Raw genomic sequence first — 57,671 nt, forward strand, 5'->3', positions numbered from 1 at the left:
GCATTAGCCCAGCCGGTTTTCACCTTAAGCTGAGCCAATAATTGCTGCCCCGTTTGTTGCTGTTGCAACTGCTGCAAACGCTGCTGCTCACGCTCAAGCAACAGCAACTCGTTGCTTAAATGTTGTTGTTGCTCGCGTAGCGGTTGGCACAGCGCTTCGCTGTGTTGTAGTTGTTGCCGGGCGGTGTCGCATTGCTGCTGCGCCAGGCTGAGTTGTTGCTGTAAATCGGCATAGTTTGACGTAAGTTGTGCCAGCTGCTGCTGCAACGGCACAATGGCAAGCTCAGTTAACTCGTGCTCTAGTTGCTGCTGAGCCTGGGTATATTGCCGTAACTGTTGCTGAATATTTTGCTGTTTTAGTTGGGCTTGTTGTTGCTGTTGTTGCAAGCGAAATTGTTGCTGCTGCCACTGTTGCTGGGCGTGAAGCTGTGCTTGCTGCTGATCTTCCATTAATTGCAATTGCTCACTAAGCTCGGCCAACAGCTCTTCAACCAACGCCTGCTCTGGTTCGTCCTGCTCCAGTTGCTGGCTAAGCTCTTGCTGTTGGTCCAGCTCCGCCTGCATATAATGCTGTGCTTGTGCCAAGGTGGTTTTTGCCGTTTGCAACTGAGCGCTAAGGGTTTGCTGATGTTGGCGCTGGCTTAATATTTGCTGCTCTAAGCGACTAATACTGCTGCCTAGCTGGTAAAACGTGGCTTGTACGCGCTCTAACTCCGCCCGGCTATCCTGCGCTTGCTGCTTTAGTTCCAACAGTACGCGTTGATCGCCAAGCTCTTGTGACTGGTATTTCTCTAACTCTGTCAGGCGCTGCTGTAATTGCTGATCCAGCGCACTGAGTTTTGTGCTGTAATACAACCACTTAATGCTAGTAAGCTGCGCTTTTAGTTTGCGCTCTTGCGCTTTTAATTCTTTATAACGCTGCGCTGCGCTGGCCTGGCGTTTTAACTTTTCAATGTTTTTACCCAGCTCTTCACGTACATCGGCCAGTCTGTCGAGGTTTTCCCGCGTATGCTTAATACGGTTTTCCGTTTCACGCCGGCGCTCTTTGTATTTAGAAATGCCCGCCGCTTCTTCAATAAAAACCCTGAGTTCTTGGGGTTTAGACTCAATAAGCCGAGAAATCATGCCTTGTTCAATGATGGCGTAACTACGCGGCCCTAAACCGGTACCTAGGAAGATGTCGGTAATGTCACGCCGACGGCATTTGCTGCCATTGAGATAGTAATTAGATTGCGCCTCGCGGGTAACAATACGCTTAATAGAAATTTCACTACGATCGGCCATGCCGCCTGCCAGCCGTCCCTTAGTGTTTTCAAACATCAGTTCAACAGAGGCTTGCGACACCGGCTTACGTTGTGATGAGCCATTGAAAATAACGTCGGTCATCGCATCGCCACGCAGATTTTTAGCTGAGCTTTCGCCCAGCACCCAGCGCACGGCATCAATGACGTTTGATTTGCCACAGCCGTTGGGGCCAACAACCGCGGTCATTTGCTGTGGAAACGGTACGCTGGTACTGTCAACAAACGACTTAAAGCCAGACAGTTTAATGTGTTTTAAGCGCATCAGTGCAACATAGAATTATAATTTTATTGCCTGTAGCCGAATGTATCAGCGCCTTGCGTTGCTGTCACGGAATAATCAATCACTTTTGTGACCAATCAAGGTCTTACGCCGCCAGCGCTGGGCTTTCTCTACTACGGTGTGTTGTACCACCTTGCGGTTTTTTTTAGCAAACACCACTACCGGACGCGACACCAACAGATTATTAGGGTAAATCACTTGCTCATTATCTTTGGTACGCAGTACGGTGCTAAATAAGTTAATTTCTACTATTCGCCCTTCCAGGTAATTGCCGCCATCAATAACCCGCACTTCCATCCCCTCGGCAAAGGCTTTTTGCCCCAGCAGAATAAAAAAAGCGGTGATATTACTCAGTAAACTCCAGGCAGCAAACAGCGCCACGCCAATAACGGCAATCATAGAGGATGCCAACACCAGCAAGCCGCGAATATCGACGCCCCACACTACGCTAAGCACCACCACCAGCAACAAAGCCAGTAATATATGTGTAACCACCTGTGCACGCTTATGCAAATCGGCCTTAAGTCTGCTGCGTGAGACAACCGTTGCCAATAAAGGCGCTAACCGACGGCTGATCATAAAATACAGCGACACGGCGAACACACTAATAAGAATTTGCACGGTAGTTGGACTAAAGTGCTGCATAAACTGCTGAAAATATTGTGAAAATGACAAGATAATATCCCCAGGTACGGGTAAAGGTTAATCCAGATCGTTTAGTGGCCAGCGAACAATAAAATCTTCAAAGTCATCTAAGTTCACATCCAACTCTGAAATGGTTTTATTTCGCACCGACATCTGCTTTTTATGCATCAGACTTTTTTTGCCATCGTTTAGCAACGGGTGCCACTGCGGCAAACCACGCCCTTCATGTAAACGCCGATAGGCACAGCTGGTAGGCATAAAGAAAATGTCTTTTAAATTCTCTTTTGTCAGCGCGATGCAATCGGGTACTAACACGGTGCGCTGGCTATATTCAGTACATTCACATTTATGGCTGTTAAGGTAACGACAGGCAATATTGGTGAAATGCACCTGTTCATCCTGATGCAACACCGCCGTTGGCCCTTCTTCTTCCTCATCGTCAATAAACTTATTTAAGCAGCATTTAGCGCAACCATCACACAGCGCTTCCCACTCTTCTTTGTTCATTTCATCCAGTGATTTGGTTTCCCAATAACGTTCTGCTAACGCCATGCTTAGTGTACCTTGCTGTTAACGGTGAGAAGATTAGCCAACTGCAGTTGCAACTCGTCACCAGAATGTAATGGCCCTACGCCCGCGGGCGTGCCGGTAAGTATTATGTCGCCAGGCAGTAGGGTAAAATGCTGGCTCATTTCGCTAATAAGCTGGTAAACGGGGCGAATCATAAGCATTGTATTCGCTTGCTGCCGTGCTTCGCCATTCACCCGTAAGCTAAAATCCAGCTGCTGAGGGTCGCTTACCTGGGCTTTGGCAACAAAACCGCCAACCGGGCAGGCGTTGTCAAAGCCTTTAGCTATTTCCCATGGCCGGCCTAATTGTTTCAGCTTGGCCTGCACATCACGCAAGGTTAAATCCAGCGCTAAGCTGTAGCCCCAAATAGCGTCTATCACGGTTGCGATATCAGCATTTTTAAGTGGTTTAGCAATCAGCACAGCCAATTCAGTTTCATTATGCACCGCACCTTGCTGCTGCGGGATTGTGATACCAGGTTGTAAGGCACACAATGCCGTAGACGGTTTTATAAAAAACAGCGCTTCTGGTGCTGTTTTACTTTGCATTTCAGCAATGTGGTCTTGATAATTTTGGCCGATACACACCACTTTACCTTGGGGCAGGTCGATAACATTGCCCTGCACATCCAGGTGTTGATAGTTCATGCTTATTGCTCCGCCGCTACGATAAGATCAGCCAAATACCCCACACTGGTAACAAAGTAATATGAACGGTTCCAATGCATAAGTGCTTTGTAATTGTCGTAAGCTAAAAAGGCCCGGCCGCCTTCACCATCGGGTAGTATCAGTGCCGCGGTAAGATCACGTTTGGGTAACGCCGTATTATTAAGCCGCTTTACTCCCAATGCCTGCCAATCGGCCAGACTGCGTTCAGACTGCGCCCAACGGCCCAGCCATTCGCCGCGCGCCAGACTGCCGCGGGCTATAGCATGGCTACTGTCAAACGCCTCTGGCAGCAACACTTCACGGCCCCAGGTTTTATTACTGTCCCAGCCTTGTTGCTTTAAATAGTTGGCAACAGAGGCGAACACATCTAACTGATTGGTCCAAATGTCTTTTTTACCGTCACCGTCACCATCTTGCGCATACGCCATAAACGAGCTGGGCATAAACTGGCTTTGGCCCATAGCACCGGCCCAGGACCCTTTCATATCATCCAGCACAATGTGTCCCTGCGCTAAAATATCCAGAGCATGAAAAAACTCAGCTTTAAAAAATGTTTCGCGTCGGCCTTCATAGGCCAGCGTTGCCAGAGCTGATGGCACTGAATACCCGCCCATAATACGGCCGAAGCTACTTTCCAGCCCCCACAACGCCACAATAAACCGCGGCTGCACACCATATTTTTCGCCAATGATTTTCAGCTCAGGCAAATACTGCTGATACCGCTCACGGGCCATTTTTATGCGGGTTTCGCTAACGCGTTTAGGTAAATAGGTGCTTAGGGTTTCAACAAACTCTGGCTGCGATTTATCAGCGCTAACAATGCGCTCATGGAACGTTAGCGAAGCAAACACAGCGTCTACCAACTCGGTGGTATAGCCCTTATTTAACGCCTCTTGTTTTAAGGTTGCGGCGTAATCGGCAAAACTGGGTTTTACATCATCGGCAGAAGCAGACAGACTCAATACCGCTACCACAGTAATAGATAAAAGCTTTCTAAACATATTAAGGCCCGTTGAATTAACTAATGATTAGCGCGATTGCGCTTTATGCTGCGCCAGTAAATTTTCTACCGGAGGTGGCAGTTGCAAATAGTACCCTTGCTGCGTTAACTGTTGCTTTACCTTATCGATATCCGCCAAGGCTAAATGTTCCCGCTTGGCTAAATTAAGTAGCGTAACCAACACTGGCGAGCCAAAGGTGTTAAGCAAAGCATCAGGCACAGCCGAGAAGTCATCCCGCTGCTTAACATAAAGAAAGGTGCCCTCTTTTTTCAGACTTTTATATACCGCACACAGCATCGAATAAAACCACGCCTCAACCTTGCTTAACGAAGGCCTAAACTATAACATGAAGCCTTGTTATTGCGTACCCGCCAACCCGCGGCAAAGCAAATAAATGCGTGGCCTGGCACTGCCAAAGCCGCAGTAGCGACAAATTATAATAAGTGCGCAAAGAAGAAGTTATGTCAGAACAAACTTTGGAATTAAAAGGCAGTCTCTTTCCTTTATCGGTACTCTCGTGCCCGGATCTTAGTGTCGCGGCGTTACAACAGCAGTTAAGCCAGAAGCTATCGCAAGCGCCAGCGTTTTTTTATCAGGCCCCTATTATTCTTAACCTAACCGGTTGCCAACAAACACCTGATTTTATTGCAATAAAAACGCTTTTTGTTGAGTTAAACCTGGTGTTAGTGGGCGTATGTGGCGCCAGTAATGAAATTAAACAGCAGGCGCAACAGGCGGGTTTAGCAGCATTACAGCTGGGTAAAGATAGTAAAGCCGTTAAAACGGTGGACACGACAGCAGCAGAAAATAGCAATGCCACACGCCAAACTACTGTGGTAACTAATAATGTGTCGGTACCCATGGATACCAAAATTGTTGAGCAAACCGTGCGCTCTGGCCAACAGGTTTATGCCAAAGGCACAGATTTGGTTATAAAGGGCACCGTGGGCGCCGGCGCCGAAGTGATTGCCGATGGCAATATTCATATTTATGGTACCTTGCGTGGCAAAGCCATTGCCGGGGCCAGCGGTGACACCAGCAAACGTATTTTTTGTAACAATCTACAAGCAGAGCTTGTGTCTATTGCCGGTAATTACTGGCTTAGCGAAAGCCTGCAAGGCGAGTTTTGGAGCAAGGCAGCCTGCGTTAAATTGCAGGACGACCAATTGGTATTAGCAGATTTAGTATAAGGAATGTTTGATGGCAAAAATTATTGTTGTCACCTCAGGAAAAGGGGGGGTGGGTAAAACCACGTCCAGCGCAGCAATTGGTACCGGGCTGGCATTAAAAGGCCATAAAACCGTAATTATCGATTTTGACATCGGCTTACGTAACCTGGACCTGATTATGGGCTGTGAACGGCGGGTAGTTTACGACTTTGTAAACGTGATTAATGGCGAAGCGAATCTCAAACAAACATTAATAAAAGATAAGCGCACCGATAATCTGTTTATTTTGCCTGCGTCGCAAACCCGCGATAAAGACGCCCTGACAAAAGAAGGCGTAGAGCGCGTATTAAACGAGCTGGCGAAAGATTTTGATTTTATATTGTGTGACTCACCCGCTGGTATCGAAGCCGGTGCCATGATGGCACTGTACTTTGCCGACGAAGCTGTGGTGGTGACCAACCCGGAAGTGTCATCTGTACGCGACTCAGACCGTATTTTAGGTATGTTGTCCAGTAAATCACGTCGTGCCGAAAATGGCCAGGATGCGATTAAAGAGCACTTGCTATTAACCCGCTACAACCCGGAGCGGGTTGAAAAAGGTGAAATGCTCAGTGTTGAAGACGTAAAAGAAATTTTATCAATAGACCTGCTCGGCGTTATTCCTGAATCTCAAGCCGTGCTGAATGCCTCAAACTCAGGCCAACCGGTGATCTTAGATACTGACAGCGATGCCGGCCAAGCTTATTTAGATACTGTCGAGCGCTTGCTGGGTGAAAAAGTGCCTTTCCGCTTTCTGACAGTAGAGAAAAAGGGCCTGTTAAAACGGATATTTGGAGGTTAACGCATGTCGTTACTGGATTATTTTCGCTCAAGTAAAAAGACCACCGCTAACACGGCAAAAGAGCGGCTGCAGATCATCGTGGCGCACGAGCGCAGAAAGCGTAACAGCCCGGATTACCTGCCACAGCTTGAGCGCGACATTTTAGAAGTGATCCGCAAGTACGTGGATATTTCACCCGAAGATATCGCCGTATCTCTTGAGAAACGTGACAACGAATTGTCTGTGTTAGAGCTGAATATCACCTTCCCGGATGATAAGCGCTAGTTGCAATAAACGCCCTATGGGTAAGGTTTAACAGCAGATGCTATAAAACAGGCCGCTATTGCGGCCTGTTTTTTTAATCATCCGTCAGGTTTTTAAGTTTATGCGCCCAGCGCCGCTTTGCAAAACGGCGCATATTAGGAATATCATCCGTCTCGTCCATAATGGGTTGCCCAATAATGGTTTCAATCACGTCTTCCATCGTTACCAACCCAAGCCAACTGCCATATTCATCGTACACTAAACACAGGTGCTGACGTTCATGCATTAGCTGAGACATCAGCTGCTCGACGTTTATCTTGTCTGAAATCAGCTTGACGGGTTTCATTAAGTCGGCAACGGTTTTTTGATCAGTAATATTCAGCATATCGTAACGAAACGCGATCCCCAGTGGGGCTTCATCTTTGTCTAACACCGGATAACGTGAAAACTGCCCCACTTTAACACGCTCAGCAAAGTCGGCTAACGGCTCGCTGGGGCTGGCAATTTCACAAACCGTACGCGGCGTCATAATATCGCGAACTTTAATATCGTGCAGGTCAAGAATATTAGAAATAACACGCTGCTCGTCTTCATCAAGCTTATTAAGCTCACGTCCCAATACGGTTAGCGCTTTTATTTCCTGACGTAAATCATGTTGTTGCTCAGCGCCGCCAAACAGTTTCATAATCTGATCCGACAACCAGATAAACGGTTTTAACAGGGTAATCATGCCATACAGCACTACCGGTAACATTGGCGCTAGCTGCGGCCAATAACGGGCACCAATAGTTTTTGGCATAATTTCGGAAAATACCAAAATAAGAAAGGTCATTACCGCAGAGACAATACCCAAATACCCATCACCAAAAACGATAGTAACCTGCGCCCCTACACCAGTGGCTCCAACGGTATGGGCAACCGTGTTAAGCGTTAATATAGCCGCTAAGGGCTGATCAATTTTATCTTTCAACATTTTTAACTTTTCATACAGCAAAGGCCGTGTAAGTTTTTGTTGAGCAATATAGCTTGGCGTAATAGACAACAACGCTGCTTCTAGAATTGAACAGATAAAGGATACCGCAATTGACAACACCGCAAATGCAATTAAAAGGCTCATAGACGTTGGTAATAACACTCCAGTTGACTAACACAACGGCAGTATAAAGTTGACGTTAATAAAAAGCGAGATTCATCCGAACTGAGTATCGATATAACCGCAATAACAAAGCCCGCTTTACGCGGGCTGCAAAAATCAGCTACATGTAAATTTACAATTACTTCGCCGCGTTAAGATGCTGCTTTAAAAACTCGTCCATGGCCTTAAACGTTTGTAAGCGGTGGCTGTTGGTGCTGAGGTAATGGTCACCATCTTCCAGCTCGATATACTGCACGTTCTTGTCATGCCGACGCAGTGCTTTGTGCATGTCACGGCTTTGCGCTACCCCCACGCTGCGATCTTTGGTGCCATGCACCAGAAGTACCGGCACGTTAATTTTTTTGGCATGCGTAATTGGAGAGCGCTCTTCAAGCAAGTCGAAATCGTCGCCTACCTGCTTTTTTACCACTTCATAATTAGTGTAACGGCGGTGTGATTTCACTAAGGCTTCAACATCGGTAACACCGGCGAAGCTGACCACACACTGATATAAATCTGGCGTTTTTACTGCGCCCATCAGCGCCGCATAGCCGCCGTAACTGGCACCAACAATACAAATACGTTTAGCATCCGCTATGCCTTCGTTAATTAACCAGCGTGTGCCATCTTCTACATCGTCCTGCATTTGTAAGCCCCAGCCTTGCAAGCCCATTTGCTTAAAATCGAAACCAAAGCCGTGTGAACCACGAAAGTTCATTTGCAACACGGCATAACCGCGATTAGAAAAAAACTGCGTCCAGTAGTCAAAACCATCGTCATCAAAAGAAATAGGCCCACCATGTGGAAAGATAATGGTAGGAATAGCGCCCTGCTTGTAACCCAAAGGGGTGGAAAGAAACCCCTCAATGGTTAAACCATCACGCGCTTTATATTGGATTTTTTGCTTGGCCACCATTAGCTCGGGCTTAAGTTCACTGTATTTATCCAGCAAAAACATCATAGATTTGTCTTTGCGATCGCCAAGCAGGTAGCTTCCCGCATGCGTGGCACTGCTAGACTCGACGATATAGCGGTTTTTGTCGTGGCTCATGCTCACAATGTGGTTATCTGCGTCTGGTATAGCCAAATCAAGCGCTTTTTGAAACGCCTGGTACTCGCTGTCTACATAGTCTCCGCCAATAGAAATTACTTTGTTGTCTTGCCAGGAATAACTCATATCAGCCGGAACATCGTAGTTATCGTCGGCTTTAACTAGGTGTAATTGCGGTTGTGGTTCAGACAAGTTGGTTTTAAAAATGGCTAGCCGGCCGTCATGGTAGGCCGATACATAAAGTATGTTGGGATCGGCGTCAAAACCAATCGGCCACACCTCTTGCTCTGAAAAACGTTCAAATTGCCAAAGGGTGCGAAAATCGCCGCTATCGATAAGCTTTTCTTTCACTTCAAAGCGGGTGTCATCCCGAAACATAGCTATACGTGGCCGGTGCTGGCGGTCAGCTATCCAGTCGTAGAGGTTTTCACGGCTGGTCGCAACCATTTCATATAGCTCGCCATTTAGGTTGATTTTAACCACGCTGGTGCCAGTGCCGAAGTTAAAACCATCTAATGCCAGCAAAAAGTGCTGCTCATCGGCAGGCATTAAATCGACAATATTTGACTGAAACTGCGGCGCACGAACTAATTTTCGTAGTAATTGACCATTAACAACACTGCGGTTTTTACCTGTTTCAACATCAATCACCATTAAACGGGTTTCGGTTACCGGTATGCCATAACGTTTTGATGCGTAAGCTGCCCGCATTAAAAGCTGTTTATTGTTAGCCCAAATTACCGAGTAAATGGTTAAGTCACGGCTGTCCGCTTTAACTAAAAACTTCTGTTCATCTGTTTCTAAGTCTATTAACGAAACCAGTACTAATTGTTCTTTGTCGGTATCCAAAGTTTGGATCATCGACAGCTTGGTACCATCTGGTGATATTTTGAGTTTGTCGATACCAGGCGCACTGGCAAAGGCTTCAACCGGTAACTCTTTTGCGCTAATGGCGCTGCAGAACATAGTAGTTAGCACTACCACTAACACAGAGTAAAACTTCATCGGGCTAACGTTCCTGTTATCATATTTTTTGCTGCAGCAAAGTAGCAAAACATTAATAACATGGCAAAATATTATTTTGATGTTAACAAAGAATGTTACTGAATAAAAAGCCCGCACGAAGCGGGCTTTGGCGTAACAGGACCTTCTGTTATTTGATTTTAAGGTTGGACAAAGTCGTCCATTAAAATTAACCCTACATCTGCGGTTAAACCGGCACCGTCGCGGGCAATAGCGGTGTAAATACTGTTGGCTTCCAGTGTTAAGGCTACCGGGCCAATAGCGGCAGTTTTGCTGCCAGCGGGCGTTACCGTTACCACATAGTCGCCTGCAGCCAGTGATACATAGCCGGTTTCAGCTTTAAACGGCACAGCCGCAAAGGCAGGTGCGGCATCGGTAATATCTTCAGTTGCAGTAACATAGATATCCACATTACCCGCTAAGGTTGAACCATGCACTATACGCACTTGCGCTTCGGTTGCGATGCGACGTGGCATATCAGCTAATACCAGCGGTTCAATGCTGTTTTCGCCCAATGAACCCACTGCCAGCACGCTGTAAAATGCGCCAGGCATCAGGGTTAAATCAGCATCTATAACCACTACGCTATTGTCAGCATCAGCCGCAACTTTAACATTGTACGTATCCGGTGCGACGGTGTCATACCCGGTAAAGTCAGGGAAGGACAACGCATCTACCAGAGTAATAGCATCATTAACAATAACATCTACCGCTGGCGCGTCAGATACGTTATGCACTACCCGCACCGATGCGGTTGCAGACGCGTCAAGAATGTCCATCTCGCTGCCATCCTGACCAATAGCCAGTAAAGACACCGGCGACATACCAGAGAAACGGCTATCAATTGCGGCAACCACTAAATCTGTACCTGCGGTGCTTAAATCCAGGCTACCGCTGTCAAACACCACGGTGTCTGTGCCAGGCAAGGCAATACGTACCTGGTATGTACCCGGGTCTACTTCAACATAGTCGGTAGCGTCTTTGTACATTAAGGTGGCTAATGGTGAACCAAGTTCAGCATCTGGCGCAGTTACGTGAATATCTACCTCAGGCGCAGTGGCTGCAGCATGCACTACTTGCAAACGAATTTTACCTGCTGCTACCTCATTTACCGTCCCGGTAACCACAATAGGCTCCAGAGTTTGGGCAGCAACACTACCCACCGCAAACACGGTGTAACGTGTGGCTTCTTCTAAGGTGAGATCTAAAGGCCCAATAACCGTGGCAGTGTTATCAGCGCCCGGCAAAATGCCATCAACTGCAATGCTGTATGTGGCCGGAGGTAAGGAGAGTACGTCTGAAGCCTGGCCAAACATTAGCCCTTCAACAGCTGCATCACCGTTAGCTAACACGTTAACATCTGGCGCATCTATGGCACTGTGCACTACCTGCACTGTGGCATTAACCACTGCTGGTGGTGGAGGCGGTGGTGGCGGTGTTGGCGCAGGATCTGAATCGCCGTCTAAAAAACAGCCGCTAAGTGATACAGACAAAACAACAGGCAAAGCAAAGTTTTTTATTCCCTTCATTGTTGTAACCCTTCAGTTATTAGTTGCTGAATTGTTACGCCTACGATTTAGTAAACGATCAAAGCTTTTTTAGTAAAAAAATCGTAACTTTTTAAGTAAAAAATAGACTGATCCAAAGCGATTTTTACAACGTTAATATTCAGTTTTGCCCGGAATATGCTCAGGCCATGGCAGAAAAGGCAATAAATACTGTGCGCGCCAGCCCTTTAAGTACTCTGGCACAGGCAGCAATGCCCGCTGTTCATCTGACACCCGCCAGCACCAATTTAAATATTCGTTTAGTTGGCGTTTCACTGACATAAATTCAGCCGGAATGGCCAATGCGGCCGCTGCAGATTTAACGGCTTTGGTTAGCTCGTTCACCATTTCTTTGTGACCAGCAAACTGCGCTTCGTGGTAAAAGCGTTGTGGGCAAGCGGTAATAGGTAACTCTTTAGCATGCGCGATCATTTCCACCAACAATTTTGCGTGGCGGCGTATTTCTCTGGGAGACAGGCCCGGAATATTCAATAAACTTTCAGCTGTCGATGGCCGGCGTTTAGCCAACTCTACCAAATGTATGTCTTTAAGCACTAAACCCAGTGCGAGATCGCGCTGTTGGGCATAACGATAGCGCCAGGCTGCCAACTCACGTAAAACCGACAACTCACGCGGGCTAAGCTGCCAGCTATTTTTAATTTCCAGATACTTAAATTCCAGCGGTAACTGCTGCACACGCCGGCGCATTAATTGCTCGCCTTCTTGCAACAACAAACTATGTTGCTGTTTCGACATATGCGCTAAGAGTTTTGGGTATAACGGATACAAAAAGTGTACATCATTGGCGGCATATGTTAGCTGCGTGGGCGTTAAGGGCCGGGCTAACCAGTCTGTACGAGACTCGCTTTTATCCAGTACTTCACCGCTAAGCTGTTCGACTAACCGCGCATAGCCCATGCTGCCGCCCCAGCCTATCAGCTCTGCGGCTAACTGCGTATCAAACAACGGGCTAATGTCGTTAATGCCAATGGTGGCTAAGGCTTCGATGTCTTCACTGCAAGAATGCAGTAATTTTACTATGCCCGTATTCGCCATTACTTGTTGCAGTGGCTGCCAGTTGGTAATACTAAGCGGGTCGACTAAGGCCAATGAATGGCCATCAAACAACTGAATTAATCCCAGTTTTGGCAGTAAGGTACTTTGGCGAATAAACTCGGTATCCATTGCCAGTACTTTACTGTTTAAAACCTGCTGACAATATGCTGCCAGCGCGTCGTTATCGGTGATTAACCCTGTCATCTGTTACCTGTTCTATTGCTGTGCAAAAAAAAGCCGGCATGAAAGCCGGCTTTTGTCGTGTTACGCGTATGGTGGTGCGCGTTAACCGCGAAGTTCTCGCCGTAAAATTTTACCCACATTGGTTTTGGGCAACTCTGAGCGAAATTCTACCAGTTTAGGCACTTTATAGCCCGTTAAATGTTGCCGACAGTGTTGGATCACTTCCTGCTCTGTCAGGCTGGCGTCTTTTTTCACAATAAACACTTTAACACTTTCACCACTGGCATCGTTTGGCACACCAACGGCGGCAACCTCCAATACTTTTTCGCTCATTGCGACCACTTCTTCAATTTCATTTGGATATACATTAAAACCGGATACCAAAATCATATCTTTTTTGCGGTCAACAATGTAAAAGAAGCCTTCTTCGTCCATACGGGCAATATCGCCGGTATATAGCCAGTCATCTTTTAATACTTTGTCGGTTTCTTCTGGCCGGTTTAAGTAGCCCAGCATAACCTGCGGGCCTCTTACCAGCATTTCGCCGGCTTCACCTGGTGCCACATCTTTGCCGTCTTCATCCACCAGCCGAATATCCGTTGACGGTGCAGGTAAACCAATGCTGCCGTTAAAACTGTCTAAATCGTAAGGGCTAATGGTCACTAACGGGCAACACTCTGTCAGGCCGTAACCTTCAACTAAACGTGTACCAGTGGTTTTCTGCCATCTCTCAGCTACCGGGCGCTGCACTGCCATGCCACCACCTAACGACAACTTAAGCTTGGCAAAATCTAAATCGGCAAAACCCGGTGTATTTAATAGCCCGTTAAACAACGTGTTTACACCGGTAATGGCCGTAAACGGGAATTGCGATAACTCTTTAACGAAGGCTTTCATATCACGCGGATTGGTGATCAGTAAATTGGTGCCACCATACTTAAAGAACGTGAAGAAGTTCGCCGTTAACGCAAAGATATGATAAAGCGGTAACGCGGTAACAACGTACTCGGCACATTTATTTAAGAAGCTATCAAGGCAACCACTGACCTGCTCCAGGTTACCCACCATATTACGGTGCGTAAGCATAGCCCCTTTTGATACCCCCGTGGTACCACCGGTGTATTGCAAAAAGGCGATATCGCTACCACTCAGCGTGGGCTTGGTATAGCTAAGATTAGCCCCCTGCTCTAACGTGGTGTTAAAACGCGTGAAAGCCTTTAACTTATACGCAGGGATTAGCTTTTTAATGTGCTTAACGACTAAATTAACGATGGTCCCTTTAACCGTACCCAAACGGTCACCCATTTTGGTCAATATCACATGGTCAAGTTTTACCTTATGTTCTACAGCAGCCAAGGTATGGGCAAAATTCTCAACGATAACAATAGCTTTAGCTTTAGAGTCGTTTAACTGATGCTCAAGTTCGCGTGGCGTATATAGTGGGTTAACATTAACCACAACACAGCCAGCACGCAAAACGCCCATTAACGCAATAGGATATTGCAGTAAGTTAGGCATCATAATGGCAACCGCATCGCCTTTTTTCAGCCCAAGAATAGTTTGTAAATACGCAGCAAAAGCCGTGCTTTGCTGATCCAGCTCGCGATAGCTGATGCTCTTACCCATATTGATAAAAGCCACTTTATCTGGGTACTGCGCAATGCTTTGTTCAAAAATATCTAATAATGACGGGTAATGATCGGCATTAATTTCTGCGGGTACGCCTGACGGGTAACGTTTTAACCAAACTCTATCCACCGTCCTCTCCTTTTGTCTAAGGTTATTATTGTATAGATATAAAACCACCGGCACGCAATCTGTTGCTGCGCTTTTATCCGTTTGTGGCTATATTGGAGTTTTTACTCTAACGACTAATCATCCCATAATTGTAAACAATGTACAATTAGCCGTGGTTATTGAAAAAATAGTTACTGTCTTGGTTATTACAAAAGTTACTCTGTCGGTTCTTGTAATGGTTTAACAAATTTTAGTGTCATTCGATCACTTTCACCGATAGCAAGATACTCTTGTTTGTTGTAGTTGCCCATAGCAAATGTTGGTGGCAATGCATACACCCCCTTAGGGTAATTTTTGGTGTCGGCCGGGTTTGCATTAATTTCGCTGGTAGCAACTAAGCTAAAGCCCGCCTGCTCGGCAGCCTGAATTAAATAAGACTCATCAAGATAGCCATCAACCGCCGAACTGGAAATATCAGATAACCTTGCCGCTCTGTGTTCAACCATACCCAGCACGCCGCCAGGTTTAAGCACTTGAAACAAGCTTTGCAAGGTCGCAAATAAATTGCCGTCTTCATTCCATATGTGGGCATTACGGAACGTTAGCACCATATCAAACTGGTCATTCTGTTGCGGGTACAGCAATGGCGGTTCCAGCTCTACCAATGCAGGTTCACCAAAATAGGCTTTTTCTTCAATTAAACGTTCAGCTAAACGTGCACTTACCCGCGCCCAAAAAATGCTGCGTTCATCTTTGAAAGAACCATCGTTTTGCTTAAACTGCGCCAGGGTTAATTGCCCCTGATCTTTCAAAAATGGCGCCAGTATTTCGGTGTACCAACCATGTCCTGGCCATATCTCCAGCACGGACATATTCGGCTGTATACCAAAAAACGCGAGCGTTTCAACCGGATTACGATATTGATTACGCTGTATATTAAGCTCACTACGCTGTGGTGCGGCCGCCAGCTGTTCAAGCTTGATTAACGACTGCTCAGCAGAAACGTGTACAGAAGCGAAAGATAAGCAGCTGAAAAATAACGGTAAAATCATTGTCTTTGTTCTAATTGTAATTGACATACTTCAAACCTTACTGATTACTGACTCTACGACGTCAGGGCGTTTAATGCCGGAAAAGGAACTGAATTATTCGTTTGATTGTTCAGTTTTAATTCAGTTCCATTTACACCTAATTTAGCCACACTAACGAGCGAACGCAAAGTAAAACATTGAGCGCATGCATTTAGCGCTTTGTCGACATCGCTTTGTCATAACAACGCTATAAAGTACACTAGCAACCCAGAACATCAAGCTCTAATAAGGTAAACCTGAATGCGCCTGCGTTTGTTATCGTTGTCAATGTTGTTAGCCCCTTCTCTTGCTCTGGCAGCACCAAAAAATATTATTTATATGATAGGTGATGGCATGGGCCCCACCTATTTGTCGGCATATCGCTATTACCAGTACGATAACAGCACTAAAGGGGTTGAAAACACTATTTTTGATGAGTTGTGGCAAGGCATGGCCAGTACTTATCCAGATGATGATACCTATGTTACCGACTCCGCCGCAGGTGCTACCGCATTAGCTACCGGTGAAAAAAGCTATAACGGTGCAATATCAGTAAACCGCCAGCATATTCCTATAGGTACCATGATGCAGCTTGCCAAGCGCCTTGGTAAAGCTAACGGTATAGTTGCGAGCTCTCAAATTAACCATGCAACGCCAGCCTCATTCTTAGCACACAATAAAAGCCGCAGTAACTACGATGATATTGCCAATATGTATGTCGATTACAAGATTAACGGTAGGCCGGTGGCTGACGTGATGCTGGGCGGCGGCATTAAATATTTTCAGCGCAAAGACCGCGATTTAGTCAGTGAATTTAAACAACTGGGTTTTCAATATACCGACAGTTGGCAACAACTTGATACCCTAACCCAATTACCGGCTTTAGCCTTACTCGCTGAAACAGCGCTACCGGCGGCACTTAATAGTTCACAAAACGCTCAGTTGGCTACGCTTACGACAAAGGCATTACAGCTGTTAACCCCAGCAGAAAAAGGCTTTGTGCTGATGGTAGAAGGCAGCCAAATTGATTGGTGTGGCCATGATAACGATATTGCCTGCGCCATGGCCGAAATGGACGATTTTGCCAAAGCGATTGCTGTAGCCAAAGCTTACGTTGATAAGCATCCGGATACGTTGTTGATCATAACTGCTGATCACGAAACCGGCGGTATGACATTGGGTGCTGCAGGCGCATATCTGTGGCTACCCAAAGTAGTTCAAAAGGTAAAGGCGACGGGAAGAAGCATTGCTACGCAATTAAAACAGGCTGAGTCTGACACTGCAGCACTCGTACTTTGGGCTGATTTAACCTCGATAACCTTAACCGAAGAAGAACAAGCCGCATTACTGGCGGCGCGGCAACAAGATGAAAAGACATTACGTGTTTTGTCTAACCAGCTGGTTGCCAAATACTCTTACACCGGTTGGACCACGGGTGGGCACACCGCTACAGATGTGGCGGTGCTAGCATATGGCAAATGGCGTGATGACTTTAGCGGTTTTCAAGACAATACCCAGATAGCTAAAAAACTTATCCAGTTTATTCAACAAACCAAGTAGGCTGTTATGGCGCCGCGATAAGCTCGCGGCGCAGTTTGGGTGCACTGGTATCAGGGTGCAACCAGATATCAAAAAATGCCGCTCCAAAAGTGACATCGTCTACGACACCGGTCTCAACACCATTTAAATAGAATGTCACCTTACCGTCTGGTTGTAGCAGCGCAGCCAAGGTATCGCCCTCTGTAACATCTTGCCATAGCGTTTGTAATAGCTTTGCCCACTGCTGTTGTTGTTCTGTACTGGTAAAGCCAAGTTTTTGCCACTCATCTACGGTCGCATCAATAAACTGCTGTTTGCTGATATCACGCTTATACGTTAGCTCTAACAATAATGGGCTGCTGGTAGCGTAATCAATGAATTTGCCATCTGTGGTTGCAAGGCGCGCATCATAAAGCTGCCAAAACAAGTAGCGATAACTGCCTTGCCCTACCGTAGTGAAATCTGGCATGGCAAGTAAATTAAAGCTAAACAACAACGCCAAAATAGCACTACAACGCCGGCGCATAAAACCTCCTGCTTTGTCCCAAAGCAATAGCAATAGCGGCCCATACCACTACCAGCACGATGGCTGAGTATTCCGCTAGCGGAAACTGCAATAGGCCACCACTTAGCTTAGCACCGCCCCAATACGACATTGGCCCGCCAATGCCGCCCAGCACTGCAGCAACCCAAGGGCGGGTTAGCACTGACGCCATAAATTCGACTGAAGCCAAGGCAAACATAGCCCACAGTAGCACAAACCATGATGGCATTAGCATACTGCCCTCAAACTGCAATACGCCAGTTAACAGCAAGATGACATCAACGCTTACTCCTAACAGCAAAATACCGCCAACCGCGATTCGTGCTTTCGACGTTAACTTAAACATGGCATATATAAAATATCCCACCACCGGCAACATGGCGATGTACTGCCAGCCTATCAATGCAAACCAGCTTAGTTGGAAACCAATAAAGGCCCGCCAATGAAATGTGCTTAGCGCTGTTGTCATTGTTTCATCCTGGCAGCCACATTGTTACGTAACCGATAAGGCAAAAGTGACAGCAATTTCAACATAATACTTAACCGACGCGGGAAACGAATGCGCTGTTTACCGGCAGCAAGCCCGCTGTAAATACGCTCTGCTGCGGTATCAGTGCTAACTAAAAAGGGCATGCTAAAGTCGTTTTTTTGCGTTAGAGGTGTGTCGACAAAGCCCGGTTCAATTAAACTTACCGATATACCGCTGTCGACTAAATCTATCCGTAAACTGTCAGCAAAATAACTTACCGCCGCTTTACTGGCACCATACGCTTGGGCGCGGGTAAACGGGAAAAAATGTGCCATTGAGCTAACAATAGCTAATTGCGGTGACATAGAAGCCTTTAGCAACGGCATAAAGTATTTGCTTGCTGCAACCACGGCATGGAAGTTAATGGCGAAGGTGCGATCAAACGCGGCTAAATCTAAGTCGGTTGCGTCAACATACTCGCAAGTACCCGCATTTAACAACACCAGATCTAACACTACTCCCTCTTCAAGCAATTGCTCAGCTGCCGAACAAAGCGCTGCGGTATCCGTTAAATCCAGCGGTAATGCTTTAATGCCAGTGTGCTGGGCAAGTTGATTCAGTTTATCTTCAGAGCGCGCCACAGCATAAACTGTCCAGCCATTGGCGGCATAATACAGCGCTAGCGCGTGTCCAATGCCTGAACTGGCACCGGTAATTAAACAGGTAGAAGTCATAACCGTCTCTTAACAGTAATTTACCTTTAAGACTACGATGCAGGGTGTGGTTTGGATTTAGAAATAAACTGGGTTTTGCCAAGAGCCCGTTTTTGCTTAGGCGTAAAGATCGACACCCAGCATAGATTGCACTTCGCTACGGCGTTGCTCGTTAGCCTGGCTTTGATAAGCATCTATGGCTTGCTGGCTACGTTTGTCGGTAGCAGAGCGGAAATTTGTTTGTTGACGGCGCTCATCATCCAGCCGGTCAGTTACTTCAGCGCTGGCACGAATACCACGGCCTTTAGGCAGCTCTGTTGCTTCTTCGTTGCGCGGCAGCGCACGACGAGGCTCGTTGCCACTAAAAACACTGGCAACGTTGCTACTGGCATTTAGACTTTGATTTACGTTTAAGCTCATCACATCATCACTTAAGCAAACTGGTTTAATTATAACCAGTCTGCATTAATAGCCAAGTTATTTATCGTCCCGGCAGTTTTTGCCAGGTAACATCATCCCGCACATACACCGGTTCGGCATGTTCGGCGGCAATAAACTGTCCGGCGGCCAGTGCCGGCAGTGACAGACTTAGCATATCCTGCGCTGACGGGTATAACACATCATTGAGGATAACTGCGTTTTGCTTTTGTTGCAGTTGCTGTTCATAAGTTTGCCAGCCGGTGCCGACAGCGTAAACTTCACCACCGATATCAAAAACAGGTAAATCATGAGGTTTTATCGCCACTTCGCCCGAGCTTGGTAGCATCAGGCCGTTTTTTAAGCGAAAACTGGCGATATACACCTCTGCCATACGCGCATCTATTGCTGCAATAACCTGCTCGGCACTGTGCAACCTATGTGCAGCTTGCGCCATTGCCGCGAGTGTAGAAACACCATACACCGGCACGTCAGCACCAAATGCCAGGCCCTGGGTTACGCCAACACCAATGCGCACACCGGTAAAACTTCCCGGACCACGGCCAAACACAATGCCATCAAGCTGGCTAAGACCTATACCTGCCTGAGACAGCAGCTGTTGCACCATTGGTAAAATACGTTTGCTGTGTTGCTGGGGGCAAACCTCGTCTAGCGTTAACCTCTCGGCCCCGATCTGCAATGCCACAGAGCAGGCTTCAGTTGAAGTATCTAAGGCAAGTAACTTTACGGCAGTTGGCATCACGTTGGATTGTCCTGTTTCATCTGTTGTAAAAAATCGACCGCGGTATCTAAACAACGGGTACGCCGCATGGGCGGTAAACTGGTTAAAAACACTTCGCCATAAGGTTTGGTTACCAGGCGATTATCACAAATTACCATCACGCCGCGGTCAGTAACGTCACGAATAAGGCGGCCTACACCTTGTTTTAGTGTGATAACCGCTTGCGGCAATTGTACCTGCGCAAACGGATCCAAGCCACGCATAACACAATCTTCACTGCGTGCCTGTAGCAACGGTTCATCTGGTGAAGCAAAGGGTAGTTTATCAATTATCACGCAGCTTAGCGTGTCACCGCGCACGTCTACCCCTTCCCAAAAGCTACCGGTGCCTAACAGCACTGCATTGTCTAATGTTACAAACTGTTCCAGTAATAAACGTTTGCCGGTACTGCCCTGCACTAAAACCGGCTGACGAATAAGATCGGGTAATTGCTGAGCTACCATTTGCAGCATGCGATGGCTGGTAAATAAGAAAAAACACCTGCCGTTATTAGCTTCAATTAAGCGACAGGCAATTTGCAATAGGGTGTTAGCCATTGCCGGTTCATGTGGCTCTGGCATAAAGCGAGGCACACATAATAATGCCTGCTCAGCGTAGTCAAATGGGCTTTCTAATAATAAGGTTTTGGCTTGTTGCAGCCCCATTTGATCGGTGTAATGGCTAAAGCCATGATTCACCGATAAGGTGGCAGAGGTAAAGATCCAGCTACGCTCATCAGCGGCGACAATAGCGCGAAACTTGTCGGCAATACTCAGCGGTGTCAAATGCAAGCTAACATGCAAACGCGTGGTCTCATACCACAGGCTAACACCGCTTTGTTGCGTATCCATTAGTTTGAGTAAACGGGCTTTGGCCTGTGCTAAACGTTCAAAGGCATTGTCGATTAAATCGCTGCGGCCTAAGCTGCTTTTCAGCACCAGATACAACATATCTATGGCTTCACTCACGCGATTTAATGCCGTTTGCATCTGCGGATTTTGATAAGCATCACGCCAATTGCCTTTAGCGGGTTCGGTACCAAATTGCAAGCGCCAATCTTTAATCAGCAGTGCCACTTTATCAGCGGTTTTTGCCAGTTGCGGATGATCACGCAGTTCGGTTTTACAGGCGGTTTCGATATCACGGCATAAATCCAGTAACAGACGGCTGGAGACATTTTCACCAAAATAATCACTGGCAATATCCGGTAGCTGGTGCGCTTCGTCGAAAATAATCACATCCATTTGTGGCAGTAGCTCGCCAAACCCAGTGTCTTTTAGGGCTAAGTCGGCAAAAAACAGATGATGATTAACCACCACAACATCGGCTGCCTGCGCTTTTTTGCGCGCTTTAAGTAAGTGGCAATCTTCGTACACCGGGCAGTCTTTGCCTAAACAGTTATCAGTGGTGCTGGTGACGTAAGGCAGGGCTTTGGAATCTTCAGCAATATAGCTTAGCTCGCCAATATCACCGCTTTGCGTTTCTGCTGACCACTTTTTAATCAGGCTAAGGTCCTGAATAAGCTGTTCGTCCTGCATTGGTACATGGTTGTAATGCTGTTCAAGGCGAAATAAACATAAATAATTGCTGCGCCCTTTAAGCAAGGCCAGTTGCAGGGGGCTTGCCAGCGCTTTTACCACCTTGGGTAAATCACGAAAATACAGCTGCTCTTGCAGGTTTTTAGTACCGGTAGACAACACCACTTTTTTGCCACTGAGTAGCGCAGGCACCAAATAGGCATAGGTTTTGCCCGTGCCGGTACCGGCTTCAACCACTAAAGCGCCAGGGGTTTCAATAACATCGGCCACGGCCTGCGCCATTTCTACTTGCGCATCACGGGCGTTAAAACCGCTAATGTGCTGGGCTAGTGCGCCGTTTGGCGCGAAGGCAGAACTCACTTGCTTACGCATAGCAACTTCGCATGGGGTAACCAAAAGATATCAACACGTATACAACCGGCTAAAAAATTAGTGCGCTATTATGCCTTGAACAGCAGAAAAATTCAGACAAAAATATCTAGGTGACCGTCTTTATCAACATGTTGATCGTCTTCAGGGGTAGTGTAAGGTGCTTCAGGATACTCCTGCTGGCGGCGATCGCGTTTGCGCGTTGGGCGGGATAAAATGAGGTATTTTTGTTCATGCGGCTTTACCGGTGTTAAACGCGCATCTTTAAACACCGGTACTACCTGTTTGGGATCAGGCTCAACCGGCGTTCCGGGTACACGCTGCACAAAGGGCATAAAAGCGTCCATCAACCTCTCCTCTCGTTACCCCATTTTATCGGTAACAGGTTATCGGCAACAGGAGGGTAAACTTTACCGTCCTGTTAACGTATAGAGCTTAATTGTAACGCGATAGTCCAGCATGAGCGCAGCATTTTCCCCAGTAATGCTGCGTTAAAAAACACCGTTTTGCTAACAAAAAGGTTGCTCAATATCATTGGCAGGCTCAGTAAACCAGCGAGGGCCAGTAGCGGTCATATAAAAATGATCCTCTAAGCGCACACCAAATTCGCCCGGTAGCACCAGCATAGGCTCGTTGCTAAAACACATGCCGGTAGCCAAGGCGGTAGTATTACCCTCCACCAAATACGGCCATTCATGAATATCTTGGCCGATACCATGGCCAGTGCGATGCGGCAAACCTGGCAAGGTGTAATCAGGGCCAAAGCCATGTTGCTGCAAATAGTGCCGGGCGGCACGGTCTACTTGCTGACAGGGCTGACCAGGCTGTGCCGCGGCAAAGGCTGCCAGCTGAGCCTGTTTCTCATGTTGCCAGACTTCACGTTGGCGCGCTGTTGCGCTGCCAAACACATAGCTGCGGGTAATATCTGATAAATAGCCGTGTAAACGACAACCGGTGTCAATCAGTACCATGTCGTTTTCGTCCAGCGCTTTGGGTTTAGCCACACCGTGCGGGAATGCTGTATCGGCGCCAAATAGCACAATACAAAAATAAGACCCAGCAGATGCTCCGACTTTTTTATGCGCCAGATGAATAAACTCAGTCACTTCTTTGGTGCTAATACCCGCATATAACATAGTCGCCGTCGCTTTATGCACAGCTAATGTCATATCCATGGCTCTTTGCATTAATGCCAGCTCGTTTGCTGACTTATGCATACGGCACTCGGCTGTAACAGGGCGGGCATTAACAATACGTATTGTCGGTAGATGCTGCTGTATACCGTCAGCAATAAAAAACTGTGCACTTTCATCCATGGCTAACGTGGCTTGTTTGCCAGCAACAGTGTTAATTTCATTGGCACATAAGGCATAGGGGTCAACATGCTCATGCCAGCTTAAGATGTCACCTTTTATCAGCATTAACGGCGCAATACTGCCTATTTCAAAATGCGGTAATACATACACCAAACGGCCATTAGCAAATAATAATGCCGCAACCAGCCGCTCGCTGGCGTACCAGTCTACCCCGGTAAAATAGCGTAAATTGGTGCCCGCATTTAATAGCATCACATCCAGCTTTTGTTCAGCCATTAAGCGCAGGGCTTTATCAATACGCTGCTGATACTCCGCCAACGGAATAGGGGTTACGCGTGCCGTCATGTCCGACAACTGATCTAATGCTTGCTGCTGACTTGCTCCACCAACACCCAGGGCCATGTTATCTCCTATTTTTGCCACCCGCGTGGAGTGGTAATGTCAAATTAACCATTAGAAACACGCTAACTTGCTATTTAACCATAACTAAAGAGCATTGTTAGCGCACTATACTTATCTTGTAGCAATTGTTCCGGCATATTTTGAAAACACACCGGGCGCACAAAACGCTGTATAGCCTGACTGCCCACCGCAGTATACCGGCTATCGGTTGATGCCGGAAAGGGGCCACCATGCTGCATCGCGTGACATACTTCAACGCCCGTTGGCATCTGGTTAACAATAAGACGCCCGGCTTTTAACGCCAACTGTTGCCATAACGCCTGCTCCCGGCACAGCTCTTCGTCTTTTGCATATACGGTAGCAGTAAGCTGGCCAGCCAGTGTGGTTGCCAGCATCTGCATTTGCGTACTGTCGGCACAACGCACCAATATGGTGGCGGGGCCAAACACTTCTTCTTGCAGTATGGCCGCGGTTAAAAATGTTTGGGCAGAGACAGCAAAAATTCGGGGTACCACCTGACAGCCTTGCTCATTACCTTCGCCTTGAGCTAATAACTCAACGCCTGGCTGCTGCACTAAACGCTGACATTGTTCACGGTAACTTTGGGCAATTTTAGGCGTTAGCAAACTACCGCTGCCTTGTTTAGCACACAATACCGCTAATGTTTCAGCACACTGTTTGGCGGCATCAGTTTGCGGTAAAAATACCAAGCCAGGCCGGGTGCAAAACTGTCCCTGCCCCATTAATACTGACGCCAGTAAGCTTTGCGCAAAGTTGTCTGTATGTTGCTGTAAATAATCCGCTAAGGCAAAAAGGGGGTTTTGCGAGCCTAACTCTCCATAAAACGGGATGGGCTCTGCGCGCTGCCAGATTAAGCGTTGAAAATGCATTCCTAACTGCTGCGAACCAGTAAACGCCACCGCCTTTATAGCCGGATGCTGAATTAACTGCTCAGAAAACGCATGCTTGCGAGCATGAACTAACGCAAATACGCCCTTGGGTAAATCACATTGCACAATAGCTTTATCAATAGCGCGCGCCACGAGCTCTGCCGTTGCCGGATGCGCATTATGGGCTTTTACAATGACCGGACAACCGGCAGCGAGGGCTGATGCGGTATCACCACCGGCCACAGAAAACGCCAGTGGAAAATTACTGGCACCAAATACCACCACTGGCCCCAGTGCAACCGACTGCAAATGCAGTGCGGGTTTAGCTTGCGGCACACGCTCTGGCTCGGCCGCTTCAATAATATCTGCGCTTGGCTGCATTAAGTTTTTTGCAAATAAGCGCAACTGATTACAGGTGCGTGCCCGCTCACCTTCTACTCTGGCCTGTGGTAAGGCTGTTTCTGCCATAACGGTATGCACTAAACTTTCACCCAGCGCTTCAATTTCTTTCGCGATAGCCTGTAAAAACGCCGCGCGCTCAGCGCGTGATGTTAGGCGGTACTGTAAAAACGCACTGCTAGCCAGCTCAGTAACATCCTGCAGCTCCGCTGAATCGGCTTCAGCAAAGCACCAAAGTAACGCCTGATCGGTTGCTGGATTAAAGCTCGTATGCTTAGCCACTGGCACGCCTTGCCAGCGGCCACCAATAAAATGTTGTCCTGTTATCATTATTTCACCTCAAAACCTGTGGCATAGGGGTCGCTGTTATCTACCCTGATTTGGTTAAAACCATAGACATGGGCCCAGCCCTGAATAGATGGAATGATGGCAGGCTGACCGGCAATTTCAGTAACCGCTTCAAGCTTGCCGTGAAACTGACTACCAATAATGCTTTCGTGAACAAAGCTGTCGCCCAGTTTTAATTCACCACGGCTAAACAACTGTGCCATGCGGGCGCTGGTACCGGTGCCGCACGGCGAACGGTCAATAGCACCGTCACCATAAAACACCGCATTTGCCGCGTCAGAGCCAGCCGTTTTTGGCTTGCCCGTCCACTGCACATGGCTAATGCCATTGATGCTGGCATCCAGCGGATGTTGACACTGATAAGCCTGATTTGCCGCCTTTCGCAGCAAGGGGCTAAAGCGTAATATTTCGCCCGCGCCCCAGTGTTCTAAACCGAGAAAATTGGCCTGCGGCTCAACAATGGCATAAAAATTACCGCCGTAAGCCACATCAAAGTTAATGTTGCCAAGGCCAGGAACCTGCACTTGCGCGTGTTTTATCGCTAAATACGACGCCACATTACGAATGGTGACGGCGGTGACTTTGTCGCCTTGTTGTTGGTAGCTTACCTGAACTTGTCCGGCAGGCACATCCAGTAACAACTGGCCCGGGATCCGCGGTTTTAAAAACCCCTGCTCTAATGCCGCGGTTACAGTGCCAATAGTACCGTGACCACACATCGGCAAACAGCCACTGGTTTCAATAAACAGTACCGCAGCATCTGCGCCTTCGGTACACGGCGGATATAAAAAAGCGCCTGACATCATGGCGTGGCCACGGGGTTCAAACATTAACGCCTGGCGTATCCAGTCATAACGGGCAATAAAATCCTGCCTTTTTTCGCTCATGGTGTTGCCACGCAAAAGTGGATGTCCGCTGGTGACCAGCCGCACCGGGTTGCCACAGGTATGGGCATCGACACAAAAAAAGGTTCCGCTTAACATCATGCGTGTTGCTCCGGCACCTTTACAGTGATATCTATGCCATATTTGGCAAGATCAGGCCGCTGTGCCAGTGCCTGTTGTACGGTGCGTTCAACGTATTGCCGCTCAGTGCCTTCTAGTGCCAGCCTGGGCAAACGCACGTTTTCACTGCCCCGTTCCAGTAGTTGTTCAGCCAGTTTAATGCACTGTACTAAGGTGGGAATGGTATCCAGGCGCAGTAACGGCATAAACCAGCGATAGATTTCACGTGCCTCGCTAATACGGCCTTGCAGCGCCAGCTGGAATAAGGTGACAGACTCACGCGGAAATACATTGGTTAAGCCTGAGATCCAGCCAGTAGCCCCCAGCAATACTGATTCCAGCGCAATGTCGTCAACGCCGCAAAAAATCTGAAACCGGTTGCCAAACCGGCTTTGTAATTCAGTAATACGCCGGGTATCTGTCGTCGACTCTTTTATGGCGACGATATTTGGCTCTTCGGCCAATATTGCTGTCATTTCAAGCGTAATGTCCACGCCATAACTTACCGGATTGTTGTAAATCATAATCGGCAAGCGTGTTGCGCGCGCAACCGTTTGATAATGCACTAAAACTTCACGTTCTGTACCGCGGTACACCACTGCAGGTAACAGCATTACACCGTCGGCGCCAATTAGCTCAGCGGCTTTAATAAAGTCGATGGCGGCAGCCGCGCTGTTTTCTGTGCAACCGGTGATCACCGGTATACGCCCGGCCACGGTTTTAACGGTCTGTTGCAAAAACTCACGTTTTTCGGTCGCGGTTAAAGACGCATTTTCACCCACGGTACCCAGCGCAATAATGCCATCAATGCCATCGTCGATAAGCTGATTCAGCATTCGGGCATTGGCTTCAAAGTTAATACTGCCATCATTATGGAATTGCGTTGAGATTGCCGGATAAACACCTTGCCAGTTTACTTGCATTTTTTTTAACCTCTATCATTGATGTTGGATAAAGAATATTGTATACAATCTACATTATCAAGTGATTTTGGAGTTTTCCTGTGCAGCAAGTGTGTATTATCGGTGGAGGTGTTATTGGTTTAACCAATGCGCTGTTTTTGCAGCAAGCCGGTTTTGATGTGCTTTTGCTCGACGCCAAAGGCATTGCGCAAGGCTGCTCAGCAGGCAATGCCGGCCACTTTGCCACTGAGCAGGTTTTTCCGCTAGCGCACCCTGCGCTACTGCTTAAATTGCCAGCAATGTTACTCGACCCGCTTGGGCCACTGCGTATTCGTGCCAACTATCTACTGCAAGCTCTACCCTGGTTTGCCCGCTTTGTTGCCAATATGCCCAAAGCCAGGCGTGACGCCCATCAACGCGCGCTAAGCGGTTTAAACCATGCCAGCCTGGCCAGTTGGCAAAAGCTATTGAAGCGCTGCCAGCTGAGCCAGCAAATCCAGCACCAAGGCGCTCTGCTGGTTAGCGAGAGCAAAAACTTAACCCCATTAAAGCAACAATATAATGCCTACCGTGCCGCCGGTATTGATGTGCGCTGGTGCAACAGCGCCCAACTGCATCAGCTTGAACCCTTGTTGTCGCCATCACTCAGTGGCGCCATAGATTTTACCGAAGTGGCGCATAGCACCGACCCGCTGGCTCTGTGCCAACAGCTGTATCAGCAGTTTTGCCACGCTGGTGGTCGCTATCATCAAACTCAGGTTCATCAAGTCATACCCGGTAGACAGCAACAACGGCTTATTTGCTCAGATAAGGATATATACAGCGAGCAAATTATTATTGCCGCCGGGGCGCATTCAGCGACGCTAACACGCCAATTGGGTTGGCAGGTGCCGCTTGAAGCGGAGTGTGGTTACCATTTGATGCTACAGCAGGTTGCACTTAGCCGTCCGGTTAGCTCACTAGAGCGAAAATGTATTATGACCCCGATGCAACACGGCCTGCGATTGGCAGGTACGGCTGAATTTGCGGGCTTAAAGGCTAAGCCAGATTACCGCCGCGCCCGGGCATTGCAGCAACACGCCAATAAATTACTGCGCCGGCTTACTGCTCCGGTTAACACCGACAGTGTATGGGCTGGAAATAGACCCTCGTTACCTGACTCCCTGCCCGTCTTGGGCCAATGTCCGAAGCACCAGGGGATTTTTTATAACTTTGGTCATCAACATCTAGGGCTTACGCAGGCCGCTTTTAGCGCTGAGCTACTAACCAGTTGCGTTTTAAAACAAACACCCGCGCTTAATTTGACGCCGTTTCGAATTAATCGCTTCTAATTTTTTTCCGCCCTGTTACGGCGGAATTTTTGCAGCTGTAGGCAAAAACGTAAAATATACAATATATCTTATAACAATCCAGAGAGATGATTATGAACATCAGCACTACTTCAAACCGCTTAAAACTGTCGCTATTAGCCAGTTCGTTGGCGCTGGCACTAAGCTCAGCCCCCGTGCAAGCCCAAGACAATACCACCGGTTTATTACGCGGCGTTGTTACCTCCGACGCCGGACAAAATATGGCGAACGTAACCATTAGCGTGCGCCATTTAAGCCAGGGTTTTAGCCGTACTGTTAGCACAAACGACCGCGGTGAATACCTATTGCGCGCTTTGCCGGTGGGTGAATACCAAGTTACAGTTAGCCGTAACGGCAGCACGGTAATAGATGACTACAAACTCAGCATTTCTTTGGGTCAAAGCGCGGTATTTGCTCCCGTACTGAGTAGCGGAGAAAAAATTGAACGCATTGCTGTGATGGGCAGCATGATACGCCAAGTTGACACCAGCGACTCGACAGCGGGTTTAACCTTTGACGCCGACATTTTGGATGCGATGCCGGTAAACACCGGTTTTGAAAACGTAGCATTGCTTACCCCTGGTGTGGCACGTAGTTCAGCGTTTGGTGCGTCCAGTTTTGGTGGTGCCTCGTCCGCCGAAAACGGCTATTTTTTAAATGGCATGAATATTAGCGCCCTGCGCACCGGTATTGGCTCAATTGATCTACCCTGGGAAGCTATTGCGCAAACGCAAGTAAAAACCGGCGGTATCTCCGCTGAATATGACCGTTTTATTGGTGGCGTGGTTAATGCCGTTGCCAAAACCGGTGGTAACGAGCTGAAATTTGGCGCTGAGTTACGACACGACCCGGCCACATTGCACTCGGCGCATGACACGGTGTACCTGCCAAGTGGCGGTATTGCCATTAACAATAAAGATTTTGAAGCCAGCTTTAGCGAAGTAAATGTCTGGGCCAGTGGCGCACTAGTGCAAGACAAACTGTTTTTCTATGCCCTGTTTAACCCCAGACGTTTTGAATCACAATATGCTAACTCGGCCGCCACCGTATTTACTGAGTATGAAAAAGAAGATAAACGCTGGTTTGTTAATTTAGATTGGTTTATTACCGATGACCACGTGGTCACTTTCACCGCACTGGATAACAGTGCCGATTATCGCTATGACAACTATCAATGGGACCAGGAGCAAAGCAAGGGCTCACCCAGCGGAGTTACCACCAGCGAATCGGGCGGCAAAATGTACTCGGCCCGCTATCAGGGTTTTATTAGTGACGACTTTTCCGTATCAGCCACTATTGGCCGTTTAGAAGATAACGCCAATACGTTGCCAACTAACCGCCTGCCAGGTATTTGGGACTACGTTAACCTTAACGGCCAGCGCTACGGTGACTGGACCACCAGTAATTTAATCACCCAGTCGTATCAGCGCGACCAGTTACGGCTTGATTTTACCTACCTGCTGGATAACCACACGCTGCAATTTGGTATCGATACGGAAAAGCTGACCGTTAACTATCTGGAGTATCAAAATGGCGCCGACGATGCCCGGGGCTGGTGGGAGTATCGTACTTACACTGCAATACCCCGTATTGATTTAGAGGCTGGCACTTATGTGCGTCAACGTCAACGCGATACCGGCGGCGAAACCGACGTCACCTCAAAAGCACTGTATCTGCAAGACAGCTGGCAGATAAACGACAACTTGGTGCTTAATGCGGGCTTGCGCTACAGCAACTTCACTAATACCGCCACAACAGGTGAAGACTATGCCAAGCTGGAAAACCAATTAGCCCCACGGCTACAACTTATTTGGGACCCAACAGGCACAGGTGACAGCAAGTGGTATACCACCTGGGGCCGCTACTTCCAGCCCATCTCTGCCAATATGAACATTAAACAAGCCAGCGGTCAGCGCGATGTACATTTTTACTATCAGCCCGGTGCATTAAATGCAGACGGTACTTTGGTACTCAACGCCGATGGCTCGCCCAGCCGCGGTGATTTAGTCGCTACCAACGTAATTCAAAGTGGCGAAGTTGATGTGCAGCGCATTGCCGCGCAAGATTTAGGGCCAATGTATTCAGACGAATTTACCCTGGGTTATGAGCAACAGCTAACCGACAGGGTAAAAGGTGGAGTGCGCTTTGTTTATCGTGATTTAAAGCAATCTATTGAAGATAGCGATTTAGGCCCGGTTGTGGCGCAGTGGTTGGAGCAAAATGGTGTCGAGAATAACGCTAATGAATACTATTTCTATACCCTGCTTAACCCAGGCCGTAATGTTAGCTTTTTGTATGATTTTGATTTAGACGGTGAAAAAGAGCATGTGTCGTTAAGTGCCGCAGATTTGCAGTTACCAAAACCTGAACGGCAATATCTGGCGTGGGAATTTACCCTTGAAGGTCAACCGACCGATGATCTGCAACTGTGGTTTTCATACGTCTGGTCACACAGCTGGGGCATGACCGAAGGTTTGGTGCGCACGGATAATGGCCAGGCCGATCCGGGCTGGACTACCTCGTATGATTATGCTGACTTAATGGACCATGGCGCAGGTGACCTGCCAAACGATCATCGTCATGCGTTTAAACTCAGTGGGGTTTATGATCTTACCGAGCAGTGGAGATTGGGCTTTGTAGCCCGGGCAACATCTGGCTCGCCGCTGAATAAATTCAGCTTGCACCCAACCGGCGTAGACAGCTGTGCCGAGCCAAGCCTGTGGGCCGATTGGTGCGCCAGCCAATGGTATGACGAAAGTTCGTTTTATGACTGGGACGGAACGCCAGCACCGCGGGGCTCTGCAGGGCGCTTAGATTGGTTGTACGAGTTTGATTTAAGCTTAAGCTACCACACCACTGTTGCTGACGGTGACTTGTCAGTAAAAGCCACCGTGTACAACCTGTTTAATTTCGACACGCCTATTAATGTCAACGAAGTGGCGCAAATTACCCAAACAGACGGTACTTTTGCACCAAACCCAGACTGGAATACCGCCAGCGCACTGCAAAGTAACCGCACGGTATCATTGGTGGTGCGCTATCAGTTTTAATTTACTGCTATAGCACCGTTCATACCCTAATGGGGCTTTTGCCATAAAAGTCCCTTTTCCTCGCGCTTTTGCTGTGATGCATTACCTTCACGGCGACGCTGTCGGACATCCTATTTATGTATAACAATAAAACGACTGATTGGTTAGGCCACCCTAAAGGGCTGTTTTTATTATTTAGCACGGAAATGTGGGAGCGATTTTCTTACTATGCCATGCGCGCTTTGTTGGTGCTGTATTTGGTAGATCAAAGCCACAGCCGAGGTGGCGGCCTGGGCTGGGATCAAGCCAGTGCGTTACAACTGTATGGCACCTTCACCATGCTTATTTACGTTACACCACTTTTTGGCGGCTGGTTGGCCGATAACATTCTTGGCCAGCGCCGCGCGATTATGCTGGGCAGTTTACTAATGGCACTGGGGCAATTTAGCCTGGCGTTGCCGCATCATTGGATTGCCGGTTCTGAGCTATACAGCTTTTATGCCGGCCTTAGCTTATTGGTATTAGGCAATGGCTTATTTAAACCGAATATTTGTACCATGGTTGGCGAGTTGTACCAAAGTGACGACCCCCGCCGCGATGGCGCCTTCACCATTTTTTATCTGGGTATCAATAGTGGCATGTTCTTAGCTGGTATTGCCGTGGGCACAGTGATAGAGCAATTTGGTTTTAGCCAAACCGCAGACGGCACAACGCAACTGATCCGCAATTATCAAGCCGGTTTTTTACTAGCAGGTATTGGCATGTTACTCGCTCTCTTGCTGCAAATAACCCTGGCGCAGCGCCTGTTGGGGGATATTGGCGTGGAGCCAACCGCGAAACGCGAGCGACGCCGCAGTAAATGCGAAAACAAAACGCCGTTAACACAACAAGAAATCAACCGCTTTAAAGTGGTACTGATCATGGGGCTGTTTACGGTTATTTTTTGGGCAGGTTTTGAGCAAGCGGGCGGCTTACTTAATATCTACGCTGAGCGCTTTACTGACCGCACGCTGGGCAGTGTAGAGCTTAACCCGGCTTATTTTCAGTCGCTTAATCCGTTTTTTATTATGGTGTTTGCGCCGCTTATTGCCTTACTGTGGCTACGGCTGGGTGATAAAGAGCCCAACACACCGGTGAAATTTGCCTTAGGGCTGTTACTGCTCAGTATCGGCTTTTTACTGATGGTCGCCGCCACATTACAACAACAAGATGGCAGCAAAGCCAATATGTTGTGGCTAGTTGCGGCGTACTTATTTTTTACGTTGGGTGAGCTGTGTGTATCCCCTATCGGGCTGGCTATGGTCACCCGGCTATCGCCGGTTCGCATGGTGTCGCTGTTAATGGGCGCTTGGTATCTGTTTATGGCGCTGGCGAATAAAGTCGCGGGTATTATTGGCGCCATGGTGGGCACCACCGACACCGACAGTGAACAAGCCATGTTAGCAAACACTCTGGCTATTTTTGGGGGGTTAGCACTAACCGCGATGTGCTGCGCGCTATTGCTGTTTTTATTGGCCGATAAACTAGTGCTTTGGATGCACGATAGCAAAGCGCGCTAATAACGCTATTTCAGGCTATTCCACGCCATTAGGCTGTTTGCTGTCTAATAAATTAGTGTTTAGTTTCAATCAACAAGTGCAAGCCGCGCTCACCGCGCTGGCTTGCTCTTTTTAACCAGGCTTACTTAACCGCTATCTGATAATACGCTGGTGGGGTTTGTTGCATCAGATGGCGAATAAAATAGTCCCAACGTCGCCGGGTAAAGTAGGTATCTTCGCGTAAATCATGGTCTTTATTTGCCAGTAACAATAAATCCACGTCCTTGCCTGCTGCCTGAATGGCCGCGGCCAACCTAAAGCTGTTCGCTGGGTTCACATTGTTATCCAAGTCCCCGGTTGCCAATAACAAATGGCCAGTTAGCGAGGCTGCAAGTTGCATATTGCTTTGGGTTTCATAATGTTCACCCTCTTGCGGCAAGCCCATCCACATTTCCGGCCACCAGGCTTTAGACATGCGATGATCATGATTACCTGCCGAAGACACAGCCACTTTATAGCTATCACCGTACTTTAATACCGCCCGCGCAGCGTCATAGCCCCCTGCCGAATGGCCATAGGCGCCAACTCGGCTGATGTCCAGATAAGGCCGCGTTTGTGCCAGTTGCTGCAGAGCGCCGATATAGTCTGGGCCACCGATATCCCCCAGGTTTTTATAGCTATGTAACTGAAATGCTCTGGAACGATGTGCTGTGCCCAGCGGATCTAAGTTCATCACGATAAAGCCCAGTTGCGCTATCGGTGTTTCAGTGTTAGCAAACGCCCGGGAAAACCGTTTGGCGCTAACGATAGTATGTGGGCCGGCGTACATATGTTGCACTACCGGATAGCGCAGCGAGGCATCAAAATTAGCCGGTTTATACAACAGCCCATGCAAGGTGGTTTTACCATCTCGGGCAAGTACCGAAAACGGCTCTGGTGGCTGCCAGCCCGTGGCGCGCAATGCGCTATCGTCAGCAACCGCCAGTTTATGCACTACCTGGCTATCCTGGCTTCGGCGTATGGTGCTGACAGTAGGTAAATCCACCCTTGAGTAACTGTCATAAAAATGCTGCCAGTCAGCGGAAAAGCTAATGTCATGGTCGGCATACTCTGGCGTTAACAAGGTAAGGTTGCTGCCATCAAGGTCTATCCGGTACAAATAACGAAAATAGGGGTCGCCTTGCTCGCGACCAGAGGCAGAAAAATACAGCTGTTGGTTTTTACTATCAAAGCCATGTAGCTCGCGCACAACAAACTGCCCTTGGGTAATTTGGCGTGTTGTGCCATCACGTTGTTGCAGATATAAATGGTTCCAACCGTCCTGCTCAGAACTCCACACAAAGGCATCGCGGCTTACCCATGCCAAACCATGTTTCGCGTAGTCTAAAAACGTGTTACTGCGCTCTTGATAAATCTGCTCAGTGCTGCCATCGACGTTAATCTGCCATAGCGTCAAGGCCCGCATCGCCCTGTCTCGCGCCACCAGGTAATAAAAACCATCAGGGTGCCAGCTAATGTCGGCCCAATTTTGCGTCGCCTCCAGTGCGGGTAGCTGTGCCATGATTACCTTGCCCGCTGCGGCATCGACAATAGCCAAATGATATAGCGGCCGCTGGTTATCTCCCGGTAAGGCACGCTTATAAGAATGTAAAACAGCGCGGTGGCCCTGCGCTGGCATATTTTGCAGCATATGCAGCGTTGGCATATTGCGCCGGTCTAACAAAAAGGTCGCCGCGTAACGGCTATCAGCTGACCAGACAAACTGTGTTTTGCGCTTAGGTGTAACGGCTTTGCCGTCCAGCGCATCCAGTTGATACCAGTCATTGAACTCGCCCCAGGCATAATCGGCACTACCATCAGTAGTCAGTTGTTGTGTGTTGCCACTGCTAACATCGGTTAACTGCAGGTTGTAGTTCACGCTATCCAGCTGCCAACGTTTATCTTTAGAGACTACCTCACTGGCCTTTTCTGTTTGCGGCTGACATTTATAGCGTTCAATGTCGCATTGCCACTGCTGTTGCAGATACTGCAATGTCAGCTGCCAGCGACCTGTGGTGTGTTGCATGCGTGGCTGCAGCGTTGCCAATGACAGCAAACTGTCTGCTCCTAATGCTTTTGCCAGAGCCTCTACATTAACCTGAGTAGGTGACTGCTGAATATTGTCGGCAAAATACAACTGGGTGCCCGTTGCTTCCTGGCGGCTAAACCAATATCCGTCTCCCTGCCAACTAAAAGGCAATTCAGCATTTAGTACCAGTGGCCGCACATTCGGATAAAAGTATTGGCTGGCCTGCTGATACGCAGCTTGCATCTTAGCTTGATTTGCCCCCGATACAGGCACAGCATTGAGTGCCAACAGCACGACATAATAATGGCTTAACATAACATCTCCGCTTTATAAATAGGGCCTCCAGCATAACAACCAGCACTATTGTATACAATATATTAAATACTAAAAGTAATTAGTCCCCAAATTTTATATAGCTAAAGGCTATTTCTGAATAGTTTTTAGACTAAAATCAACTGATAAATATATTGTATACATTATTTAATATGCTAATTTATTGGGGCCTTAAGGCATATAACAACAAGATAACTACCAGAAGGAACAGCCCAACATGAAAAAGCGCACCTTGCTGCTTAGCCTCTTACTAAGCAGTACCCCAATGTGGAGCGGTCAATTGCTCGCTGCTGCGACCCCCGAACAACCCGACGGCCAACGATTAGCCGGTCATGTGCATAACGATATGCTGCACGCACCTAAGCCTCCTCGCCAAATGTCACCGCATGAGTTTGAAAAGCAGCAAGCCAATATTTATGCCAAGCGGCATCAGCTTCCGCAAATTTCAGCGCTGTTAACCGACGCTGAAAAAGCCAATAGTACTTTGCAACATGTTACTACCCTGCAAAGTGCTGCCGAACTAAGCACGCTGCGCAATAGCGACCAGCAGCAATTGCAAAATACCTGCAGCAGCCCACAAAGCCTATTGCCACTGTACGGCTCAGAACTGGTTGACGCAGTAGTAAGCGCGGATCTGACATCCTGCCTGTATGGCCTATATAACAATGCGCTACTTGGTAGTGCGCATTTTAGTGACGCTAAAATCAACACCATCGTGCAAGCGATTAACAGCAGAATGGCCAACTTTGATGGCAGCAATGCCACTGGTGCCGCTGAACTGGAAAAACTGGTTAGTTACCTGCGCGCCATGCACTGGGTTGAGGCCGGGTCAAACCGACTGTTCCCCAGCAGCTACACGACCACGTTACAGCAGGCTTTTGATCAGTATTTTGCCGGTGCACATTTTGTACAGTTTAATGGTGCCGTTTCACGCAACTTTATGCTGCGCTATGAAATGTTGATTTTGGTCAACAGTTCCAACACCGACTCGCTGCGATACCTAAAACGTTTTAGCCAGGCCATAAAAGGCTATTCTGCCACGGTATCTCGTGCCGATACCTGGGGTGTTGCCTATGAAGAAAACGGCATGACACAATTACTGACGCATTATTTTAATGCGGTAAATGCGGGTGGCACTGAATTACAGCAACTATTACAAAACGAGCCCGAGATCATCAGTAATCTTCGAGATTTTGTATTAACAGATGGCTTGTGGCTGGTAAATCACACCCGGCAGTATCAATGGGCCGATGCCGTAACCGAGCTGGGCAGGATGTTGAAATTTGGTGGTAGCATTGCTCAGTCTGTCCGCCCTGCAATGCAAAGCATATTAGCAAACTACCAGTTTGGTGGTGTTGGCTCTAATGGCTGGGTAAATGCACAAGGGATGGTAAAGCTTTACGACAGTGCCAACTGCAGCCTTTACGGCGATGCCTGTGACTTTGATTTAGAAAGCACCGTTCTGGCCGGCCGGCATACCTGTAGCGACAGCTTAAAAGTCCGGTTTCAACTGCCGGTTTCAAATGTAAACCTGCAACAAATTTGTAGTAATTTAACCCAGCAGGAGCAAGCGTTTCATCAGGAGTTTGCCACCAATGCCGCTAATCCGGTAGCGAATGACAACAATACCGATTTAGAAATTGTGATCTTCAGCTCCTCTACCGACTATCAGAATTTCGCCGGTACCTTTTTTAATATCAATACCGACAACGGCGGAATGTACCTGGAGGGCACCCCGTCAGATCCTGAAAATCAAGCCCGCTTTATTGCCTATCAGGCAACCTGGTTACAACCAGAATTTGTGGTGTGGAATTTAGAGCATGAGTATGTTCATTATCTTGATGCCCGCTTTAACCAATGGGGTAGTTTTAGCGACCAACCGGAAAATCTGGTGTGGTGGGGTGAAGGGTTAGCGGAATATTTATCGCAAGGCGATAGCAACGCGAATGCACTGGGCGTTGCTGGCGATAAAACGTACCAACTGAGTGAATTGTTTCAAACCACGTATTCCAATGCAGATACTGCCAGAATTTATTACTGGGGCTACTTAGCCACCCGTTTTATGTTTGAACGTCAACGTCAGCAAATTGATACGGTGTTGTTACCCAACATGCGTGCAGCGAAATATGTTATTTCAGATGCGCCGTGCAGTTTTGATTGGGGCTGGCAAAGCAAAAACGACGCTATTGCCAATAACTGGAGTTGGTTATACGACGACAGCGCCTGGAGCAGTGGTGATTGGGTGTGGACCTGTGGCCAGGTAAACGATGGCAATACACCCGAGCTACCTGATTTCACCCCGTATGCCGACATTATTGCCAGCTGGGGCACGCAATATGACACAGAGTTTCATGATTGGTTGGATTGCATAATCAGCAACGACGATTGCAGTAATGAAACCGGTCCGGGCGCAACGCTGCAAAACGGCGTACCAGTGCTGGTCAATGGTGACAAAGATTCACAGCAGCACTTTAGTTTTAGTTTACCGGCCAATGCTTATGATCTGAACATCACCACCAGTGGCGGCACCGGAGACGTTGACCTTTATGTTAATCAGCAAGCTCCAGCCAGCTTAACAGATTGGGATTTTAGGCCTTATAAAATTGGCAACAATGAACGTGTTGCAGTACTGCAACCACAGCAACCAGACTGGTTTGTTATGTTACACGGTTATAGCCCGTTTAATGACGTGCGCCTTACCGCCAACTGGCAAGAAGGCACCCTTACCTCTTTACAGCAATGGCCTGGGCTAAGCAGCAACCATGCCGTGTATAAGTGGGTATTTGTGCCTGCACAGGCAAAAGCGTTGTATGTTACCCTGGGGAACGGCAGCGGCGATGCGCAATTATACCTTAAACGTCAAGGCTGGCCTGCGCCAAACAACTATGATGCGGCTTCCAGCATTACCCGCGGCACCAGCCAGAAAATACAACTGCAAAATATTACTGCCGGCAGCTACTACCATATTATGGTGAACACGCTAGAAGGCTTTAATAACGTAGATTTAAACGTATTTATGGTGGAATAAGTTACATTAAGCGGGCGTACTTAACTAACCGGCATTAGCTTAAGCCTAATGCCGGTTTAATCATTAAGGTTACTGCGCATCCAGTTTAGTTACTAAGGCTTTTATTTCTGCCGCAGCACCCAGGATATGCTGTTTTAATAACTTACAGGCGTCGTCAGCTTTTTTCTGCCGTACCAGTTTTAATAAATTGGCATGCTCTGGCTCAGCTTTTTTCACCCCACCAGCTAACATTAAATGTACCCGGATATAGCGATCAGAATTACTGTTGAGATTTTGCACCATTTCATAGGTTAACGGTCGGTTGGCCGCCCGATATAAACTCATATGAAACCGGCTATTGAGTTCGCTCCAGCTACCAGAGGTATCTGCCGCCTGATAGGCCATACTCATTTGCTGCAGTAGTTGTTCACTTTGCGCCAGTTCCGCCTCGGTAAGATTAGGGATAGCCATACGCAACAGCTCGCACTCCAGCATGGCACGCAATTCAAATAACTCGGTTACCTGCTCTGCCGACAGCTTAGTGGCGGTTGCACCTTTATGTGCTTCAAACTCTACCAACCCCTCAGCTTCTAACTGCAATAAAGCCTCACGCACCGGAATGCGACTCACTTTTAATTCGTCTGCCAGTGCTGCCTGACGCAGCGGCTCGCCAGCTTTAATCGACCCGGTAAGTATTTTCTCCCGGATAGCTTCTACCACGACCTGAGTGCGGGTTTTATATTCAACGACCATATCAGCGCCTGATTTTCATTAACATGGTATGCAGTATATCAAATGCTTTTGTCGGCGCAGCAATAACTTAGTCGCAACACACAAACGATACTTGCTACGCCCTCCAATTTTGGATATTGCATACAAAACAATCAAGGATGCACTATGCGATTTGCCAAATTACAGCAGATGATGTCCAGCCTGTCTTATCAGGCCATGTTAATCACCGACCCCATCAATATTCGTTATCTGTCGGGCTTTAGTGGCAGTGCAGGCAGTTTGTTGATTAGCGCACAACAGCGCTATTTAATTACCGATTATCGCTATCTCGAACAAGCAACGTTAGAGTGCCCAGACTGTCAGATTATTTGTCGAGATCGCTCAGTTCAAAGTTTGCCACAATGTATTGCCACGCTATTACAGCATGAGGTTATTAGCTGCTTGCAACTTGAATACAACCATATATCTGTCGAACTGTTTATACAGTTACAACAAGAGCTTCCCTGTACTGTTAGCGCCAGCAGAAACTTACCAGAGCAACTACGGGCGATAAAAGATACTACCGAACTAGCGTGTTTACGCCAGGCAGCCTGGATTGGCGATACCGCACTGGCCTGGTTGCTACCTCAACTGCAAGTAGGTATGACAGAACGCGACGCCGCCAATTTACTACAGCAAAAAATTTATGCACTGGGTGCGGACGAACTGGCGTTCCCTACTATATTACTGAGTGGTGCGCGTAGTGCCCTGCCCCACGGTAAGCCAAGCTTACGTTGCTTTGAAAAAGGCGACTGGATCTTGCTGGATTTTGGCGCCCGGGTAGAAGGCTACCGCTCAGACATGACCCGCACCGTCATACTGGGTGAAGCGAGCAATGAACAACAGCAGTTTTATCATACGGTGTTAACCGCACAGCAAGCGGCCCTGGCTGCCGTAAAACCCGGCATCACGGGGCATCAACTGGGTCAGATTGCACAATCGGTGTTGGCGCAGTCTCCTTATGCGGCTTATGTGGGTGAAGGCCTGGGCCATGGTGTTGGCCTGGCACTGCACGAATTTCCACTTATGCGCCGCGGTTGCCAGGTGCCGCTGGTTGCTGACATGGTCGTGACAATAGAGCCAGGACTATACAGACCCGGTTTTGGCGGTGTAAGAATTGAAGATGATATTGTCATTACCCAGCACGGCTATGAGCTACTAACCCATAGTCCAAGACAGCTACAACAACTACCAGCTTAACCAAATTGACTATACAACCTGATTAATAATCAACCTGCAAATTAACTAAAATTGTGACTTAACGAAAAGACACTTTAATAAAATAAAACAGAAAATAATGACAAATATAATAAAATCAATTATTTATTTAAACGCAGGGCACTATCCAGATTAAAACTTTCACTTGCAGTTTAGTGCGCCTGCAGTTAACTTGTATAACATCTTAACAAGCAAGAATCTTGAAATGACTTTTGTAACTGTACTACACCATCATAGCGACTAGCCGTCCGATATTTTCGGAGGGCTATATTCTGGCGCTCCGGTGGTACAGCAAACAAACCCCGAGCCCAGGCACGGGGTTTTTGTTTATTACGCTTTATAAATTTATTGGGAGACAAGTATGAGTCCAGCAACAGAATCAAAACGCTTACGCATCGCCATGCAAAAATCAGGACGCTTGTCGGTCGACTCACAAGCACTGTTTGCCAGCTGCGGATTAAAAATAAACCTGCGCGAGCAACGCCTTATTGCGCATGTCGAAAACATGGATATCGATATTTTACGGGTGCGTGATGACGACATTCCTGGCCTGGTAATGGATGGCGTATGTGACTTAGGTATTGTTGGTGAAAACGTACTGGAAGAAGAATCCTTGCAGCGCAAAATGGACAACGATAGTTTTGATTACACCGTACTCAAACGTTTAGATTTCGGCGGCTGCCGTTTGTCTATTGCAGTGCCACAAGAAGAAGATTATACCGGCGTTGCCTCGTTAGACGGTAAAACCATTGCTACCACCTACCCGCGTTTACTGGCGCGTTATTTAAAAGAGCAAGGTGTTAATGCCCGTATTGTTAATTTAAAAGGCTCGGTAGAAGTGGCCCCACGTGCAGGTTTGGCCGATGCGATTTGCGATTTGGTCTCCACCGGTGCCACTTTAGAAGCAAACGGTTTAAAAGAAGTGGATGTTATATACCGAAGCAAAGCCGTACTGATTCAACGAAAAGGGCTTACCGACAGTAAACAACTACAACTGATTAATAAACTGATGCCGCGCATTAATGGTGTTATGCAGGCAAATGAAAGCAAGTACATTATGCTGCATGCCCCGCGCGCCCGTTTAGATGAAGTTATTGCGCTGTTACCCGGTGCAGAAAACCCAACGATGCTGCCGCTAGCCGGTAACGATGCCATGGTGGCAATACATGTGGTGAGTAGTGAAACCTTGTTTTGGGAAACCATGGAGCAGTTAAAAGCGCTTGGCGCCAGCTCCATTCTGGTTCTGCCAATAGAAAAGATGATGGAGTAACTATGACCAGTAAACCTGAGCAGGCGGCCAGGGTAATTAACTGGGCACAATTGTCAGCGCCAGCACAACAAGCTGCGCTGGCACGGCCTGACCTTGCCGATTCTGCAGCGCTAAGCGGCCAGGTAGCCGCCATTATCAACACCGTACGCCAGCAAGGTGACGCCGCGCTACGTGCTTACAGCACACAATTTGATGGTCTGGATAACAACCCATTAGTGTTAAGCCACGAGGTAAAACAGGCCCAGCTCAGCAAGCTATTGCCAGAGCGTAAAGCGGCCATTGAATTGGCGTATGACAATATTCGTAAATTTCATGCTGCGCAGTTGCCACGTGATATTGAGGTAGAAACCAGTATTGGCGTTGTATGCCAGCTTAAAAGCCGCGCTATTGCTGCTGTCGGCTTGTATATTCCTGGCGGCAGTGCGCCATTACCTTCAACGGTGCTAATGCTGGGTGTGCCTGCGCAATTAGCCGGTTGTGGCCGTATTGTGCTGGTTACACCACCCGGTAAGCCGAAAGCTGGCGATATCGCGCCAGAAATTTTGTATGCGGCTGAGCTTTGTGGCATTAGCGAAATTTATACTATCGGTGGTGCGCAAGCCATCGCTGCACTGGCTTATGGCACTGCAACCATTGGCAAAGTGGATAAAATTTATGGCCCCGGCAACCGTTTTGTAACCGAAGCCAAACAGCAGGTTAGCCAGGATGCTAAAGGCGCGATGATTGATATGCCTGCAGGCCCGTCTGAAGTGCTGGTTTTGGCTGACGACAGCTCCAACCCGGCCTTTGTGGCAGCTGATTTGTTATCACAAGCCGAGCACGGCCCTGACTCGCAGGTTATCTTAGTGAGCGACAGTGCAGCATTAATTAATGCTGTACAGCAAGAAGTGGCCACACAATTAGCGCAGTTACCCCGCCAGGACATTGCTGCAGCGGCACTTAGCCATAGTCGCTATATTTTAACCACTGACCTGGCGCAAGCCGTTACCGTGACAAACGCTTATGCGCCCGAGCATTTAATTGTGCAAACCGCTTGTGATGATGAATTGACGGAGCAGTTTACCAGTGCAGCCAGCATCTTTGTTGGCAAGTGGACGCCTGAGTCAGCCGGTGACTACGCCAGCGGTACCAACCATGTGCTACCCACTTATGGTTATAGCAACACGGTATCAAGTTTGTCACTAACCGACTTTTACCGCCGTTTCACGGTACAAAAACTGTCGGCACAGGGCATGCGAAATATTGGCCCGGCCATCGTTACGCTGGCAGAAGCAGAAAGCCTGGAAGCACACGCCAACGCGGTACGTTTGCGCCTGGCAGAACTAAACACCATTAATCAGGGTTGAGGTAAAAGATGTCGGACAAAAACCCCACAGGCGTCAATCAGCTGGCCAGGCAACTGGTTAAAGATCTGGTGCCTTACGCTTCAGCCCGCAGCAGCATGAGCGGCGGTGCAGTTTGGCTTAACGCCAATGAAAACGCGTTGGCTCCAGCCTACCAGCTGGATGGCACTTTTAACCGCTACCCGTCTTGCCAGCCAAAAGCCGTGATCAATGCTTATGCCGCCTATGCCGGTGTCGCCCCCGAGCAAGTGCTCGTCAGCCGCGGCGCTGACGAAGGTATAGAGCTTTTAATTCGTAGCTTTTGTGAGCCCCGGCAGGACCGCATTACCATTTGCCCGCCGACTTATGGCATGTATGCCATTAGTGCCGAAAGCAACCAGACAGCGGTTGACAAAGTATTACTGCTACAAGGTGAGCAACTTGATTTGCCGGGCATTTATGCCACCAAGCCTAAACTGGTATTTATCTGTAGCCCGAATAACCCAACCGGCGATTTGATCCCGCAAGCGCAGATTATTGCGGTACTTGAGCACTTTGCCGGCAAGGCGTTAGTGGTAGTAGATGAAGCCTACATTGAATTTGCCCCACACGCCTCAGTGGTGAATTTACTGAGCAGATACCCGCATTTGGTAATACTGCGCACGCTGTCTAAAGCCTTTGGTTTAGCGGGCTTACGCTGTGGTTTCACCCTGGCGGCGCCGGAAATAATTAACGCACTGAAAAAGATGATAGCGCCCTATCCCATCGCCGAGCCGGTGGCACAAATTGCGGCTCAGGCTCTGTCAGATAAAGGCATCGTACAAATGCAACACAGTGTGGCGACAATCAATCAACTACGTGACGACTTTATCGCTTTTGCCAGTGCGCAAAGCGGCGTGAGAAAAGTCTGGCCCAGCAATGCCAACTATGTGCTGTTGCAGGTAGACAATGCTGCAGATTGCGTTGGCGCTCTGGTAAAAGACGACATTCTTATTCGCAATCAATCCAGCCAACTTGGTTTGTCTGAAGTGGTACGGGTATCCATTGGCACCCCAGATGAAATGCAACGCTTACAGCAGGCGATGCAGCAGTATTTTACTAATAGCTTAAACACCGAGAGTTTAAAAACAGAGGGAGTAAACGCATGAGTGGCCAGCCTATATTATTTATCGACCGCGACGGCACCATGGTAGAAGAGCCCCCCATTGACAAGCAGCTCGACAGCCTGGAAAAGCTGGCTTATGAACCTGGCCTGGTGCCGGCGCTTTTAAAGCTGCAAGCAGCGGGTTACCGCCTGGTCATGGTCACTAATCAGGATGGTTTGGGCACCGACAGCTTCCCACGCAACACCTTTGATGCGCCGCAAGACAAAATGATGCAGTTACTCACCTCACAAGGTATTCAGTTTGATGATGTATTGATTTGTCCACACTTTGACGAAGATAACTGCAGTTGCCGTAAACCCAAACTTGGGCTGGTAAAAGACTACCTGCAACAAGGCAAAATCGACTTTACCAACTCTTATGTTATTGGCGATCGTGCGACTGATGTACAACTGGCAGAAAACATGGGATTACCGTCGTTTCAGTACAACCGCGAAACCCTGGGCTGGAGCGAGATTACTAAACAACTGCTAAGCCGTGGCCGTAAAGCTACCGTGCGTCGCACTACCCGAGAAACAGACATTGAGATCAGTGTTGATCTGGACAGCAGTGGCAATAACTTTTTTGGCACCGGCGTTGGTTTTTTCGACCACATGCTGGAGCAAATTGCCACCCACGGCGGTTTTTCACTGCAGGTAAAAGTGACTGGCGATTACCACATTGACGATCACCACAGTGTGGAAGACACAGCATTGGCACTGGGCCAGGCGTTAAAGCAGGCACTGGGCAATAAACGTGGCATTAACCGCTTTGGCTTTGTTTTACCCATGGATGAATGCCGCGCTGAATGTGTGCTGGATTTATCCGGCAGACCATTGTTTGTGTTTAACGGTGAGCTGGGTGATGGTGCCGTAGGTGGGTTAACGCTGGAGATGGTGCCTCACTTTTTCCGCTCATTAAGTGATGCCATGCTGATGACACTGCACTTAAGCATTACCGAGGGTAATAAACATCACAAGGTAGAGGGTCTGTTTAAAGCCTTTGGCCGCGCGCTACGCCAGGCGATAACGGTTTCGGGCGAGGCTCTGCCAAGCTCTAAAGGGGTGTTGTAATGAGTAAGCTGGTTATTGTTGATACCGGCTGTGCCAATATCAGCTCTGTGTATTTTGCCTTTAAACGCTTAGGGGTAGATGCATGCATAAGCCGCGAAGCAGGCGTTATTAAAGCCGCAGACAAAGTACTGCTGCCCGGCGTTGGTACTGCCCATAATGCGATGGCAAAGCTACAGCAGGCAGAACTTGTCGACACCTTGCAAAGCCTACAGCAACCGCTGCTGGGTATTTGTTTAGGCATGCAAATGCTTACCAGTCACAGCATGGAAGGTGATGTGCCCTGCTTAAACCTGATACCAGGCGAAGTATTGCCGATGCAAAGCGCGGGCTTGCGCTTACCGCATATGGGTTGGAATACGCTACACAGCATCAGTGACCACCCATTAATGCAGGGTTTTACTGGCAGAGACTATCTGTATTTTGTACATAGCTTTGCTGTTGCACCAAGCAGCTACAGCCTGGCGCAATGCCACTATGGTAGTGATTTTGCTGCTGTGATTGGCAAAGACAACGTAGCCGGCGCCCAGTTTCACCCCGAGCGTTCAGGCAAAACCGGCGCGCGTTTATTACAAAATTTTCTGGAGTGGCAGCTATGATTATCCCCGCCATTGATTTGATTGACGGCAATGTAGTTCGGTTATATCAGGGCCGTTACGACAATACCACGCAATATGATTTCAGCCCGCTTAGCCTGCGTAATCAATATGCCCGGGCCGGCGCCGATTGGTTACATATTGTCGACCTATCTGGCGCCAAAGATGCCACTAAGCGTCAGTTAGCGTTGCTGACAGAGCTGATGACAGCGTCACCACTGCATATCCAAGTAGGTGGCGGTGTGCGAAACGAGCAAGACGTTATTAATTTGCTCGACGCCGGTGCCGGCCGTGTAGTAATTGGCAGTTTAGCCATTCGCCAAAGCGAGCTGGTGCAAGGCTGGGTGCGCAAGTACGGCGGTGACCATATTGTGTTAGCGTTGGATGTAGCAATAAATGAAAAAGGTGAAAAAACCCTGCCCTCACATGGCTGGATTGAGCAGTCGAATATTACCTTAGAGCAGGTGCTTGATGGCTATATTGACGCAGGCGCTAAGCATGTACTGTGCACCGACATAAGTAAAGACGGCACCTTAACGGGTTCCAATGTACAGCTATACAAAGAGTTAGCAGCTAAATACCCACAAATTCAGTGGCAGGCTTCTGGCGGCATTGGCAAGCTGGATGATATCCGCGCCTTAATAGGCAGCGGCGTCGCCGGAGTTATTTTAGGCCGCTCATTGCTTGAAGGTAAGTTCACCCTTGAGGAGGCCATAGCATGCTGGCAAAACGGTTAATCCCTTGTTTAGATGTACGCGATGGCAAAGTGGTAAAGGGCGTACAGTTTCGTAACCACGAAATCATTGGCGACATAGTGCCATTGGCGCAGCGTTACGCCGAGGCCGGTGCAGATGAACTGGTGTTTTACGATATCACCGCCTCCAGCGACGGCCGTGTCGTCGATAAAAGCTGGGTGCGCCGCATTGCCGAGGTTATTGATATTCCGTTTTGCGTTGCCGGTGGGATTAAAAGTGTTGAAGATGCCGGCAAAATACTGGAAATGGGTGCAGATAAAATTTCGGTTAACAGCCCGGCTCTGGCAAGACCCGAACTGATTAACGAGCTTAACCACAGCTTTGGTCAACAATGTGTGGTTATTGGCATCGACAGCTTTTTTGATGTTGCCTCTGGTCAGTATCAGGTGTATCAGTTTACCGGCGATGAAAGCCGCACACAGAAAACACAGTGGCTTACCCGCGACTGGGTGGCAGAGGTGTTAAGCCGCGGTGCTGGTGAAATCGTACTTAATTGTATGAACCAGGACGGTGTGCGTCAGGGTTATGATATTGCGCAATTAAAAAGCATTCGTGATATTTGTAGCGTGCCGTTAATTGCCAGTGGCGGTGCCGGTACTATGCAGCACTTTACTGACGTATTTAGCAAGGCAGATGTTGACGGCGCACTGGCAGCCAGTGTATTTCACAAAGGCATTATTGAAATTGCACAGCTTAAAGCCAAGTTGATAGCTGATGGCATCAGCATACGGCCGTAAATGCAGAAACGGAGCATCGAACACGCAATCACTGCGTACATTTTTTCTGCGACACGCCGTGAACCCATCCATGGGGGCTCGTCTCAGCCCGTCCAGGGCTTCAACGGTCGCTGAAAAAAGTACATCCGCGCTTGCTTTGCTTGTGCCAGCCGCAAAGCAAATGTCTAATGCGCCGAGGATTAGTTACTAAACAGAGCGTCTGTGGCATGGATGCCACAGAGGAGCCTACAAAGATGTATTTACGGCGTCTCTGTGTAACTAAACCTCAGAGCTTACAACGGTATGGCGCAAAATTATTTAAAGGTTACATATGAAAAAAGACACACTTACCACCCTAAACTGGCCCGAAACCCAGCTATTACCGGCCATAGTACAACATGCTATCTCTGGCAAAGTGCTAATGCAGGGCTATATGAACCCCGAGGCGCTTGAGCACACGCTGCAAAGCAACAACGTTACCTTTTTCAGCCGCAGTAAACAGCGCTTGTGGACTAAAGGCGAAAGCTCTGGCAACACGCTAAAACTAGTTAGTATCGACAACGACTGCGACGCCGACAGCATTTTAGTACTGGCACTGCCACAAGGCCCTACCTGCCATGTTGGCACCGAAACCTGCTGGCACGACAATAGCGCCAATAGCCCTCAATTGGCTTTTTTATATGACTTGGAGCAAGTAATTAAAAGCCGCGAAGGCGCAGACCCCAGCAGTAGCTACACCGCCAGTTTATTTGCCAAAGGCGTAAAACGTATTGCTCAAAAAGTGGGTGAAGAAGGTGTTGAATCTGCGCTTGCCGCGATGGCGGGTGACAGAGAAGAGCTGGCCAACGAAGCGGCCGATCTGATGTTCCACCTGCTGGTACTGCTACGCAGCCAAAAGCTGGAATTAAACGATGTGATAAAGGTACTGCAGCAGCGTCACAAATAATTTAATGCTGGCAGTTTGTATGTACAGTAATTCACGACAAATATTTAATGTGTAACTGGCAGCAAACTGTAAAGCAAACTAAACTGTTCGCGACATGACAACCAAATCGCCACATCTGCATCGTGAGGCAAACCTGATCCAAATGCTGGACCCATTATCCAGCGATTGGAATAAGGCAATGCCTGAATCTGCTAATACGGTTACCCGTAGGCTTGTTTCTGCACTCGATTTTAGCCGCTTAAATGCCCTTTTTGAGAGTTTCTTGCAGGTGATGAATGTTCCCATTGCTTTAATTGATTTACAGGGCAAGGTACTTGCTTCTTCTCGTTGGCAACGTGCCTGCATGCAATTCCACCGCCAAGCAAGCCCAACATTAGGCCGCTGCTTAGAAAGCGACAAAAACTTAGCAGTGCAACTGCAGCAAGGTAAAAATTATTCTATTTATCGTTGCGGTAATGGCCTGACAGATTGCGCAACCCCTATCATGTTGGAAGGTGAACATATTGCCAACTTGTTTATCGGGCAATTTTTCTTAAATGAACCCAGCACAGAGCACTTTATCGCGCAGGCCAAAGAGGCGGGCTTTGCACAAGATGACTATATGGCTGCCTTGGCCGAGGTCGCTATTGTAGATGAAAGTAAACTCCCCGCCATGCTGAATATGCTGGGGCTATTGGCGCTACAAATTACCGAACTTAGCCTGACTAATGACCGCTATCAACGCAGCTTGCAACATACAGAACAACAAGTTACACAGCGTACGCAAGAGCTGCAAATGCAAAATCAAATCCTGAGTCAAATTAGTGAAGGTGTCGCACTTAAAACCATCTTACATAATTTGGTTATGCAGGTAGAGCAGCTCAACCCTCAAATGATTTGTTCTATTTTACTGTTAGATACCGATGGTGAGACGCTACGTCATGGTGCAGCACCCTCTTTACCTGACGCTTACAATGAGGCGCTTGATGGCATAAAGACAGGCGTAGGTGTAGGCTCTTGTGGTACCGCTGCGGTAACAGGCGAAACGGTCATTGTTGACAATATAGAGACTCACCCTTACTGGCAACCTTATCAGGCACTCGCCGCACTGGCCGATGTAAAAGCCTGCTGGTCACAACCGGTTAAAAATGCTCAGGGTGAAGTACTGGGCACTTTTGCTATTTATCATAACGAGCCAACAGCGCCATCACCTGAGTTACTCAAACAAATTGTTGCATACGGCAACTTAGCCGAATTAGCCATAAGCCGCAGTTTAAGTGCCGCTCAAATACGTCAGTTAGCGTTTTATGATGCTTTAACGGGTTTAGCCAACCGCCGCTTGCTGGAAGAACATTTGCTACAGGCCATGTCATCCAGCCAGCGCAATCAAAAATACTGCGGCCTGATGTTTATCGATTTGGATAACTTTAAGCCAGTTAATGATTTGTTTGGCCATAAAGTTGGCGACACCCTGCTGATAGAAGTGGCTAAGCGCTTAACCACAACCGTTCGCTCAGCAGATACTGTTGCCCGCTTTGGTGGCGACGAATTTATTGTGCTACTACGTGACATTGATACTGATACCAAGCTTAGCCGGCTCTACATGCAACAAATAGCATTAAAGATTGCTCAAGAACTGTCCCGCCCTTATCCGCTGTCGGATAATCTGATGCACCAATGCGCTTGCAGTATTGGCCTGGTGTTATTTCAAAACGACAACGATTATGACGAGCTACTCCGCCAAGCTGATAGCGCCATGTATCAAGCAAAACGCCAGGGGTCGAACCAGCCATGTTGGTATTCCGCTCAAACAGCAGAGTAAATTTGGTGCTGTAATCACTACAGAACGCTTTTTGTCTTTTATTTACCCCATTAAAATGTAACAGGCTTTGTCTGTGTATTGACAAGCTATTGCCAGCCAAAGACTATAGCGTGTTAATTACGTATAACATTTCTTACAACACAAAAATAAAAAGAGTCCTTATGAGAAAATCTATTCTGATGCTGGCCTTGGCCAGCAGTTTCGCCATGGCAGATGAAGGCATGTGGATGCCGCAACAATTGCCAGAAATTGCCAACGAGTTAAAAGCTGCCGGTCTTGCGCTAGACCCTGCAGATTTAACCAAGCTAACCGAATTTCCGGCTGCCGCTATTGTCAGCTTAGGTGGTTGTTCTGCCTCTTTTGTTTCACCCAATGGCTTAGTTGCAACTAATCATCACTGCGCTTATGGCAGCATTGCTCACAATTCCACACCAGAAAATGACCTGTTAGCCAATGGCTTTTTGGCTAAAACACTAAGTGATGAAGTACCCGCTGCGCCAGGTAGCCGTATTTTTGTCACTAAAGCAGTAGATAACGTTAGCGACAAAGTAATCGATGCGGCTACGGCTAAACTGAGCGGTAAAAAGCGCATTGATGCCATCGAAGCGAACCAAAAAGCGTTAGTAGCCGAATGCGAAAAAGACGAAGGCTATCGTTGTACCGTGGCCGCTTACTACGGCAGCCTGGAGTTCTACCGTATTAAACAACTGGAAATTAAAGACGTGCGTTTAGTGCACGCACCGGCTGAAGGCGTAGGTAAATTTGGTGGCGACACCGACAACTGGATGTGGCCGCGCCACACAGGTGATTACAGCTTCTACCGCGCTTATGTCAGCCCGGAAGGGAAATCGGCTGACTTTAGTGCTGACAACGTACCTTACAAGCCAGATTTTCACTTAACCCTGGCTAAAGATGGCGTCAAAGAAGGTGATTTTGTTATGGCGATGGGTTACCCCGGCCGCACCAACCGCCACCGTTTACCCAGTGAAGTGAGTGAAACTTTTGAATGGTCATACCCTAACACGGTAAGCCATTTTAAAAATACGCTAGATATTATTGGCCGCGAAACAGCCAACGATAAAGACGCCGACCTTAAATATGCCAGCCGTGTGGCGGGTTTAAATAACTACATGAAAAACCGCCAGGGCATGCTGGATAGCTTTGCCGACAGCGATTTTTTAGCACGCAAAACAGCGGAACATGTGGCATTAACGGCTTGGGTTAACAGCAGCCGGGATAATAAAAAAGCCTACGCGGATGATTTAAAAACAATAGAAAAACTGCTTAAACAGCGCCAGCAACAAGACCGTCGCGACTACCTTTTAGGTAATGCAAAACCACGGTTGTTAATAGCTGCCAGCGCCCTTTATCGCCTGTCAGAAGAGACCACCAAACCAGATGCACAGCGTAAAGCGGGTTACCAAAGCCGCGACTTACCACGCTATAAAGCCTTTGTTGCTGGCATGGAACGCAACCTTGCCGTTAGCGTAGAAAAAGCGTTGGACTTATACAACCTTGGCCGTTATGCCGCGCAGCCTAAAAAGCAGCGTGATGCCGAGTTTGATAAAGTAATGGGCATTAAAGATGGCATGAACGAGCAGCAACTTAAGGCGTTAATTGACAGTTGGTACGCCAACTCGGGCCTTGCTACGTTAGAAAACCGTAATGCCCTGCTTGAAATGACCCCTGAGCAGTTTGCACAAAGCAGCGATAGCTTTGTAAAAGCTGCCGTGGCACTGCATAAATGGACGTTAAAGCGTGAAGCTGAAGAGGAAGAACTGGAAGGCAAAATTCAGCAGGCCTATGCCAGCTATATGCGCGCGAAAATTGCGTTTATGCAGTCTAAAGGCCAGGCCGTTTACCCCGATGCTAACAGCACTTTACGGGTAACCTACGGTAACGTAAAAGGCCGGGGCCATGGTAACGAAGACGGTAATGCCTGGGCGCCGTTCACCACTCTGCGCGGTATAACGGCTAAAGCCACTGGTGAGGGCGAGTTTAACGCACCACAAAGCCAGCTTGATGCCATTAACGCCAAGCAGTACGGCCCTTACAAGGTAGAAAGCTTAAACTCTGTGCCGGTAAACTTTTTAGCCACACTGGATATTACCGGGGGTAACTCTGGTTCAGCGGTATTAAACAGCAAAGCTGAGCTGGTGGGCTTAGCTTTTGACGGCACACTAGACTCTATAATTTCAGATTGGGATTACAACCCAAACAATACCCGATCTATTCAGGTAGATCACCGTTTTATGCTGTGGCAAATGCAGCTGGATGGCGCTGAGAACCTGTTAAAAGAAATGGGTGTTAAATAACTATCCGCAAAAAGGGCCGTAAGGCCCTTTTTTAATTACAGCTCCGATTCGAACCGGCTTGTCCACACAGGCACGCCGTAAATACATCCCTGTTGGCTCGATTATAAACTTCGTCCATGAAGTTAATCCTGCGGACCAGCTTCGCTGTTCAAATTCGCTCCAGACGAATTTGTCCGGCATCCATGCCGTCAACGGTCTGTTTAGAACAAGCCGATTCTCACTAAGTTGAGGCCTCTTATCTAGTTTGTTTTTTCTAATAATTCTGCTGCCAGCCGGACAAAATCTGACGAGGTTAAAATCCCCTTTAGCTTGTTATTTTCATCTACCACCGGCATACAACCATGACGGTTCGTAACAAAAAAACCGGCGACGTCTTTCAACGACTGCTCAGGCGTTACCGCAGCAAAATCGGTTGCCATTAAATCGGTGATAAGTTGCTGTTTTTCTTTACGCTCAAGCGCCGTAGCACCAAATTGCGCCATTAAACCCATCACCTTAGCTATCATAATCTTTTGCGTCAGCATGCCCACCAGCTCGCCTTTTTCGTCTATTACCGGAATATGCCGCACATTCTTACTCCGCATTAAGTCATGCGCATCTTTTAACGTTGCATCTCGCATTACACAAAACGGATCTGCCGTCATCAACTGAGCAACCGTATTTAGTGTCATATCAACCTCCACCAATTAGTCATACCTAGTTATAACGGAAAAAGTAGCAAGTCGTTTGGTGTTAGATCAAGTTTTGTCTGTTGCTGTCGGCGCTGAAGTAACAGAACTGCCAACCGACGTTACAATAACCAAGCCTATTGCCAGCCATTGCCACAGCGTTAATAACTCAGCCAAAAGAACAAAACCCGCCAGCGCGGCAATTGCCGGTTCCATACTCATAAACACGCTAAAATTTTGCGATGTCATGTTTCTAAGCGCTACCATCTCCAGCGAATAGGGCAAGGCACTGGATAACACACCAACCAATAGCCCAAGTGGTAATACGTCCCAGCTTAATAACGCCATACCCTGGCTTATGGCACCAATAGGTACCAAAAACGCCGCTGCCACTGTCATGCCCAGCGCTACCGTAATACCGCCAGAGCCTTTAGCATTGGTTTTTTTACCAAATAATATATAACCGGCCCAGCAGGCACCTGCGGCTAATGCTAAAACCACCCCAACCGGATCCAACGCATCTACGCCATGCATGTCCGGCAATAACAGTAAAATACCGGCAAGGGCACAGGCGACCCAAACAAGATCACGCTTACGCCGCGATGAAAACAATGCTACAGCTAAGGGCCCGGTAAATTCCAGCGCGACACCAATACCCAGCGGAATGCGCTCAATGGCTAAGTAAAATAAAATATTCATGCCACCCAGGCAAATACCATAGGTAATAACCGCCAGCCTGTCGCGCCGTCCTGATGGCAGGCTGCGCCAGGGTCGAAATACCAGCCATAGCACTACAGCAGAAAAGCCCAGGCGCAGCGCGGTAGTACCCTCTGGCCCAACTAATGGAAACAACTGTTTTGCAATAGAAGCACCAGACTGAATAGTGATCATTGCCGGTACCACACTGACAATAGCCACCAGCAACGCACGATTAACCGCAATAGACATAGAAAAACCTGACAGGAAAAGCACCACGCTTAGAAAAGATATTGTAGCCCGCAACTGCTGCAAAAGGCACGTCATGATGCCCCAGGATGCGGCGTTTGTGCCTTATTACAGGGCAAAGCTCAGCGTGGTTTGGCTCCACCCTGCTTGCAAAAACACGAAGTTGTCAAAACAACATCATTATGTAGCAATAGGTTAAGCGCAAAGTGCCATTTGCGGGTTCATGCTACCGGCATTTTTCAAGCTAGTGGCACACTATCTGCTTTATTAACGTTAACGGCATGTGTGCTCATTCGCTATTTTCTTTCTCACACTAAGGAGCATTGGTATGACCGGACTACATAACCGCAGCCATCCACTGCGTGATGTTCTGGATAAAGAACTGCAACAACGAACATTCCCGGCGCTTACGGCTCCCTGTCGGCTGTGCCAGTTTATGCTCACCGTATCACCGGCATCGCGCAGCAGCGAACTTAGCTTTATACAACAACTGGCTAGCCAGCAAGGCAGCCATTTCAGTGAAACCGACCATGATATCAACCTGCCACTGTTTGGCGGCAGTTTACGTTTTGAAAAGCACGGCGAGTTTTCCAGCTATATCTTTATGCAAAGCGGCAGTGAAAAACAGTTATTTGATGATCCAGCCGATTTCTTGCCTGCTAAAACCTGGTTTGATGATATCCCAGGCCAAATTTTTCGTATTGTGCAACTAAGCATTATCACCCCGTCGCAGTTAACCACCTATGGCAACATTGACACCCTGTTCAATCCTGACAACTGTATTAGCAGTTTACTGGCCGGGCAAAAAGCCCGGATCTGGACCGATTTTCAAAAACATGCCGAAGGTGCCGGCCGCATGGTGCTGCTGGATCAAGGCTTAAGCCCGGCAGCATTGGGGCGTTTAGTACAGCAGCTGCTCGATTTGGGCAACTATCGCAAATTATCGCTATTAGGCTGGCCGCTATCACGCCAGGCACTGAGTAAACTTAGCTTACTGGAAAAGCAGTTGTCTGACATTACCCAGCGTATTGAGCATAAACGCAATGACGACGAACATTTGCTCAATGAAATAACCACCATGGCGGCACAAACCGAGCATCTTATTGCCGATACCAGTTCGCGCCTGCAAGCCACGGCGGCGTACTATCAGCTAACGTTAGATCGGATAAAAAGCCTGAATGAAACCCCAATCGAAGGCTTGTTGTCGCTGCAGGATTTTACCGAGCGACGCCTGACACCAGCGTTTCGCACCAGTGAATCTGTGGTGTATCGTCAAAATGCACTGTCAGGCCGTTTAGGCCGCTCAACTGAACTGCTACGCACCCGTATTAACTTAAAATTGGAGCAGCAAAACCAACAATTACTGGCATCAATGGATAAAAGGGCCAAATTGCAGCTGAATATGCAGCAGATGGTAGAAGGTTTATCATTGGTAGCTATTAGTTACTATGCGGTACAGCTAAGTGACAAAGCGATAAAGGCGTTAAGTTACTGGCTGCCACAGGTAAATGCCGAGCAGTGGCAAAGCATCAGTGTTCCCGTTGTGGTGCTAATGGTTGCTGCAGTGCTTATCTGGATCAACCGAAAACTACACCGGGACAAATCGCCCTAGCAAAGCCACTCGCGCTCTGTACTTGAGATTTTGCTAACTTAGTGCTTTACTTGCGATCCTGCAAAATAAAGGATCTGGCAAAGGTGCACCGAGTTAACTATTGTGTTTTTTATCTATGCCTTAGCGTGTTAAGTGCGGTAGCACTTGCCAATGAGCCTGCGGAAGCTAAAAAACAGCTAAAACTGTCTCCCGGTGATAAGCCCCTAACCAACATGACACCGGGGATAAAAAGCGTTCAGCCGCAAACCTTGGTGTATAAATCGGTTAGCGCCAATGGCACTACCTCGTTTTCAGATCGCCAACCGATTAACCGGCCATTTGAGCTTAAACGCTACGACTGCTTTGCCTGTGATCCGGTATCAACCGTTAACTGGCACACTACCCCGCTGTATCTGCGACCTTATAATCGGTTAATCAGTAATGCCGCCAGTGAAAACAAGTTAGACCCGGCACTTATTCGTGCGGTCATTCATGCCGAGTCGTCGTTTCGTCCCAGCGTTATTTCCCGCAAAGGCGCTATTGGTTTGATGCAACTTATGCCAGAAACGGCCACGCAATTGGGGGTTGACGATGCCACCTTGCCAGAACAAAACATTGCCGGTGGCAGCCGCTACCTGGCAAATTTATTAAAACAGCACAATGGCGACCTAACGCTCGCCCTGGCGGCTTACAACGCTGGTGCCAGTAATGTAAAAAAATATAACGGCATACCACCGTTTGCTGAAACCAAAGCCTACGTTGAGCGGGTAGCCATTTTACACAAACGCTACCAGCGCGCAGGGTGATGCATAACATAGCTTTAGCAACACCGGTGCTTTCAAAGGATTGACATAAGCATTGCTGTCGCTAGGAGGAACAAGACTATATCGCTAAGCTGTTGGCATAATTGCGACCTGACCAGGTTAACCAGCTAAAATCACCATGTCCATTACCCAGCGGAATCTGCGAATAAGCTTTTTCTTTAGCCCGGCCTTCCACTAAACTTCCGGGAATTGTATTAGGATAAAGCTCTCAAAACTCAGTGGTAGATGCAATTACTGATGACGTAAAAGTAATAAATACGACGCTCGCCGCTATACGAGAAAAAACACTCATGTTGTTCCCTAGCTATACAGTTTTCAAATTCAGCTAAACACATAAAGAGAACACTTTGCGTCCTTACTATGTGATTTTTACTATGTAGTTTAGTGGGATGTGTTCTGATTCAACTTACAAATTGATATTTGACCAACGAAGCACCTGCGTTTAACTTTTTATTCGCCTGACACAAAATTTTGAACCCCCTTACACCAGACGAAAAAAAACACCAATCATGACAATTGGTGTTTTTCTAAGCGACGTACTGAAGCTAGATTAAAATCTTTTTTTAAACCGACGTGATGCTAAACCAATCAGGCTCAAAGCTAATATAGCTAGTGTTGACGGCTCTGGTACCTGCGACACATTACCAATGTTAACAGTCAAACCATCACGCAAAAAAGTACGGCTGGAATTATCGTTGTATGCCGAGTAACTTGTGTATTGATAGGTTCCCGCCTTCCAATCCGTAAATAGCTTATTAACTAACAAACGGCCTGATAACGATATTATGTCGCCAGCTGATACACTAAAAACACCATCAGCCATCCTAAATCCAAATGCACAGCAAGAGCTGTTTATTGAAGTATATACATCAGATAAATTAGTGTTAATTCCATCTGTCGTTGTAAAAAAAGACAAAGACTCAAGTATCGTGAATGTACTAGCAGAAGTCCCTATGTTGAGTAAACTGATATCATTAAGCCAAAAACCGTTGGTAATATTTTGTGACCCCGCAAGGGCTAAATCAGACCCACTTAATTTTATTTCTGTTAACCCGCTACCATTATCGTAAATATCGATAATGAGACCAGCTTTAGCAAAACCGCTTACCGATAAAATCAGACCGACAAAAGCGGCTTTAAAAAAAACCTTAAACTTCATTTAATATTCCTTTTTAACTTCTTTCCTTTGATATTTGGAAAGTTTTAGTTGGTTTAATCCAAAGCAAAAAGCATGCCTAGAATTA

The 57,671-nt window shown here is 47.8% G+C and carries 49 protein-coding genes (1 of these 49 only partly in view); 21 read left to right on the top strand and 28 right to left on the bottom strand.

The window, feature by feature from the left end:
- From H595_RS0101375 to H595_RS0101400, 6 genes are all read right to left on the bottom strand, one after another.
- On the bottom strand, positions 1-1,565 hold the 5' end (the start) of the coding sequence (locus H595_RS0101375) for an AAA family ATPase (RefSeq protein WP_027669566.1). It extends 1,852 nt beyond the left edge of the window; the window shows 1,565 of its 3,417 coding nt (coding positions 1-1,565); it begins with the start codon at positions 1,563-1,565; its stop codon lies beyond the left edge, outside the window.
- A gap of 75 nt (positions 1,566-1,640) precedes the next feature.
- Positions 1,641-2,258 (bottom strand): mechanosensitive ion channel domain-containing protein, encoded by a 618-nt coding sequence (locus H595_RS0101380; RefSeq protein ID WP_027669567.1) that lies wholly within the window; start codon positions 2,256-2,258, stop codon positions 1,641-1,643.
- A gap of 27 nt (positions 2,259-2,285) precedes the next feature.
- Entirely contained in the window at positions 2,286-2,780 is a 495-nt protein-coding gene (locus tag H595_RS0101385) for a YcgN family cysteine cluster protein (RefSeq protein ID WP_027669568.1), read from the bottom strand.
- 2 nt (positions 2,781-2,782) lie between these two features.
- Positions 2,783-3,445 carry a fumarylacetoacetate hydrolase family protein gene (locus tag H595_RS0101390; protein WP_037053404.1) on the bottom strand — a complete coding sequence of 221 codons (663 nt, stop codon included), beginning with the start codon at positions 3,443-3,445 and terminating at the stop codon, positions 2,783-2,785.
- A gap of 2 nt (positions 3,446-3,447) precedes the next feature.
- Positions 3,448-4,467 carry a lytic murein transglycosylase gene (locus H595_RS0101395; protein WP_027669570.1) on the bottom strand — a complete coding sequence of 340 codons (1,020 nt, stop codon included), beginning with the start codon at positions 4,465-4,467 and terminating at the stop codon, positions 3,448-3,450.
- Positions 4,468-4,494: 27 nt separating this feature from the next.
- Positions 4,495-4,764 carry a YcgL domain-containing protein gene (locus tag H595_RS0101400; RefSeq protein WP_027669571.1) on the bottom strand — a complete coding sequence of 90 codons (270 nt, stop codon included), beginning with the start codon at positions 4,762-4,764 and terminating at the stop codon, positions 4,495-4,497.
- 164 nt (positions 4,765-4,928) lie between these two features.
- On the opposite strand from H595_RS0101400, the gene minC reads away from it, so the two are divergent.
- Genes minC through minE form a run of 3 tightly spaced genes read left to right on the top strand, consistent with a single transcriptional unit; the run spans position 4,929 to position 6,741 of the window.
- Positions 4,929-5,657 (top strand): septum site-determining protein MinC, encoded by a 729-nt coding sequence (gene minC, locus H595_RS0101405; RefSeq protein ID WP_027669572.1) that lies wholly within the window; start codon positions 4,929-4,931, stop codon positions 5,655-5,657.
- A gap of 10 nt (positions 5,658-5,667) precedes the next feature.
- Positions 5,668-6,477 carry a septum site-determining protein MinD gene (gene minD, locus H595_RS0101410; protein ID WP_027669573.1) on the top strand — a complete coding sequence of 270 codons (810 nt, stop codon included), beginning with the start codon at positions 5,668-5,670 and terminating at the stop codon, positions 6,475-6,477.
- A 3-nt stretch (positions 6,478-6,480) separates the two neighbouring features.
- Positions 6,481-6,741 carry a cell division topological specificity factor MinE gene (gene minE, locus H595_RS0101415; protein WP_027669574.1) on the top strand — a complete coding sequence of 87 codons (261 nt, stop codon included), beginning with the start codon at positions 6,481-6,483 and terminating at the stop codon, positions 6,739-6,741.
- A 73-nt stretch (positions 6,742-6,814) separates the two neighbouring features.
- Here minE and H595_RS0101420 read toward each other — a convergent pair whose 3' ends face one another.
- The 6 genes from H595_RS0101420 to H595_RS0101445 form a co-directional block, all read right to left on the bottom strand.
- Entirely contained in the window at positions 6,815-7,837 is a 1,023-nt protein-coding gene (locus tag H595_RS0101420) for a CNNM domain-containing protein (protein WP_027669575.1), read from the bottom strand.
- A gap of 157 nt (positions 7,838-7,994) precedes the next feature.
- The gene (locus tag H595_RS0101425) at positions 7,995-9,911 is read right to left on the bottom strand and encodes an alpha/beta hydrolase family protein (protein WP_027669576.1); all 1,917 of its coding nucleotides are present in this window, start codon (positions 9,909-9,911) and stop codon (positions 7,995-7,997) included.
- Positions 9,912-10,069: 158 nt separating this feature from the next.
- A complete protein-coding gene (locus H595_RS0101430) occupies positions 10,070-11,458 on the bottom strand; it encodes a DUF4397 domain-containing protein (protein WP_027669577.1) in 1,389 nt (462 codons plus the stop codon).
- 132 nt (positions 11,459-11,590) lie between these two features.
- Positions 11,591-12,736 (bottom strand): ribonuclease D, encoded by a 1,146-nt coding sequence (gene rnd, locus H595_RS0101435; RefSeq protein WP_027669578.1) that lies wholly within the window; start codon positions 12,734-12,736, stop codon positions 11,591-11,593.
- Positions 12,737-12,817: 81 nt separating this feature from the next.
- Positions 12,818-14,473, bottom strand: a complete 1,656-nt coding sequence (gene fadD, locus H595_RS0101440; RefSeq protein WP_027669579.1) for a long-chain-fatty-acid--CoA ligase FadD — start codon at positions 14,471-14,473, stop codon at positions 12,818-12,820.
- A 194-nt stretch (positions 14,474-14,667) separates the two neighbouring features.
- Entirely contained in the window at positions 14,668-15,531 is an 864-nt protein-coding gene (locus H595_RS0101445) for a class I SAM-dependent methyltransferase (protein ID WP_240474807.1), read from the bottom strand.
- A 252-nt stretch (positions 15,532-15,783) separates the two neighbouring features.
- On the opposite strand from H595_RS0101445, the gene H595_RS0101450 reads away from it, so the two are divergent.
- Positions 15,784-17,082, top strand: coding sequence for an alkaline phosphatase (locus H595_RS0101450; protein ID WP_027669581.1), 1,299 nt, complete (start codon positions 15,784-15,786; stop codon positions 17,080-17,082).
- A gap of 4 nt (positions 17,083-17,086) precedes the next feature.
- On the opposite strand, the gene H595_RS0101455 is transcribed toward H595_RS0101450, so the two are convergent.
- The 11 genes from H595_RS0101455 to dapA form a co-directional block, all read right to left on the bottom strand.
- Positions 17,087-17,587, bottom strand: a complete 501-nt coding sequence (locus H595_RS0101455; protein WP_027669582.1) for a chalcone isomerase family protein — start codon at positions 17,585-17,587, stop codon at positions 17,087-17,089.
- Complete coding sequence (locus tag H595_RS0101460) at positions 17,571-18,074, bottom strand: DUF2878 domain-containing protein (protein ID WP_027669583.1); 504 nt, start codon at positions 18,072-18,074, stop codon at positions 17,571-17,573. The genes H595_RS0101455 and H595_RS0101460 overlap by 17 nt, the downstream gene beginning before the upstream one ends.
- Complete coding sequence (locus H595_RS0101465) at positions 18,071-18,808, bottom strand: SDR family NAD(P)-dependent oxidoreductase (RefSeq protein WP_027669584.1); 738 nt, start codon at positions 18,806-18,808, stop codon at positions 18,071-18,073. The genes H595_RS0101460 and H595_RS0101465 overlap by 4 nt, the downstream gene beginning before the upstream one ends.
- A 96-nt stretch (positions 18,809-18,904) precedes the next feature.
- On the bottom strand, positions 18,905-19,207 hold the full coding sequence (locus H595_RS0101470; RefSeq protein WP_027669585.1) for a hypothetical protein: 303 nt from the start codon (positions 19,205-19,207) through the stop codon (positions 18,905-18,907).
- A gap of 61 nt (positions 19,208-19,268) precedes the next feature.
- Positions 19,269-19,964: a tRNA (adenosine(37)-N6)-threonylcarbamoyltransferase complex dimerization subunit type 1 TsaB gene (gene tsaB / locus H595_RS0101475; protein WP_037053412.1), complete on the bottom strand. Its 696-nt coding sequence runs from the start codon at positions 19,962-19,964 to the stop codon at positions 19,269-19,271.
- Positions 19,964-21,895, bottom strand: a complete 1,932-nt coding sequence (locus tag H595_RS0101480; protein WP_027669587.1) for a DNA repair helicase YoaA — start codon at positions 21,893-21,895, stop codon at positions 19,964-19,966. Before H595_RS0101480 ends, tsaB begins: the two co-directional genes overlap by 1 nt.
- Before the next feature lie 92 nt (positions 21,896-21,987).
- Positions 21,988-22,239, bottom strand: a complete 252-nt coding sequence (locus tag H595_RS0101485; protein ID WP_027669588.1) for a hypothetical protein — start codon at positions 22,237-22,239, stop codon at positions 21,988-21,990.
- Between the two features lie 162 nt (positions 22,240-22,401).
- Complete coding sequence (locus H595_RS0101490) at positions 22,402-23,610, bottom strand: M24 family metallopeptidase (RefSeq protein ID WP_027669589.1); 1,209 nt, start codon at positions 23,608-23,610, stop codon at positions 22,402-22,404.
- A 74-nt stretch (positions 23,611-23,684) separates the two neighbouring features.
- Complete coding sequence (locus H595_RS0101495; RefSeq protein ID WP_037053414.1) at positions 23,685-25,229, bottom strand: aldehyde dehydrogenase (NADP(+)); 1,545 nt, start codon at positions 25,227-25,229, stop codon at positions 23,685-23,687.
- Positions 25,229-26,233, bottom strand: coding sequence for a 4-hydroxyproline epimerase (locus H595_RS0101500; protein WP_240474808.1), 1,005 nt, complete (start codon positions 26,231-26,233; stop codon positions 25,229-25,231). Before H595_RS0101500 ends, H595_RS0101495 begins: the two co-directional genes overlap by 1 nt.
- Positions 26,230-27,174, bottom strand: coding sequence for a 4-hydroxy-tetrahydrodipicolinate synthase (gene dapA, locus H595_RS0101505; RefSeq protein ID WP_027669592.1), 945 nt, complete (start codon positions 27,172-27,174; stop codon positions 26,230-26,232). Before dapA ends, H595_RS0101500 begins: the two co-directional genes overlap by 4 nt.
- 80 nt (positions 27,175-27,254) lie before the next feature.
- Between dapA and H595_RS0101510 the strand changes: the two genes are divergently transcribed.
- The 3 genes from H595_RS0101510 to H595_RS21470 all read left to right on the top strand — a co-directional run bounded on the left by H595_RS0101510 (position 27,255) and on the right by H595_RS21470 (position 33,090).
- Positions 27,255-28,484, top strand: a complete 1,230-nt coding sequence (locus H595_RS0101510) for an NAD(P)/FAD-dependent oxidoreductase (RefSeq protein ID WP_037053416.1) — start codon at positions 27,255-27,257, stop codon at positions 28,482-28,484.
- 92 nt (positions 28,485-28,576) lie between these two features.
- Positions 28,577-31,552, top strand: a complete 2,976-nt coding sequence (locus tag H595_RS0101515; RefSeq protein WP_051219697.1) for a TonB-dependent receptor — start codon at positions 28,577-28,579, stop codon at positions 31,550-31,552.
- 116 nt (positions 31,553-31,668) lie between these two features.
- Positions 31,669-33,090, top strand: a complete 1,422-nt coding sequence (locus tag H595_RS21470; protein ID WP_037053422.1) for a peptide MFS transporter — start codon at positions 31,669-31,671, stop codon at positions 33,088-33,090.
- A 121-nt stretch (positions 33,091-33,211) separates the two neighbouring features.
- Here the strand turns inward: H595_RS21470 and H595_RS0101525 are convergent, their stop codons facing one another.
- Positions 33,212-35,452, bottom strand: a complete 2,241-nt coding sequence (locus H595_RS0101525; RefSeq protein WP_027669595.1) for a S9 family peptidase — start codon at positions 35,450-35,452, stop codon at positions 33,212-33,214.
- 235 nt (positions 35,453-35,687) lie between these two features.
- On the opposite strand from H595_RS0101525, the gene H595_RS0101530 reads away from it, so the two are divergent.
- Positions 35,688-38,498, top strand: coding sequence for a M9 family metallopeptidase (locus H595_RS0101530; protein ID WP_027669596.1), 2,811 nt, complete (start codon positions 35,688-35,690; stop codon positions 38,496-38,498).
- 69 nt (positions 38,499-38,567) lie between these two features.
- Here the strand turns inward: H595_RS0101530 and H595_RS0101535 are convergent, their stop codons facing one another.
- Positions 38,568-39,230: a GntR family transcriptional regulator gene (locus H595_RS0101535; RefSeq protein WP_027669597.1), complete on the bottom strand. Its 663-nt coding sequence runs from the start codon at positions 39,228-39,230 to the stop codon at positions 38,568-38,570.
- 144 nt (positions 39,231-39,374) lie between these two features.
- Between H595_RS0101535 and H595_RS0101540 the strand changes: the two genes are divergently transcribed.
- The 11 genes from H595_RS0101540 to H595_RS0101590 all read left to right on the top strand — a co-directional run bounded on the left by H595_RS0101540 (position 39,375) and on the right by H595_RS0101590 (position 52,399).
- Entirely contained in the window at positions 39,375-40,448 is a 1,074-nt protein-coding gene (locus H595_RS0101540; RefSeq protein ID WP_037053425.1) for a M24 family metallopeptidase, read from the top strand.
- A gap of 379 nt (positions 40,449-40,827) precedes the next feature.
- The gene (hisG, locus tag H595_RS0101545; protein WP_027669599.1) at positions 40,828-41,736 is read left to right on the top strand and encodes an ATP phosphoribosyltransferase; all 909 of its coding nucleotides are present in this window, start codon (positions 40,828-40,830) and stop codon (positions 41,734-41,736) included.
- A 2-nt stretch (positions 41,737-41,738) separates the two neighbouring features.
- Positions 41,739-43,082: a histidinol dehydrogenase gene (gene hisD, locus H595_RS0101550; RefSeq protein ID WP_037053428.1), complete on the top strand. Its 1,344-nt coding sequence runs from the start codon at positions 41,739-41,741 to the stop codon at positions 43,080-43,082.
- An 8-nt stretch (positions 43,083-43,090) separates the two neighbouring features.
- The gene (gene hisC / locus H595_RS0101555; RefSeq protein ID WP_027669601.1) at positions 43,091-44,206 is read left to right on the top strand and encodes a histidinol-phosphate transaminase; all 1,116 of its coding nucleotides are present in this window, start codon (positions 43,091-43,093) and stop codon (positions 44,204-44,206) included.
- Positions 44,203-45,273, top strand: a complete 1,071-nt coding sequence (gene hisB, locus H595_RS0101560) for a bifunctional histidinol-phosphatase/imidazoleglycerol-phosphate dehydratase HisB (protein WP_027669602.1) — start codon at positions 44,203-44,205, stop codon at positions 45,271-45,273. Before hisC ends, hisB begins: the two co-directional genes overlap by 4 nt.
- Positions 45,273-45,869: an imidazole glycerol phosphate synthase subunit HisH gene (gene hisH, locus H595_RS0101565; protein WP_027669603.1), complete on the top strand. Its 597-nt coding sequence runs from the start codon at positions 45,273-45,275 to the stop codon at positions 45,867-45,869. Before hisB ends, hisH begins: the two co-directional genes overlap by 1 nt.
- Positions 45,866-46,603 carry a 1-(5-phosphoribosyl)-5-[(5-phosphoribosylamino)methylideneamino]imidazole-4-carboxamide isomerase gene (hisA, locus tag H595_RS0101570; RefSeq protein ID WP_027669604.1) on the top strand — a complete coding sequence of 246 codons (738 nt, stop codon included), beginning with the start codon at positions 45,866-45,868 and terminating at the stop codon, positions 46,601-46,603. Before hisH ends, hisA begins: the two co-directional genes overlap by 4 nt.
- Positions 46,585-47,358, top strand: coding sequence for an imidazole glycerol phosphate synthase subunit HisF (gene hisF, locus H595_RS0101575; RefSeq protein ID WP_027669605.1), 774 nt, complete (start codon positions 46,585-46,587; stop codon positions 47,356-47,358). The genes hisA and hisF overlap by 19 nt, the downstream gene beginning before the upstream one ends.
- A gap of 310 nt (positions 47,359-47,668) precedes the next feature.
- On the top strand, positions 47,669-48,283 hold the full coding sequence (hisIE, locus tag H595_RS0101580) for a bifunctional phosphoribosyl-AMP cyclohydrolase/phosphoribosyl-ATP diphosphatase HisIE (protein WP_027669606.1): 615 nt from the start codon (positions 47,669-47,671) through the stop codon (positions 48,281-48,283).
- 94 nt (positions 48,284-48,377) lie between these two features.
- Positions 48,378-50,084 (top strand): diguanylate cyclase domain-containing protein, encoded by a 1,707-nt coding sequence (locus tag H595_RS0101585; protein ID WP_027669607.1) that lies wholly within the window; start codon positions 48,378-48,380, stop codon positions 50,082-50,084.
- Between the two features lie 161 nt (positions 50,085-50,245).
- Complete coding sequence (locus H595_RS0101590; RefSeq protein ID WP_027669608.1) at positions 50,246-52,399, top strand: S46 family peptidase; 2,154 nt, start codon at positions 50,246-50,248, stop codon at positions 52,397-52,399.
- A gap of 239 nt (positions 52,400-52,638) precedes the next feature.
- Here the strand turns inward: H595_RS0101590 and H595_RS0101595 are convergent, their stop codons facing one another.
- Both H595_RS0101595 and H595_RS0101600 read right to left on the bottom strand, forming a co-directional pair.
- Positions 52,639-53,070, bottom strand: coding sequence for a CBS domain-containing protein (locus tag H595_RS0101595; protein WP_027669609.1), 432 nt, complete (start codon positions 53,068-53,070; stop codon positions 52,639-52,641).
- Between the two features lie 66 nt (positions 53,071-53,136).
- Entirely contained in the window at positions 53,137-54,015 is an 879-nt protein-coding gene (locus tag H595_RS0101600) for an EamA family transporter (RefSeq protein WP_205623150.1), read from the bottom strand.
- A gap of 325 nt (positions 54,016-54,340) precedes the next feature.
- Here H595_RS0101600 and H595_RS0101605 point away from each other — a divergent pair, with 325 nt between their 5' ends.
- On the top strand, positions 54,341-55,624 hold the full coding sequence (locus H595_RS0101605) for a DUF3422 family protein (RefSeq protein ID WP_027669611.1): 1,284 nt from the start codon (positions 54,341-54,343) through the stop codon (positions 55,622-55,624).
- Positions 55,625-55,707: 83 nt separating this feature from the next.
- Positions 55,708-56,409: a lytic transglycosylase domain-containing protein gene (locus H595_RS21475; protein WP_051219698.1), complete on the top strand. Its 702-nt coding sequence runs from the start codon at positions 55,708-55,710 to the stop codon at positions 56,407-56,409.
- 568 nt (positions 56,410-56,977) lie between these two features.
- Here the strand turns inward: H595_RS21475 and H595_RS0101620 are convergent.
- Positions 56,978-57,586, bottom strand: a complete 609-nt coding sequence (locus H595_RS0101620) for a PEP-CTERM sorting domain-containing protein (protein WP_027669612.1) — start codon at positions 57,584-57,586, stop codon at positions 56,978-56,980.
- Positions 57,587-57,671 lie beyond the last annotated feature (85 nt).

This window comes from Rheinheimera baltica DSM 14885 (assembly GCF_000425345.1).
Lineage (GTDB): Bacteria > Pseudomonadota > Gammaproteobacteria > Enterobacterales > Alteromonadaceae > Alishewanella > Alishewanella baltica.

Bases quoted from the DNA above. Each gene is read 5' to 3' on its own strand.
- H595_RS0101385 (WP_027669568.1), bottom strand. From the start codon at position 2,780: ATGGCGTTAGCAGAACGTTATTGGGAAACCAAATCACTGGATGAAATG.
- H595_RS0101390 (WP_037053404.1), bottom strand. From the start codon at position 3,445: ATGAACTATCAACACCTGGATGTGCAGGGCAATGTTATCGACCTGCCC.
- H595_RS0101395 (WP_027669570.1), bottom strand. From the start codon at position 4,467: ATGTTTAGAAAGCTTTTATCTATTACTGTGGTAGCGGTATTGAGTCTG.
- H595_RS0101400 (WP_027669571.1), bottom strand. From the start codon at position 4,764: ATGCTGTGTGCGGTATATAAAAGTCTGAAAAAAGAGGGCACCTTTCTT.
- minC (WP_027669572.1), top strand. From the start codon at position 4,929: ATGTCAGAACAAACTTTGGAATTAAAAGGCAGTCTCTTTCCTTTATCG.
- minD (WP_027669573.1), top strand. From the start codon at position 5,668: ATGGCAAAAATTATTGTTGTCACCTCAGGAAAAGGGGGGGTGGGTAAA.
- minE (WP_027669574.1), top strand. From the start codon at position 6,481: ATGTCGTTACTGGATTATTTTCGCTCAAGTAAAAAGACCACCGCTAAC.
- H595_RS0101420 (WP_027669575.1), bottom strand. From the start codon at position 7,837: ATGAGCCTTTTAATTGCATTTGCGGTGTTGTCAATTGCGGTATCCTTT.
- H595_RS0101425 (WP_027669576.1), bottom strand. From the start codon at position 9,911: ATGAAGTTTTACTCTGTGTTAGTGGTAGTGCTAACTACTATGTTCTGC.
- H595_RS0101430 (WP_027669577.1), bottom strand. From the start codon at position 11,458: ATGAAGGGAATAAAAAACTTTGCTTTGCCTGTTGTTTTGTCTGTATCA.
- rnd (WP_027669578.1), bottom strand. From the start codon at position 12,736: ATGACAGGGTTAATCACCGATAACGACGCGCTGGCAGCATATTGTCAG.
- H595_RS0101445 (WP_240474807.1), bottom strand. From the start codon at position 15,531: ATGTCAATTACAATTAGAACAAAGACAATGATTTTACCGTTATTTTTC.
- H595_RS0101450 (WP_027669581.1), top strand. From the start codon at position 15,784: ATGCGCCTGCGTTTGTTATCGTTGTCAATGTTGTTAGCCCCTTCTCTT.
- H595_RS0101455 (WP_027669582.1), bottom strand. From the start codon at position 17,587: ATGCGCCGGCGTTGTAGTGCTATTTTGGCGTTGTTGTTTAGCTTTAAT.
- H595_RS0101460 (WP_027669583.1), bottom strand. From the start codon at position 18,074: ATGACAACAGCGCTAAGCACATTTCATTGGCGGGCCTTTATTGGTTTC.
- H595_RS0101465 (WP_027669584.1), bottom strand. From the start codon at position 18,808: ATGACTTCTACCTGTTTAATTACCGGTGCCAGTTCAGGCATTGGACAC.
- H595_RS0101470 (WP_027669585.1), bottom strand. From the start codon at position 19,207: ATGAGCTTAAACGTAAATCAAAGTCTAAATGCCAGTAGCAACGTTGCC.
- tsaB (WP_037053412.1), bottom strand. From the start codon at position 19,964: ATGCCAACTGCCGTAAAGTTACTTGCCTTAGATACTTCAACTGAAGCC.
- H595_RS0101480 (WP_027669587.1), bottom strand. From the start codon at position 21,895: ATGCGTAAGCAAGTGAGTTCTGCCTTCGCGCCAAACGGCGCACTAGCC.
- H595_RS0101485 (WP_027669588.1), bottom strand. From the start codon at position 22,239: ATGGACGCTTTTATGCCCTTTGTGCAGCGTGTACCCGGAACGCCGGTT.
- H595_RS0101490 (WP_027669589.1), bottom strand. From the start codon at position 23,610: ATGGCCCTGGGTGTTGGTGGAGCAAGTCAGCAGCAAGCATTAGATCAG.
- H595_RS0101495 (WP_037053414.1), bottom strand. From the start codon at position 25,229: ATGATAACAGGACAACATTTTATTGGTGGCCGCTGGCAAGGCGTGCCA.
- H595_RS0101500 (WP_240474808.1), bottom strand. From the start codon at position 26,233: ATGATGTTAAGCGGAACCTTTTTTTGTGTCGATGCCCATACCTGTGGC.
- dapA (WP_027669592.1), bottom strand. From the start codon at position 27,174: ATGCAAGTAAACTGGCAAGGTGTTTATCCGGCAATCTCAACGCAATTC.
- H595_RS0101515 (WP_051219697.1), top strand. From the start codon at position 28,577: ATGAACATCAGCACTACTTCAAACCGCTTAAAACTGTCGCTATTAGCC.
- H595_RS21470 (WP_037053422.1), top strand. From the start codon at position 31,669: ATGTATAACAATAAAACGACTGATTGGTTAGGCCACCCTAAAGGGCTG.
- H595_RS0101525 (WP_027669595.1), bottom strand. From the start codon at position 35,452: ATGTTAAGCCATTATTATGTCGTGCTGTTGGCACTCAATGCTGTGCCT.
- H595_RS0101530 (WP_027669596.1), top strand. From the start codon at position 35,688: ATGAAAAAGCGCACCTTGCTGCTTAGCCTCTTACTAAGCAGTACCCCA.
- H595_RS0101535 (WP_027669597.1), bottom strand. From the start codon at position 39,230: ATGGTCGTTGAATATAAAACCCGCACTCAGGTCGTGGTAGAAGCTATC.
- H595_RS0101540 (WP_037053425.1), top strand. From the start codon at position 39,375: ATGCGATTTGCCAAATTACAGCAGATGATGTCCAGCCTGTCTTATCAG.
- hisG (WP_027669599.1), top strand. From the start codon at position 40,828: ATGAGTCCAGCAACAGAATCAAAACGCTTACGCATCGCCATGCAAAAA.
- hisD (WP_037053428.1), top strand. From the start codon at position 41,739: ATGACCAGTAAACCTGAGCAGGCGGCCAGGGTAATTAACTGGGCACAA.
- hisC (WP_027669601.1), top strand. From the start codon at position 43,091: ATGTCGGACAAAAACCCCACAGGCGTCAATCAGCTGGCCAGGCAACTG.
- hisB (WP_027669602.1), top strand. From the start codon at position 44,203: ATGAGTGGCCAGCCTATATTATTTATCGACCGCGACGGCACCATGGTA.
- hisH (WP_027669603.1), top strand. From the start codon at position 45,273: ATGAGTAAGCTGGTTATTGTTGATACCGGCTGTGCCAATATCAGCTCT.
- hisA (WP_027669604.1), top strand. From the start codon at position 45,866: ATGATTATCCCCGCCATTGATTTGATTGACGGCAATGTAGTTCGGTTA.
- hisF (WP_027669605.1), top strand. From the start codon at position 46,585: ATGCTGGCAAAACGGTTAATCCCTTGTTTAGATGTACGCGATGGCAAA.
- hisIE (WP_027669606.1), top strand. From the start codon at position 47,669: ATGAAAAAAGACACACTTACCACCCTAAACTGGCCCGAAACCCAGCTA.
- H595_RS0101585 (WP_027669607.1), top strand. From the start codon at position 48,378: ATGACAACCAAATCGCCACATCTGCATCGTGAGGCAAACCTGATCCAA.
- H595_RS0101590 (WP_027669608.1), top strand. From the start codon at position 50,246: ATGAGAAAATCTATTCTGATGCTGGCCTTGGCCAGCAGTTTCGCCATG.
- H595_RS0101595 (WP_027669609.1), bottom strand. From the start codon at position 53,070: ATGACACTAAATACGGTTGCTCAGTTGATGACGGCAGATCCGTTTTGT.
- H595_RS0101600 (WP_205623150.1), bottom strand. From the start codon at position 54,015: ATGTCTATTGCGGTTAATCGTGCGTTGCTGGTGGCTATTGTCAGTGTG.
- H595_RS0101605 (WP_027669611.1), top strand. From the start codon at position 54,341: ATGACCGGACTACATAACCGCAGCCATCCACTGCGTGATGTTCTGGAT.
- H595_RS0101620 (WP_027669612.1), bottom strand. From the start codon at position 57,586: ATGAAGTTTAAGGTTTTTTTTAAAGCCGCTTTTGTCGGTCTGATTTTA.